General features: G+C 32.3%; 50 protein-coding genes and 3 tRNA genes (2 of these 53 cut by a window edge). 29 read left to right on the top strand and 24 right to left on the bottom strand.

Features of this window, described 5'->3' with window-relative positions; genetic code table 11:
- The 6 genes from GQR95_RS03370 to GQR95_RS03395 form a co-directional block, all read left to right on the top strand.
- A protein-coding gene (locus GQR95_RS03370) for a carboxypeptidase-like regulatory domain-containing protein (protein WP_159021808.1) crosses the window boundary here: on the top strand, positions 1-2591 show its 3' portion. The gene continues 76 nt to the left of window position 1, outside the view; only the last 2591 of its 2667 coding nucleotides appear in the window; the start codon falls outside the window, past its left edge; its stop codon occupies positions 2589-2591.
- Between the two features lie 112 nt (positions 2592-2703).
- Complete coding sequence (locus GQR95_RS03375; RefSeq protein ID WP_159021810.1) at positions 2704-3450, top strand: electron transfer flavoprotein subunit beta/FixA family protein; 747 nt, start codon at positions 2704-2706, stop codon at positions 3448-3450.
- Positions 3451-3505: 55 nt separating this feature from the next.
- Positions 3506-4468 (top strand): electron transfer flavoprotein subunit alpha/FixB family protein, encoded by a 963-nt coding sequence (locus GQR95_RS03380; RefSeq protein ID WP_159021811.1) that lies wholly within the window; start codon positions 3506-3508, stop codon positions 4466-4468.
- A 167-nt stretch (positions 4469-4635) separates the two neighbouring features.
- A complete protein-coding gene (locus GQR95_RS03385) occupies positions 4636-5250 on the top strand; it encodes a bifunctional nuclease family protein (protein ID WP_159021813.1) in 615 nt (204 codons plus the stop codon).
- Between the two features lie 15 nt (positions 5251-5265).
- A complete protein-coding gene (locus GQR95_RS03390) occupies positions 5266-6981 on the top strand; it encodes a nucleoside transporter C-terminal domain-containing protein (protein ID WP_159021815.1) in 1716 nt (571 codons plus the stop codon).
- A 100-nt stretch (positions 6982-7081) separates the two neighbouring features.
- The gene (locus tag GQR95_RS03395; RefSeq protein ID WP_159021816.1) at positions 7082-7906 is read left to right on the top strand and encodes a thymidylate synthase; all 825 of its coding nucleotides are present in this window, start codon (positions 7082-7084) and stop codon (positions 7904-7906) included.
- A 40-nt stretch (positions 7907-7946) separates the two neighbouring features.
- Here the strand turns inward: GQR95_RS03395 and GQR95_RS03400 are convergent, their stop codons facing one another.
- Positions 7947-8243 carry an isoamylase early set domain-containing protein gene (locus tag GQR95_RS03400; RefSeq protein ID WP_159021818.1) on the bottom strand — a complete coding sequence of 99 codons (297 nt, stop codon included), beginning with the start codon at positions 8241-8243 and terminating at the stop codon, positions 7947-7949.
- A 249-nt stretch (positions 8244-8492) separates the two neighbouring features.
- Here GQR95_RS03400 and GQR95_RS03405 point away from each other — a divergent pair, with 249 nt between their 5' ends.
- The 5 genes from GQR95_RS03405 (at position 8493) to lspA (ending at position 13089) form a co-directional block, all read left to right on the top strand.
- Positions 8493-9404: a dihydrofolate reductase gene (locus GQR95_RS03405; protein ID WP_159021820.1), complete on the top strand. Its 912-nt coding sequence runs from the start codon at positions 8493-8495 to the stop codon at positions 9402-9404.
- A gap of 89 nt (positions 9405-9493) precedes the next feature.
- Positions 9494-11053, top strand: a complete 1560-nt coding sequence (locus GQR95_RS03410; RefSeq protein WP_159021822.1) for an NAD(P)/FAD-dependent oxidoreductase — start codon at positions 9494-9496, stop codon at positions 11051-11053.
- A gap of 19 nt (positions 11054-11072) precedes the next feature.
- On the top strand, positions 11073-11630 hold the full coding sequence (locus tag GQR95_RS03415) for a sugar O-acetyltransferase (protein WP_159021824.1): 558 nt from the start codon (positions 11073-11075) through the stop codon (positions 11628-11630).
- 61 nt (positions 11631-11691) lie between these two features.
- Entirely contained in the window at positions 11692-12588 is an 897-nt protein-coding gene (fabD, locus tag GQR95_RS03420; protein WP_159021826.1) for an ACP S-malonyltransferase, read from the top strand.
- A gap of 120 nt (positions 12589-12708) precedes the next feature.
- Positions 12709-13089 carry a signal peptidase II gene (lspA, locus tag GQR95_RS03425; protein WP_233265991.1) on the top strand — a complete coding sequence of 127 codons (381 nt, stop codon included), beginning with the start codon at positions 12709-12711 and terminating at the stop codon, positions 13087-13089.
- 155 nt (positions 13090-13244) lie between these two features.
- Here lspA and galE read toward each other — a convergent pair whose 3' ends face one another.
- On the bottom strand, positions 13245-14267 hold the full coding sequence (gene galE / locus GQR95_RS03430) for a UDP-glucose 4-epimerase GalE (RefSeq protein WP_159021828.1): 1023 nt from the start codon (positions 14265-14267) through the stop codon (positions 13245-13247).
- Positions 14260-15393 carry a DegT/DnrJ/EryC1/StrS aminotransferase family protein gene (locus GQR95_RS03435; protein WP_159021829.1) on the bottom strand — a complete coding sequence of 378 codons (1134 nt, stop codon included), beginning with the start codon at positions 15391-15393 and terminating at the stop codon, positions 14260-14262. The genes galE and GQR95_RS03435 overlap by 8 nt, the downstream gene beginning before the upstream one ends.
- Before the next feature lie 156 nt (positions 15394-15549).
- Between GQR95_RS03435 and GQR95_RS03440 the strand changes: the two genes are divergently transcribed.
- Together GQR95_RS03440 and GQR95_RS03445 are read left to right on the top strand one after the other, a co-directional pair.
- On the top strand, positions 15550-16791 hold the full coding sequence (locus GQR95_RS03440; RefSeq protein WP_159021831.1) for a 3-deoxy-D-manno-octulosonic acid transferase: 1242 nt from the start codon (positions 15550-15552) through the stop codon (positions 16789-16791).
- Positions 16792-16905: 114 nt separating this feature from the next.
- Entirely contained in the window at positions 16906-17331 is a 426-nt protein-coding gene (locus tag GQR95_RS03445) for a hypothetical protein (RefSeq protein ID WP_199269638.1), read from the top strand.
- 78 nt (positions 17332-17409) lie between these two features.
- On the opposite strand, the gene mgrA is transcribed toward GQR95_RS03445, so the two are convergent.
- Together mgrA and GQR95_RS03455 are read right to left on the bottom strand one after the other, a co-directional pair.
- Entirely contained in the window at positions 17410-18399 is a 990-nt protein-coding gene (mgrA, locus tag GQR95_RS03450) for an L-glyceraldehyde 3-phosphate reductase (RefSeq protein WP_305038394.1), read from the bottom strand.
- An 86-nt stretch (positions 18400-18485) separates the two neighbouring features.
- Positions 18486-20735, bottom strand: coding sequence for a transglycosylase domain-containing protein (locus tag GQR95_RS03455; protein WP_159021833.1), 2250 nt, complete (start codon positions 20733-20735; stop codon positions 18486-18488).
- Between the two features lie 327 nt (positions 20736-21062).
- Between GQR95_RS03455 and GQR95_RS03460 the strand changes: the two genes are divergently transcribed.
- The gene (locus GQR95_RS03460) at positions 21063-23384 is read left to right on the top strand and encodes a patatin-like phospholipase family protein (RefSeq protein WP_159021835.1); all 2322 of its coding nucleotides are present in this window, start codon (positions 21063-21065) and stop codon (positions 23382-23384) included.
- Between the two features lie 36 nt (positions 23385-23420).
- On the opposite strand, the gene GQR95_RS03465 is transcribed toward GQR95_RS03460, so the two are convergent.
- The 5 genes from GQR95_RS03465 to mutS all read right to left on the bottom strand — a co-directional run bounded on the left by GQR95_RS03465 (position 23421) and on the right by mutS (position 29260).
- The gene (locus GQR95_RS03465) at positions 23421-25820 is read right to left on the bottom strand and encodes a hypothetical protein (RefSeq protein WP_159021837.1); all 2400 of its coding nucleotides are present in this window, start codon (positions 25818-25820) and stop codon (positions 23421-23423) included.
- Positions 25821-26138: 318 nt separating this feature from the next.
- Positions 26139-26224, bottom strand: a tRNA-Leu gene (locus GQR95_RS03470).
- Positions 26225-26313: 89 nt separating this feature from the next.
- A tRNA-Leu gene (locus GQR95_RS03475) sits at positions 26314-26399 on the bottom strand.
- A 35-nt stretch (positions 26400-26434) separates the two neighbouring features.
- Positions 26435-26506, bottom strand: a tRNA-Gly gene (locus GQR95_RS03480).
- Positions 26507-26638: 132 nt separating this feature from the next.
- Positions 26639-29260, bottom strand: a complete 2622-nt coding sequence (gene mutS / locus GQR95_RS03485) for a DNA mismatch repair protein MutS (RefSeq protein WP_159021839.1) — start codon at positions 29258-29260, stop codon at positions 26639-26641.
- Between the two features lie 134 nt (positions 29261-29394).
- Here mutS and GQR95_RS03490 point away from each other — a divergent pair, with 134 nt between their 5' ends.
- Positions 29395-29931, top strand: a complete 537-nt coding sequence (locus GQR95_RS03490) for an RNA methyltransferase (RefSeq protein WP_159021841.1) — start codon at positions 29395-29397, stop codon at positions 29929-29931.
- Here the strand turns inward: GQR95_RS03490 and folK are convergent.
- The gene (gene folK / locus GQR95_RS03495) at positions 29928-31049 is read right to left on the bottom strand and encodes a 2-amino-4-hydroxy-6-hydroxymethyldihydropteridine diphosphokinase (RefSeq protein ID WP_159021842.1); all 1122 of its coding nucleotides are present in this window, start codon (positions 31047-31049) and stop codon (positions 29928-29930) included. The two genes, GQR95_RS03490 and folK, sit on opposite strands and share 4 nt — an antisense overlap.
- 158 nt (positions 31050-31207) lie before the next feature.
- On the opposite strand from folK, the gene GQR95_RS03500 reads away from it, so the two are divergent.
- From GQR95_RS03500 to rpsU, 3 genes are all read left to right on the top strand, one after another.
- Positions 31208-31912, top strand: a complete 705-nt coding sequence (locus tag GQR95_RS03500) for a queuosine precursor transporter (protein ID WP_159021844.1) — start codon at positions 31208-31210, stop codon at positions 31910-31912.
- A 140-nt stretch (positions 31913-32052) separates the two neighbouring features.
- Positions 32053-32916, top strand: coding sequence for an RNA polymerase sigma factor RpoD/SigA (locus tag GQR95_RS03505; protein WP_057777960.1), 864 nt, complete (start codon positions 32053-32055; stop codon positions 32914-32916).
- Positions 32917-32958: 42 nt separating this feature from the next.
- Positions 32959-33153 carry a 30S ribosomal protein S21 gene (gene rpsU, locus GQR95_RS03510; protein WP_159021845.1) on the top strand — a complete coding sequence of 65 codons (195 nt, stop codon included), beginning with the start codon at positions 32959-32961 and terminating at the stop codon, positions 33151-33153.
- Positions 33154-33216: 63 nt separating this feature from the next.
- Here the strand turns inward: rpsU and GQR95_RS03515 are convergent, their stop codons facing one another.
- Positions 33217-34011 (bottom strand): DUF2797 domain-containing protein, encoded by a 795-nt coding sequence (locus GQR95_RS03515; RefSeq protein WP_159021846.1) that lies wholly within the window; start codon positions 34009-34011, stop codon positions 33217-33219.
- Positions 34012-34051: 40 nt separating this feature from the next.
- Between GQR95_RS03515 and GQR95_RS03520 the strand changes: the two genes are divergently transcribed.
- The gene (locus tag GQR95_RS03520; RefSeq protein WP_159021847.1) at positions 34052-35587 is read left to right on the top strand and encodes a GH3 auxin-responsive promoter family protein; all 1536 of its coding nucleotides are present in this window, start codon (positions 34052-34054) and stop codon (positions 35585-35587) included.
- Between the two features lie 204 nt (positions 35588-35791).
- Here GQR95_RS03520 and clpX read toward each other — a convergent pair whose 3' ends face one another.
- From clpX to GQR95_RS03550, 6 genes are all read right to left on the bottom strand, one after another.
- The gene (gene clpX, locus GQR95_RS03525; protein WP_159021848.1) at positions 35792-37024 is read right to left on the bottom strand and encodes an ATP-dependent Clp protease ATP-binding subunit ClpX; all 1233 of its coding nucleotides are present in this window, start codon (positions 37022-37024) and stop codon (positions 35792-35794) included.
- Between the two features lie 62 nt (positions 37025-37086).
- Positions 37087-37761 (bottom strand): ATP-dependent Clp endopeptidase proteolytic subunit ClpP, encoded by a 675-nt coding sequence (gene clpP, locus GQR95_RS03530; RefSeq protein ID WP_159021849.1) that lies wholly within the window; start codon positions 37759-37761, stop codon positions 37087-37089.
- Positions 37762-37856: 95 nt separating this feature from the next.
- Complete coding sequence (gene tig / locus GQR95_RS03535; RefSeq protein WP_159021850.1) at positions 37857-39185, bottom strand: trigger factor; 1329 nt, start codon at positions 39183-39185, stop codon at positions 37857-37859.
- A gap of 162 nt (positions 39186-39347) precedes the next feature.
- Positions 39348-39695: a phage holin family protein gene (locus GQR95_RS03540; RefSeq protein WP_159021851.1), complete on the bottom strand. Its 348-nt coding sequence runs from the start codon at positions 39693-39695 to the stop codon at positions 39348-39350.
- A 33-nt stretch (positions 39696-39728) separates the two neighbouring features.
- Positions 39729-40493 carry an alpha/beta fold hydrolase gene (locus tag GQR95_RS03545; protein ID WP_159021852.1) on the bottom strand — a complete coding sequence of 255 codons (765 nt, stop codon included), beginning with the start codon at positions 40491-40493 and terminating at the stop codon, positions 39729-39731.
- Positions 40494-40514: 21 nt separating this feature from the next.
- A complete protein-coding gene (locus GQR95_RS03550) occupies positions 40515-41228 on the bottom strand; it encodes a pyridoxine 5'-phosphate synthase (protein WP_159021853.1) in 714 nt (237 codons plus the stop codon).
- 91 nt (positions 41229-41319) lie between these two features.
- Here GQR95_RS03550 and GQR95_RS03555 point away from each other — a divergent pair, with 91 nt between their 5' ends.
- The 8 genes from GQR95_RS03555 (at position 41320) to murI (ending at position 49678) form a co-directional block, all read left to right on the top strand.
- Positions 41320-41979, top strand: coding sequence for a CBS domain-containing protein (locus tag GQR95_RS03555; RefSeq protein ID WP_159021854.1), 660 nt, complete (start codon positions 41320-41322; stop codon positions 41977-41979).
- A gap of 2 nt (positions 41980-41981) precedes the next feature.
- Complete coding sequence (locus GQR95_RS03560; RefSeq protein WP_159021855.1) at positions 41982-42866, top strand: NAD kinase; 885 nt, start codon at positions 41982-41984, stop codon at positions 42864-42866.
- A gap of 100 nt (positions 42867-42966) precedes the next feature.
- Complete coding sequence (locus GQR95_RS03565; RefSeq protein ID WP_159021856.1) at positions 42967-43596, top strand: DUF6089 family protein; 630 nt, start codon at positions 42967-42969, stop codon at positions 43594-43596.
- A gap of 59 nt (positions 43597-43655) precedes the next feature.
- Complete coding sequence (locus tag GQR95_RS03570) at positions 43656-44339, top strand: isoprenyl transferase (RefSeq protein ID WP_233266035.1); 684 nt, start codon at positions 43656-43658, stop codon at positions 44337-44339.
- A complete protein-coding gene (locus GQR95_RS03575) occupies positions 44272-46941 on the top strand; it encodes an outer membrane protein assembly factor (protein ID WP_159021857.1) in 2670 nt (889 codons plus the stop codon). Before GQR95_RS03570 ends, GQR95_RS03575 begins: the two co-directional genes overlap by 68 nt.
- A gap of 169 nt (positions 46942-47110) precedes the next feature.
- Positions 47111-48286 (top strand): OmpH family outer membrane protein, encoded by a 1176-nt coding sequence (locus GQR95_RS03580; RefSeq protein ID WP_159021859.1) that lies wholly within the window; start codon positions 47111-47113, stop codon positions 48284-48286.
- A gap of 36 nt (positions 48287-48322) precedes the next feature.
- A complete protein-coding gene (locus GQR95_RS03585) occupies positions 48323-48832 on the top strand; it encodes an OmpH family outer membrane protein (protein WP_159021861.1) in 510 nt (169 codons plus the stop codon).
- Positions 48833-48898: 66 nt separating this feature from the next.
- Positions 48899-49678 carry a glutamate racemase gene (gene murI, locus GQR95_RS03590; protein ID WP_159021862.1) on the top strand — a complete coding sequence of 260 codons (780 nt, stop codon included), beginning with the start codon at positions 48899-48901 and terminating at the stop codon, positions 49676-49678.
- 2 nt (positions 49679-49680) lie between these two features.
- Here the strand turns inward: murI and GQR95_RS03595 are convergent, their stop codons facing one another.
- Both GQR95_RS03595 and GQR95_RS03600 read right to left on the bottom strand, forming a co-directional pair.
- The gene (locus tag GQR95_RS03595; protein ID WP_159024221.1) at positions 49681-50199 is read right to left on the bottom strand and encodes a gamma carbonic anhydrase family protein; all 519 of its coding nucleotides are present in this window, start codon (positions 50197-50199) and stop codon (positions 49681-49683) included.
- Positions 50200-50216: 17 nt separating this feature from the next.
- The gene (locus GQR95_RS03600) at positions 50217-51224 is read right to left on the bottom strand and encodes a type IX secretion system membrane protein PorP/SprF (protein WP_159021863.1); all 1008 of its coding nucleotides are present in this window, start codon (positions 51222-51224) and stop codon (positions 50217-50219) included.
- Between the two features lie 296 nt (positions 51225-51520).
- Between GQR95_RS03600 and GQR95_RS03605 the strand changes: the two genes are divergently transcribed.
- Positions 51521-52423 carry a NifU family protein gene (locus GQR95_RS03605; RefSeq protein ID WP_159021864.1) on the top strand — a complete coding sequence of 301 codons (903 nt, stop codon included), beginning with the start codon at positions 51521-51523 and terminating at the stop codon, positions 52421-52423.
- A 163-nt stretch (positions 52424-52586) separates the two neighbouring features.
- Positions 52587-53402, top strand: coding sequence for a mechanosensitive ion channel family protein (locus tag GQR95_RS03610; protein WP_159021865.1), 816 nt, complete (start codon positions 52587-52589; stop codon positions 53400-53402).
- Here the strand turns inward: GQR95_RS03610 and tsaB are convergent, their stop codons facing one another.
- The 4 genes in view from tsaB to GQR95_RS03630 are tightly spaced (at most 52 nt apart) and all read right to left on the bottom strand, a layout consistent with a single transcriptional unit that may run on beyond the window.
- On the bottom strand, positions 53403-54077 hold the full coding sequence (gene tsaB, locus GQR95_RS03615) for a tRNA (adenosine(37)-N6)-threonylcarbamoyltransferase complex dimerization subunit type 1 TsaB (RefSeq protein ID WP_159021866.1): 675 nt from the start codon (positions 54075-54077) through the stop codon (positions 53403-53405).
- A gap of 20 nt (positions 54078-54097) precedes the next feature.
- Positions 54098-55375 carry an efflux RND transporter periplasmic adaptor subunit gene (locus GQR95_RS03620; RefSeq protein ID WP_159021867.1) on the bottom strand — a complete coding sequence of 426 codons (1278 nt, stop codon included), beginning with the start codon at positions 55373-55375 and terminating at the stop codon, positions 54098-54100.
- 3 nt (positions 55376-55378) lie between these two features.
- Positions 55379-56731 (bottom strand): TolC family protein, encoded by a 1353-nt coding sequence (locus tag GQR95_RS03625; RefSeq protein WP_159021868.1) that lies wholly within the window; start codon positions 56729-56731, stop codon positions 55379-55381.
- Positions 56732-56783: 52 nt separating this feature from the next.
- Positions 56784-57671, bottom strand: partial view of an efflux RND transporter periplasmic adaptor subunit gene (locus GQR95_RS03630; RefSeq protein ID WP_159021869.1) — the 3' portion only. Its footprint extends 270 nt past the window's final position; only the last 888 of its 1158 coding nucleotides appear in the window; the start codon falls outside the window, past its right edge — the gene reads right to left on this strand; its stop codon occupies positions 56784-56786.

Raw genomic sequence — 57671 nt, forward strand, 5'->3', positions numbered from 1 at the left:
TCTTTTGTCAAACTAAAATTATTGGTCGTATTAAAGACAGTAAGCAGGACGTTATTTCTGGTGCAAATATTATTTTAAAAAAAGCAGATACCGGTCTTATTTCAACGTATACAACATCTAATACTACTGGAGAGTTCGAACTTTTATCTAAGCCTGGTTCTTATATTTTAAAAATAAGTTATTTGGGTTACAAAACAATTAACCAAAATATAAATATTACAACCACAGAGTTACAACTAGACACTATTATTCTAGTTGAAAACAATACCGAATTAGAAGAAATTATTCTGAAAGCCGAAAACAATGGCATTGTACAAAAAGGAGATGTTACCCAATATAAAATTGATAAGTTTTTAAACGGCACAGAAGAAAGCTTAAAAGATATTATAACAAAATTACCAGGACTTGGCATTAACGAAAGCGGTAAAATTACAGCCAATGGTAAAGAAATTGACAGATTGTTAATAGATGGCGAAAATCTATATAAAAGTCAGCATCAATTAGCCACAGAAAACATAAGTTCTGAGATGGTTAAGAATGCCGAATTAATTAGAAATTACAAAGATTTTGAATCGATTACTCCCAATAGTAAAACAGGATTAACAGCGTTAAATATTAATATAAAAGATGAGTTTAAAAACAAATTTACAGGACATGTAGAAACACATGTTGGTATTGAAGATAAATATAAAATTAAAGGCGCTCTTTTTAACTTTGGCAAAAAGGTAAAATTCTCATTACTGCCTAACTCCAATAATTTAGGAGAAACCACAATGACAATTCAAGATTATTACACGCTTACAGACACAGATGCAATAAGTAACTCTAAAGGAAATAGCAAAGTAGTCTTTTCTAAATTAGAAGATTTGCCACGGTTTCTAAATTCTAGTACCAACGTCGCTTCTAAAACAAATAATTTTATTGCATTAAGCAGCATTATAAATCCTTCAGAAAAAACCAAAATAGATGTTTACGGTATTATAAATCATGTAAAACAAGAAGAAACATACAATAGAAAATTAGTGTTTAACGACACACAAGTAGAACAAGACATCTTAGAAAACTACAACATTCTTGAGAAGAACTTTTTTGGTACGTTACAACTTAAATCTATTTACAAACCTTCTAACACAAGTGTGTTTACTTTTTTAAACGTATTAAACATAGATAACACAGACCAAGAAAAGCGCATAGAAAATACCACAAATTCAGAACTAAATAACGTTAACGAATTTACAAAACCTAAAAAAACAAGTTTTCAATCTAATCTTAGTTTCAATAAAACAATAAGCTCCAATCTTTTTAGCACAGGTTTATCTTTTAAATATTTAGAGACCAATTCAAAAAAAGATATAAATGCTACAGATACATTTCTTGATCTTAATTTTGATACTGATTTTTACACCGCGAAACAAAAATTAAATACCTCGTTAAACGAAACAAATTTTAACCTGAGCTACACTTTAAACTACGCAAAAGCTTCAATAGAATTATATAACCAATCGACACTTACAAACAGTAAATTATACTCTAACACAAACAACCTTGATGCTTTTTACAACAAGTTATCATTAAACCAACTCGCAACAAAAAATGGTATCGATTTTGATTTTAAAATTTCAAAAACATTAAAATACACCATAGGAATTAATTATAATTATTTAGCGAATACGTATAATTCAAATGTTAGTCACGAAAATTTTCTAGGTTTAAATTCCGCTATAAAAGCTCAATTTAGCGCTAACAATATTGCAGATTTAACGTATACATATTCTAATAAAACACCAACTATACATTTTTTAAACGATGCATTTATTATTAAAGATTATAGAACTTTAATAATAAACGAAGATGTTTTACCAAACGCGTTACTTCCTTTTCATCAAATAAGTGCAAGCCATTTTATATTTAAACCAAAAGCTAAGCTCTCTTATATTTTTAATGCGTCTTACACTATAAAAAACAAGTCTATCGGGAATAATATAATAAATACAGAAAACGTCTCTGTATCTAAAAACAAGATTATTAACAAAGATAATATGTTTAGCACATTTGTGTTTTTAGAAAAATCTTTAAACACGTTGCCTCTTGCGTTTTCTGGCAGTTTGTCTTACAGTAATACGAACACAGATTACTTCCAAGAGAGTACATCTTTCCAATATAAAAACGAGAACATCTCCAGCATTGTTAAATTAAAAAGTAATTTTAAAAATGCCTTAATTAATTTCGATCTGGGCTATAAATTTTCAAAAACCACGTATAACGACCAAGACAATACGAGTTCGCTTCAAATTTCACAACCTTCAATAAATCTTAACGGAAAAATTTCGGCACATTTGTTTTGGTATTTAGAGTCTAACATTACCTCTTATAATAATAACGACTTAAAACGGAATATTTATAATTTAAGTCCAAGATTAAGATATAAAAAAGCGGAATCTAAGTGGGAGTTATATATAACGGGGAATAATATTCTTAACCTAGACAACAACACTATTTTAGAGAATAATAGTTCGCCTAGTTATTACGAAGAACGCACAAGCTCAATCCTTTCCGGTTACATTCTTATTGGAAGTAAATTCAGGATTTAGCAATTTTTAACTCTTTTTTTGATTATTTACTATGCATGCATAGTAAAATTTAAATAAAATTCAATAACTTCGTATCCAGATAAAACTATACTTATTATAACAAACAAATATTATGAAAATTTTAGTGTGTATTAGTCACGTTCCAGATACGACTTCAAAAATAAATTTTTCAGAAGGCGATACCAAATTTGACACCAATGGTGTGCAATTTATAATAAACCCTAACGACGAATATGGCTTAACACGTGCCATGTGGTTTAAGGAAAAACAAGGTGCTACAGTAGATGTTGTAAATGTTGGTGGCCCTGAAACCGAACCAACATTACGTAAAGCGCTTGCACTTGGTGCAGATGGAGCTATACGTGTTAACACCCCTGCTTTAGACGGTTTTGCTGTGGCTGAACAATTAGCTAAAGTAGTAAAAGACGGCGCTTACGATTTAGTAATTGCTGGCCGTGAGTCTATAGATTATAACGGCGGTATGGTACCAGGCATGCTTGCAGGATTAACCAATGCAAACTTTATAAATACATGTATTAGCTTAGATATTGATGGCACAAATGTAAAAGCTGTTCGTGAAATTGACGGCGGAAAAGAAACCGTTAATACAACTTTACCTTTAGTTATAGGCGCACAAAAAGGCTTAGTTGAAGAAAGCGATTTACGTATTCCAAATATGCGAGGTATTATGATGGCTCGTAAAAAACCATTAACAATACTAGAACCTATAGAGGCTTCTACCGAAACGGTTTCAGTGAAATTTGAAAAACCAACACCTAAAGGAGCTGTAACACTTGTATCTCCAGACAATTTAGACGAGTTAGTTAATTTACTTCATACAGAAGCTAAAGTCATTTAATCACATTTCAATATCAAGAATTAGTTTGTATTGAAATTAAAAACTTAAAAACATTATGTCAGTTTTAGTATATACAGAATCAGAACAAGGAAAATTTAAAAAAGTAGCTTTCGAAGTGGCATCTTATGCCAGAGCCGTAGCCGACCAATTAGGAACATCGGTTACTGCAATTTCTATTAACGCAGAAGACCCTTCTATGTTGGGAACTTACGGTGTTACTAAAGTCTTAAATGTAAAAGACACAAAATTAGATGCTTTTAACGCAAAATCTTATGCACATGTTATTAATCAAGCAGCAGCAGAAGAAGGTTCTAAAGTAGTAATTGTTAGCTCTAGTGCAGATAGTAAATATTTGGCACCATTATTAGCCATAGAATTAAAAGCAGGTTATGCTTCTAACGTTGTTGCGTTACCTACAAACTTATCGCCTTTTACCGTAAAACGTACGGCGTTTACAAACAAGGCCTTTAACGAAACTAGCATTAGTACTTCCACTAAATTAGTTGGATTATCTAATAATTCTTTTGGAATAAAAGAACACACAACAGAAATAGAAGTGACACACTATTCGCCTTCTATTCCAGATAATGGCGTACATGTAGAGTCTGTAGACAAAGTAACAGATAAAGTAACTATTGCAGATGCAGACATTGTTGTCTCTGGAGGTCGCGGATTAAAAGGACCTGAAAACTGGGGCATGATTGAAGAATTAGCAGACGTTTTAGGTGCTGCAACAGCATGTTCTAAACCTGTTTCAGACTTAGGTTGGAGACCACACGGAGAACACGTAGGGCAAACCGGAAAACCTGTAGCTGCAAATTTATATATTGCAATTGGTATTTCTGGAGCAATTCAGCATTTAGCAGGTATTAATGCCTCTAAAGTTAAATTGGTAATCAATACAGATCCTGAAGCACCATTTTTTAAAGCTGCAGATTATGGGGTAGTTGGAGATGCTTTTGAAGTTATCCCTGCACTAATTGAAAAACTAAAAGCTTTTAAAGCTCAAAATGCTTAATTATTTTAAAATTGTATAAATAAAAAGACTGTTTAAAAGACGCTTACCCTCCAAATTTGCATTAAATTTTAAAGGAGTTCATCTCTTTCTATATGTTGTTTTCAACAAAAAATGCAGAATAGGTTTGGTAAAGTCCTAATTTAAACAGTCTTTTGTGTTTTTAAATTATGAGTTTAGTTAGACTTAATATAAAAGGAATTTCCTACAGCCAAACGCAAAACGGCGCTTACGCTTTAATACTCAATGAGGTAGACGGTGATCGAAAACTGCCTATTGTTATTGGCGCATTCGAAGCACAATCTATTGCCATAGCTCTTGAAAAAGAGATTAGGCCTCCACGCCCTTTAACTCACGATTTATTTAAAAATTTTTCTGATAGATTTGACATCACAGTTAAGCAAGTCATTATTCATAAATTGGTAGATGGCGTGTTTTATTCTAGCTTAATTTGCGAGCGCGATAAAATTGAAGAAATTATAGACGCTAGAACAAGCGATGCTATTGCTTTAGCTTTACGTTTTCAGGCGCCTATTTTTACTTATAAAAACATATTAGACAAAGCAGGAATTTATTTAAAAATAAACCCTGAAAAAGAAAATGACGACTCACAATCCGACCTTCTTTCAGACGATTTAATTTCCGAAGAACTTGAAACCCCTTCTAAAGAAGAAGGTTATAAAGGTAAAACTACAGAAGAATTAAATCAATTACTCGCTAACGCAGTAATGGATGAAGACTACGAAAAAGCCGCCCAAATTCGAGACGAAATCTCGAAACGCTAAAGCCCAACTAAAAGTATGAAACACCTTTTATTCGCCCTTGCTCTTATTTCTTTCGGATTTTTTAACAGCGCACACGCGCAAACCATAGAAAAACTATGGCAGTTAGAAGAACTTCAGTCCAAGCCTGAAGACTCCACAGAAATAGCAAAGACGACTTTTGAAACACTTACATTTGATAACGGAGAATTCAAAACAACTTCTAAAGGTGAAAACACACTAGATGCTTCTGGTGATTATATGCTACAAAACAATCTGTTAGTTTTTTATTACAACACACCAACAGACGCTATTCAACACTATAAAATTTCAGAATTAACAGATACAACTCTAGTCTTTTCTGAAAAACAAAACGTTTATAAATTTAAAGCTTCGCCAACTGTTTTGCAAACGGCTATCGCTACTGCAAAACAAGACACCATAATTCCTAGTCAAGGATTTACATCTAAAAGCTTTTTTCGCGGACTTCTAGGAATGGTAGTTTTACTACTTATTTGCTATTTACTTAGTAGCAATAGAAAAGCAATTAACTGGAAAACAATTGGAGTAGGTTTAAGTGCACAAGCTATACTAGCTATTGGTGTAATAAAAATTGAATTTGTACAATACGGATTTGAATTTGTTGGAAAAATATTTGTGAAAATTTTAGAATTCACACAAGCCGGTAGTGTCTTTCTATTAGGAAGCATGATGGATGTAAGTAGCTTTGGTTTTATATTTATATTTCAAATTTTACCTACTATTATATTCTTCTCTGCATTAACATCTGTTTTGTTTTACTTAGGTGTAATTCAAATCGTAGTAAAAGGAATGGCATGGGTATTAACAAAATTACTTGGTATTTCTGGTGCAGAAAGCTTAAGTGTTGCTGGTAATATTTTCTTAGGACAAACAGAAGCTCCTTTAATGATTAAGGCGTATTTAGAACGCATGACAAAATCTGAAATCTTACTAGTTATGGTTGGAGGAATGGCTACCGTTGCCGGTGGCGTTTTAGCAGCTTATATTGGGTTTTTAGGAGGTGAAGATCAGGCTTTAAAAATATTTTATGCCAAACATTTATTAACAGCATCTGTAATGGCTGCTCCTGGAGCAATTGTTATTTCTAAAATGCTATACCCACAACAAGAAAAAATTAATTCAGAATTAAAAGTTTCTCAAGAAAATATAGGATCTAATATATTAGACGCCATTGCTAACGGAACCACTGAAGGACTAAAACTAGCTGCAAATGTTGGAGCTATGCTATTAGTATTTGTCGCATTTATAGCCATGATTAATTACGGCTTTGGAAAAATGGGAATGATTGGTGGTTTTAATACTTGGATTGCAGCAAACACGCCTTATAAAATGTTCTCTTTAGAATTTATTTTAGGGTATTTATTTTCACCTTTAATGTGGATTATTGGTGTTGCTAAAGAAGATATGGCGCTTATGGGACAACTCTTAGGTATTAAACTTGCCGCTAGTGAATTTATAGGTTATATGCAATTAGCAGAATTAAAAAACGTAGCAAACCCGATACATTTTCATTTTGAAAAATCTATAATTATGGCCACTTATATGTTATGTGGTTTTGCAAATTTTGCATCTATAGGAATACAAATTGGTGGTATAGGTTCTTTAGCTCCTGGAAAAAGAAAAACACTTTCAGAATTTGGAATTCGTGCGCTTATTGGTGGTACTGTAGCTTCACTATTATCTGCTACAATTGCAGGAATGATTATTGGATAATATTTGTTTTTACCCCCTACATTTTCCTAAATTTGCACTCCATTATTTTTACAGACTATATTCACCATTTAACATATTCCTGCCTACGCAGAAAATGATTATGAAACAATATTTAGACCTTGTTAAACACGTTTTAGAAACAGGAAACGAAAAAGGAGATCGTACAGGAACGGGAACAAAAAGTGTATTTGGTTACCAAATGCGATTTGATTTAAGTGAGGGTTTCCCGATGGTTACTACTAAAAAACTACATTTAAAATCTATAATTCATGAATTACTGTGGTTTTTAAAAGGAGATACTAACATTAAATATCTAACAGATAATGGTGTAAAAATATGGAATGCATGGGCTGATGAAAATGGGGATTTAGGTCCTGTTTACGGTCACCAATGGAGAAATTGGAATAGTGATGAAGTAGACCAAATTAAAGAAATTGTAGAAACATTAAAAACAAATCCTAATAGCAGACGCATGCTTGTTTCTGCTTGGAATCCTTCAGTTTTACCAGATAATTCTAAATCGTTTAGTGAAAACGTCGCAGATGGAAAAGCAGCACTTCCACCGTGTCATGCCTTTTTTCAATTTTATGTCGCTAACGGAAAATTATCTTGTCAGTTATACCAACGTAGTGCAGATATATTTTTAGGCGTGCCTTTTAACATTGCTTCTTATGCCCTATTCACCATGATGATGGCTCAAGTTTGTGGTTACGAAGCAGGCGAGTTTATACACACATTTGGAGACGCACACATTTATAGCAATCATTTTGAGCAAGTCAAGCTACAATTAAGCAGAGACCCAAAACCATTACCAAAAATGATAATAGATCCTGAAGTAAAAAACATCTTCGATTTTAAATTCGAAGATTTCAGTTTAGTCAATTACGATCCGCATCCACATATAAAAGGTACTGTATCAGTATAAATTTAAAGGCATTTCATAATTAGGAATGCCTTTTTTTATATTATAATTTTAGCACACTATTTTCTGCATCTGCAAATTCATTCCAAACGTGATCGTCTGCTTCAGGTTCATTCTTAAACACACCATCTACAAAGTATCTAAACTCATAAGACGAATCGACATCCAGATTAACAACACCTTTAAATGTTCCGTTTTTCAACTTTCTAAGAGGCGCAGCTTTAACATCCCAATCATTGAAACATCCAACTACAGATACTTTTTCTGCATCATCTGCAGTGACAGTAAAAGTGACTTTACAAACTGGCTTCGTTTTTAAATACTGTTTTGAAATTGCCATAAATATTATTTTTATTGATTAATATAAAAGTAAGAAACTATTAATCACTATCAAACGAATAATACTCTAGCATACAAATAATTATGTTTTTCTTAAAAAAGAATTAGATTAGACTTAATCTTCTAAATTATAGCCCCTGTTTATCAACTTATTATTAAACTTTTTACTTCATTTTAATATCATTTTTACAAAAGTTTCAAAAATTGAAGTAGAAATAGTATTTTTACTTCACTAAATACTTTCAACCCCATGTTTGGTAATAAGAAAAAAGTACCTCAAATAGACAAAGAACAGTTAGAGCTTATTAAGAATGCTCAAAAACGTATTAAGCAAAAAAAGAGCTTATATACGCACTTTATATTATTTTTAATTGGATCTGTTGCATTAATTGTAGGTAATCTAGGACTTCACATTGGTGAAACTTATAAAATATTAGGTAAAGATTGGTTTATATACATTGTAGGCTTTTGGTTCTTATTTTTAATTTACCACGCCTTTAATGTATTTGTAATTAATAGATTTATGGGAGCGACTTGGAAACAAGAACAGCTAGATAAATTGGTTGCAAAGCAAAAAGAAGGTATTGAAAAATTAAAAACAAAACTGCCTCCTGTTGCAGAGAAAACTAGTGTTTTTCCTGTAATAGACGAAAAAAAAAAATTGAATAAGAAGCAGAATCTAACCCTTATTGTTGCTGCTTCAGAAAATAATGCTATTGGTAAAGACAATCAATTAATTTGGCATTTGCGAGACGATTTGCAACGTTTTAAATCGCTAACTTCTGGACATTGTATAATTATGGGACGTAAAACTTTTGAAAGCTTCCCTAAACCCTTACCTAATCGTACACATATTGTAATTACAACTCAGCAAGACTATAAAGTCCCTCATGGTGTAATTGTTGTGCACAATATAGAAGATGCTTTAGATGCAGCCTTAAAAGACGAACATCCGTATGTTATTGGTGGTGGCCAAATTTATAAGCAAGCCCTTCCTTTTGCCGAAAAGATTGAATTAACACGTGTTCATGATACTTTTGTTGCAGATACTCATTTTCCAGAATTAGACCTTAGCGATTGGAAAGAAGTTCAGAATATATATCATCCTAAAGATGAAGAAAACGATCATGCGTTCTCTTTTTTAACCTACGAACGTATATAATAATCTGGCACATTTAATATTCGCAACTAAAAAAAGGATATTGTAAGCTTTACAAGTTGGTTATATGCAAAATTCTGTAAATTTGCAGCATGATAAAAGAAATCCAACTTCGCGTTTCCCTTGTAGAGGAATCTAAATTTCAAGACACTCTCTTGTGGAAATCTGCTAAAACGTTAGATATCCCAAAGGAAAAAATTTCAGGTATTAAAGTACTTCGAAAATCTATTGATGCTCGAAAACCTGCTATAATTTTCAATTATAAAGTAGCTGTTTATATAAATGAACCGCTTCCAGAAACCTCATCTTATAACTTCGATTATAAAGACGTATCTAAAGCTAAACCTGTACATATTATTGGATTTGGACCTGCAGGAATGTACGCCGCTTTACGTTGTATTGAACTAGGTTTTAAGCCTATTGTTTTAGAACGTGGTAAAAATGTAAAGGATAGACGTCGTGATTTAAAAGCGATAAATCAAGATCATTTTGTAAATGAAGATTCTAACTATTGCTTTGGTGAAGGTGGTGCAGGAACATATTCTGACGGAAAGCTATATACACGTAGTTTAAAACGTGGAGATGTTCGTCGTATTTTCGAAAACCTAGTTTATCACGGTGCTACCGATCAGATTTTGGTCGATGCACATCCGCATATCGGAACAAATAAACTGCCTAAAGTTGTAACTAGTATTCGTGAAACCATTTTAAAATATGGTGGCGAAGTGCATTTTGAAACACGTGTTACAGATTTTACAATTACAAATAATAAAATTCAAGCCATTCAATTATTAAACGGAGAAGAATTAACTGCAAATCGTGTTATTTTAGCTACCGGACATTCGGCTAGAGATATTTTTTATTTATTAGATAAAAAGAAAATTGCTATAGAAGCTAAATCTTTTGCAATGGGCGTTCGTGTAGAGCACCCACAACATATTATAGATTCTATTCAATATCATTGTAGTGGAGAAAGAAATGAATTATTACCTGCTGCATCTTATGGTTTAGTTCAGCAAGTAAATGGTCGTGGCGTATATTCGTTTTGTATGTGTCCTGGTGGCTTTATCGTTCCTGCAGCAACAGCAAACGGAGAAGTTGTTGTTAACGGTATGTCGCCGTCTAAACGTAATAACGAATTTGCAAACTCTGGAATTGTAGTTGAAATTAATGCCGATAAAGATTTATACAAATACGAACAATTTGGAGCTCTTAAAGCACTTGAATACCAAAAAGACTTAGAAAAATTAGCCTTTACTTCTGGCGGACGCAGCCAAGCTGCCCCAGCACAACGATTAACAGATTTTGTTGAAGGTAGATTATCTTCAGATTTAAATTCAACCTCCTATCAGCCAGGTATAAAAAGTGTGCCTTTACATTCGTTATTACCCAAATTAATAGGAAAAAGTTTAAGAAAAGGTTTTGAATCCTTCGGACAAAAAATGAAAGGTTATTATACTGCAGAAGCTAATATTATTGGCGTAGAATCCAGAACCTCATCGCCTGTAAGTATTCCAAGAAACGAAAAATTAGAACACCCACAAATAGAAGGCTTATTTCCTTGTGGAGAAGGTGGCGGATATGCTGGAGGTATTGTGTCTGCAGCCATGGATGGAGAACGCTGTGCAGAAGCTGCAATTATAGGTTTATAATTAGTAATACATTTATTAAATGACTGAAAGAGAGAAAATGCTAGCAGGCGAGTTATACAGACCATCCGATCCTCAATTAGCACAAGAACGTTTACGAGCAAAATTACTTTTTCAAAAAGCGAATAATCTAAATGAAAATTTTAGAAAAGAACGAAATGCAATTTACAACGAACTCTTAGACGCAGGAGAAAATTTAACCATAGAACCTCCCTTTCAATGCGATTTCGGATCCAACATTAAAGCAGGAAAAAATCTATTTATAAATTATAATTGTTGCATACTAGATGTCGCTTTAGTAACCATAGGAGACAATGTTATGCTTGCTGCCAATGTCCAAATATACGCAGCAACACACCCACTAAATGCAAATTTAAGAAACAGTGGCCAGGAATTAGGAAAACCTATTACTATTGGTAATAATGTTTGGATTGGAGGAAACAGTACCATTTGCCCTGGAATCACTCTAGGTAACAATGTTGTTGTTGGCGCAGGCTCTGTGGTCACAAAAAGTTTCCCAGACAATGTTGTTATTGCAGGTAATCCTGCAAAAATTATAAAGACCATTGATAACAGTTAAGATCTCGAAAAAATAAAAGTCTAAATATTATTCTTATTTTTACATTTTTAAAATAAAAACTATGAACGCATATATATTTCCTGGTCAAGGTGCCCAATTTTCAGGAATGGGACTTGACCTTTACGAAAACTCTAAAGAAGCCCAAGAATTATTCGAAAAGGCTAATTCTATTTTAGGTTTTCATATTACAGATGTTATGTTTGAAGGGACTGCAGAAGACCTTAAACAAACAAAAGTGACACAACCTGCTATATTTTTACATTCAGTAATTTTAGCAAAAGTTTTAGGCGATAGCTTTAAGCCAGATTTAGTTGCAGGACACTCTTTAGGTGAATTTTCTGCCTTAGTTGCTGCTGGCGCTTTAACTTTTAAAGACGGCTTAAAATTAGTATCTCAACGTGCCCAAGCCATGCAAAAAGCATGTGAGTTAGCACCAAGTACTATGGCTGCTGTTTTAGGATTAGAAGACAAAATTGTTGAAGATGTATGTGCTTCTATAGACGGTATTGTTGTTGCTGCAAATTATAACTGCCCAGGACAATTAGTTATTTCTGGAGAAACTACAGCTGTAGAAAAAGCTTGTGAAGCCTTAAAAGAAGCTGGAGCAAGACGTGCTTTATTATTACCTGTTGGTGGTGCTTTTCATTCTCCTATGATGGAACCTGCTCGCGAAGAATTAGCTGCAGCAATAGAAAACACAACATTTAGTAAACCAAATTGCCCAATTTATCAAAATGTTACAGCTACAGCCGTAACCGATGAAAACGAAATAAAAGCAAATTTAATTTCTCAATTAACTGCTCCTGTACGTTGGACACAATCTGTACAGCAAATGATTGCTGACGGTGCTACACATTTTACGGAAGTTGGTCCCGGAAAAGTATTACAAGGATTGGTTAAAAAAATTGACAAAACAGTTGAGACAGCATCTGCAACTTTTGAAACGTCTGCAAATTAATGAAGCTTTCTAAAACTCAATTCATTTTTGGATTAATTGCCTTAAACATTGCTCTGGATCAAATTTCAAAATTTTTGGTTAGAGCCTATGTTACACCTTATGAAACTACAGCGTTAATTGGTGATAAAATTTATATTAACCAATGTAGAAAATTCTGGAGCCTTTTTAAGTTTAGGAAGTGATTTAAATCCAACATTAAAAAGTATTTTTTTACTTATTTTACCTATAGCTGTATTAGGATATATAACGTATTACATTTTAACACACAAAGGACTAGATAAGTATTCAATTTTTGGATTTTCTTGTATTATAGGAGGAGGAATTGCTAACGTTTACGACCGCATTATGTACGGTTCTGTTACCGATTTTTTTCATATAGATTTAGGAGGCATTTTTAAAACAGGCGTATTTAATGTAGCAGACATGTCTGTTATGTTAGGTATGGGACTTCTACTCTATTCCAATTTTATTACCACAAAAAAAGCAAAACAAAACGCATAAAAAAAAAGCCTCAAGAATTATTCTTGAGGCCTTTATATTTTATCAACACTATTCAATTTTACTTAAATATATCTCATCCAAACAGACCTAAAGCAAAAAAGCCTTCTTTACAGCAATTTGCAAAGAAGACTTTTATTAAATTAACACTAATTAATTTACTTATTTCTGACTTTTTGTTCCCATTTCCAAGCCGATCTCATTGCATCGTCTAAAGTTAATTGAGATTTCCACCCTAACTCCGAGTTTGCTTTTTCTGTATTTGCATAAGCAGATACAACATCACCTTCTCGACGTGGTGCAATTTTATAATTTAATTTTTCTCCAGAAACATGTTCAAAAGACTTAATAGCTTCTAAAACAGAACTTCCTGTTCCTGTTCCTAAATTAAAGACTTCAAAATTAGATTTAATTTTGGCCTCTAATAAACGTTTTAAAGCAATAACATGAGCTTTAGCTAAATCTACTACATGAATGTAATCACGAACGCAAGTTCCATCTATTGTTGGATAATCATCTCCAAAAACAGATAATTGTTCACGTAATCCTATTGCTGTTTGTGTAATAAATGGCACTAAATTTAAAGGAACTCCAATAGGCAATTCTCCAATAAGTGCAGACTCATGCGCTCCAATTGGATTAAAATAACGCAGAGCAATAGCATTTAAATTAGGAATAACTTTACAGCTATCTTTTATAATTTCTTCACCAATTTGCTTTGTATTTCCGTAAGGAGACTCTGCAGGTTTTACTGGTGCATTTTCTGTAATTGGCAATTCATCTGCTTGACCATAGACCGTACAAGATGAACTAAATATAAAATTAGCATCTTTTAATTTATCTAGTTCTTGCAAAACATAAACCAAGGTATTAATGTTGTTTTCATAATACAAAAGCGGATTCTCTACACTTTCTCCTACAGCCTTACTTGCTGCAAAATGAATAACACCATTTATATCGCTATGCGTTTTAAAAAAGTCCTGAACGGCTTGTTTGTTTCTTAAATCGAGTTCTACAAAAGCAGGTTCTTTTCCTGTAATTCCAGTAATTCCTTTTAAAACATCACGAGATGAATTTGAAAGATTATCTATAATTACAACCTCGTAGCCTTCTTTTTGAAGTTCTACAACCGTGTGAGAGCCAATAAATCCAAGTCCTCCAGTAACTAATATTTTACGCATTTATAAATTCTTTTACTTTGGTTGTTATATATTCAATTTGATCGTCATCTAATTCTGTATGCATAGGTAACGAAATAACTTCTTTTACCAATTGGTTTGTGACTTTAAAATCTGCTTCATTATAACGCTCATCTAAATACGCTTTTTGGTTGTGTAATGGAATTGGATAATACACACCACAAGGAATATCATTTTCATTCAAGAATTTTGCTAATCCATCACGATCTACACCAGTAACTCTTAAAGTATATTGATGGAAAACATGATTATCTTCTGCTCCACTTCTAAATGGTATAACTATATGTTTTTCATCTTTAAAAGCAGCATCGTATTTCTTTGCAGCTTCAATTCTTGCTTTATTATAAGCATTTAAATTTGGTAATTTCGCACCTAAAACAGCTGCTTGAATGGCATCTAAACGAGAATTCACTCCAACAACATCATGATGGTAACGCTCGTACATACCATGATTTACAATACCACGAATGGTATGAGCTAATTCATCATTATTCGTAAAAATAGCACCACCATCACCATAACATCCTAAATTTTTAGAAGGGAAGAAAGACGTTGCAGCAACATCTCCAATAGTTCCAGCTTTAACTTTAGTACCATTGCTATATGTATAATTGGCTCCAATAGCTTGTGCACTATCTTCAATTACAAACAAATTGTTAGATTTTGCAATCTCCATTATCGCTTCCATATTTGCACATTGTCCAAATAAATGTACAGGTACAATCGCTTTTGTTTTTGGCGTAATTGCTTTTTTAATAGCTTCTACATCTATATTAAAAGTATCTGGTTCTACATCTACCAAAACTGGTGTTAATTGCAATAAAGCAATAACCTCAACCGTTGCAGCAAACGTAAAATCGGTAGTAATAACCTCGTCTCCTGGTTTTAAACCTAGACCCATCATAGCAATTTGTAATGCATCTGTCCCGTTTGCACAAGGAATAACATGTTTTACATTTAAATATTGTTCTAAGTTTTTCTGAAATTCGTGAACCTTTGGTCCGTTAACAAATGCTGTAGTTTCTAAAACCTCTTGAATAGATTCATTTACAACATCCTTTATTCTAGCATATTGACTCTTCAAGTCAACCATTTGAATTTTTCTCATAAAAAAGAAATTAAGGTCCTTTACAGCAATGTAAATGAACCATGATAATTAATAAATTCGTTTAGGACATTAAGCTAACGAAATTACAAAAATCAGAGATGTTTACCAATCAAATTATGCCAAAGAAATCCTATTTTTGCATCAAAGCATTTTAATTTGAGAATTATATACAATATCGGCATATTCCTAGCGAATTATTTACTTCAGGCTATTGGTTTGTTCAATTTAAAAATCAAATCGGGAGTAAATGGCCGGCAAGAAACCTTTAGCAAATTAAAGCAACATATTGCTAGTAAAGACAAAACCCTTTGGTTTCATTGCGCCTCTTTGGGTGAATATGAACAAGGACTTCCTGTATTTTCTGAAATAAAAAAACAGTATCCAAACCATAAAGTAGTACTTTCTTTTTTCTCTCCTTCTGGATATGAAATTAGAAAAAACTCCCCCATTGCAGATTGTGTTGTGTATTTACCTCTAGATTCTAAAAAAAATGCGATTACATTTTTAGATTTAATTCGTCCAGAGCTCACTGTATTTGTAAAGTATGACATTTGGCCTAATATTTTAAATGAATTAAAACGCAGACAAGGAAGAGCCATTTTAATTTCTGCCATATTTAGAAAAGATCAAGTATATTTTAAAAATTATGGCACATTTATGAAGCAAGCTTTATTTGCTTTCGAACATATTTTTACTCAAAATGAAGCCTCTAAGACATTGCTAGAAACTGTAAATTATAAAAATGTAAGTGTATCTGGAGACACCCGTTTTGATAGAGTTTCAAATCAATTAAAAATAAATAATACGTTAGATTTTATTGCTGAATTTAAACAAGATAAATTATGTTTTGTAGCAGGAAGTACCTGGCCTGAAGACGAAAAACTGTTAGTAGAATACATTAACACTGAAGCACCTAAGGATGTGAAATTTATTATCGCACCTCACAACATAAAACCTAACCAAATTAAACAACTTCAAAATAATATTAAAACAGACACTATATTATTTTCAGAAAAAGAAACAAAAGATGTCACGAAAGCCAACGTTTTTATAATTGATACTATTGGTATTTTAACCAAAATTTACAATTATGCAGACATTGCTTATGTAGGAGGCGCAGTTGGAACAACGGGATTACATAACACGCTTGAGCCGGCTGTATTTGGATCTCCCATAATAATTGGAGATCATTACGATAAATTTTTAGAAGCAAAAGCAATGATAGACAACAAAGGCATGTTCTCTATAAGTAACCAAACACAACTAAATCAAACCATTAACAAGTTAATTAACGACACAAATTACAGAATAGCAACAGGATCGAAGAATACTTCATATATTATTAAAAATACTGGCGCTGTCAATATAATTAAAAGCTGTTTAAGCAAAAAAGATTAAAAATTCGTATTTTTAGCTAAAATTTATAAAAAATTAACATTTTTAACATGCTGATTTCTGATAAGTTATTAACTTGGTCCCTGAAAATTAACAATAACTATAACAATCAAAATTATGAAAAAAATTATTTTAAGTGCAGCTCTTGTTTTTGCTTTAGGTACAACTGTAACATCTTGTAGAGACGTAAAAGAAAAAGCTGAAGGAGCTGGAGATGCAATTGAAGGTGCTGCTGATGCAACTGGAGACGCTATAGAAGGAGCTGCTGACGCAACTAAAGACGCTGTAAATGATGCTGCAGACACAACTAAAGATGCTGTAAACGATGCTGTAGATGCAACGGGAGAAGCTGTAGATGGTGCTACTGACGCAACTAAAGGAGCAATGAACGAGGCTAAAGATGCTGTTGAAGGTGCTGCTACTGATGCTAAAGATGCTGCAAGTGAAGCTATTGATGGTGCTGCTGATACTGCAAAAGAAGCTGCAACAGACGCAAAAGATGCTGCTACTGATGCTGCAACTAGCGCTATGAAAACTAAATAATTAGTACATACTAGTATAATAAATAAAATCCCTTGTATAAATATATATACAAGGGATTTTTTATGCTTAAAATAATAATTATCCTTTTAAAACCAATTCGATAACTTCTAATTCTGAAGCTGAAAATTCTAAATTATTTAAAGCACCTAAATTATCTATAAGTTGTTTTTCACTACTTACACCTACCAGAACAGATGTAATTCTATCGTCTTTTAACAACCAAGCCACAGCCATTTGAGCTAAACTTTGGTTACGTTTTTTGGCAATAGTATTTAACTTAATTACTTTTTGAATAACCTCTTGAGTAACGGTTTCTTTCTGAAGAAATCCTGTTGCTTTTGCAGCTCTAGAATGCTCTGGAATTCCTTTAATATATTTATCAGTTAAAAGTCCTTGTGCTAAAGGAGAAAAAGCAATTGCTCCAACACCTTCTGTTTCCAAAACATCCAACAAGCCATCTTCTGCCCAACGATCGAACATACTATATCTTGGCTGATGAATTAAACACGGCGTTCCCAATGCTTTTAAAATTTTAACTGCTTTTAAAGTATCTTCAGCATTATAATTAGACAATCCCACATACAAGGCTTTTCCTTGTTTTACAATTAAATCTAAAGCAGACATCGTTTCTTCTAAAGGTGTATCTGGATCTGGCCGATGGTGATAAAAAATATCTACATATTCTAACCCCATGCGTTTTAAACTCTGATTTAAACTAGAAACCAGATATTTCTTTGATCCCCAATCTCCATAAGGTCCAGACCACATGCCATATCCTGCTTTTGTAGAAATAATAAGCTCGTCGCGATACGGTAAAAAACTAGATTTTAAAATTTTTCCAAAATTAGATTCAGCACTTCCTGGAGGCGGACCATAATTATTAGCTAAATCGAAATGAGTAATACCATTATCGAAAGCGGTATGCAACATTTGTTTCCCGTTATCAAGGACATCTACATCTCCAAAATTATGCCATAACCCCAATGAAATAGGAGGCAATACCAATCCGCTTTTCCCACATCTTCTATAGGACATGCTATTATATCTATCTTCGTTTGCTTGATACATTATTTTTATAATTAAGTGAACTGTTACCTCAAAAATATGAAATAATTATTTTCTATTTAAATTATGAAAGCATTAAACCACTGCTCTTATTCTCCAAATACTTTTTCTTTTTTCTTTTTTCCTAATAGACGTTTAAAAAATCCATCGCGCTTATCAGGATCACAGTCCAAAGCCTCTAAAACAGCATCTGAAGGCGTATTAAACTTTGCCTTAGTAATACTATTAAAATCAGTGTTTTTATTTAATTGAGACACAAAATTTGCAACAATTGGCAAGGCCGAATTTGCGCCTTGACCGATTCCTGTATTACTAAAACCAATGCGCTGATCGTCGTTCCCGACCCAAGACCCCATTACTAAATGTGGTGTAATACTCATAAACCAACCATCGCGATTATCTTGAGTTGTCCCTGTTTTTCCCGCCATATCGTTTGTTATTCCATACGTAGAACGCATACGTTTTGCTGTACCTTCATCTATGGTCGCTTTCATAAACGCTATCATGGTTTCTCTAGTCGCTTCAGAGAATGCTTTATCTAGAGATTTAGAAGGCTTATATTCATATAAAACTGTTCCATCTTTATCTTCTATTTTTTCAATAAAATAAGGTTTTGAAGGCACACTTTCATTAACATAACTGGTATATGCAGATGTTAATTCCATAAGCGATAATTCTGCTGTACCTAAAGCTAAAGATGGCACTTCTGGCAACTCTGATGTAATCCCCATTTTACGTGCTTGAGCAATTACAGGATCTATTCCAACTTCTTCTAACACTTTTACAGCAATAGTATTTATAGATCTACTTAATGCTTTTTCTAATGAATAATTCATGTATGGATCTTTCTCGTCATTAGACGCATTAGACGGCGTCCAACCTTCTTTATCTGTATATGTTACTTCCTTTACAGAAAAATACTTGCAGGGTTTCATACCAGATTCTAATGCTGCCGTATACACAATGGGCTTAAAAGTAGATCCTACTTGACGTTTTCCCATAGAAACATGGTCGTATTTAAAATGCTCAAAATTTACACCGCCTACATAAGCTCTTACTGCTCCTGTTTTAGGTTCTAAAGCCACAAAACCAGCATTTAAAAATTTTAAATAATGCTTTAAACTATCTATAGTTGATAGTGAAACTATAGTATCTCCTTTATAGGTAAATAATGGCATCTTTGTTTTTTGTCTTAAAGAATCCATAATTTGAGCTTCCGTAAAGTTCTTATTTTTTAAACGTGTATATTCAGGTAATTTACGAATAACTTCTTTAATTAAAGTTTCATCTTTAATCCAAGGCGCACTAGAACCATAAGCTTTTTCAAACTGATTCTGTAAATGCTCCATGTGTTTATTCATCCCTTTTTCGGCATAGTCTTGCATGGTATAATCTAACGTCGTTGTTATTTTTAAACCATCTTTATATAAATCATAAATACTCCCTTTGGCCTCATTAACACTATCTAAAATACGTGTTACTTGTTTTCTAACCTGTTCACGAAAATAAGGAGCAACACCTTCGTTGTATGTGAATTTATGATAATCTATTTCTACAGGAACATTACTTTCTTTTAATCGCGTAGCTTCATTTATATAACCATATTTTTCCATTTGCTGTAACACCACATCGCGACGTAATTGGCTGCGCTCAGGAAATAATCTAGGATTATAACTATGATTAGCCTTTAATGTTCCTACTAAAGTTGATGCCTCGGACAGTGTTAGTTCTCTTGTCTTTTTATTAAAGAAACGTTGCGATGCACTTTCAATACCAAACGTATTTTCGCTAAAAGGAACTGTATTTAAATACAAGGCAATAATATCTTTCTTATCGTAAATCGCTTCAATACGAGATGCAATAATCATTTCTGAAATTTTATTTACAGGCATAGATAGTAATCCGTGATTTTCTCTACCGTATAAATTTTTAGCTAATTGCTGTGTTATTGTACTTCCGCCACCAGCAGAGTTGTCTTGAAGCAACAAACTTTTAAAAAACACTCTAAAAAAACTTGGATAATCTATACCATTATGCTCGTAAAAGCGCGCATCTTCTGTCGCAATTAAGCCATCTACAAGATAGTCGGGTATGTCTTTAAAATTAATAATACTCCTATCGAACACAAAGTATTTACCAAGCAGTTTATTATTATGATCGAGAATAAGACTGGCTTCTGCTTGTTTTAAATCGGACAAATCTGTTTTAGAAGGTAAACTCCCCCATAATCCCACATAAATACTTCCTATAAAAAGCAATACTAAAACGACTCCTAAAACAAATAGTTTTAAGATAATACGTAACCACTTCCTCTTTTTATTTTGTATATTATTTTTCAAACTTAGGTTTTAAAATGTGTTTATTAGACAAATTGTTTTTACTAATTAAAATCTGTTTTATAAGTGCTGTAAAATTATGTAAGAACAATGAAATTACAAACAAAATTTAACTGATTACAAAACGTATAATTGGCTAAGATATTCTAAAACAGCATTTATTTATATGTTTTAATTAAATTGATTTAAGACACACAAGCAATAAATAACAATTTAACACAATTAATTTAGCTTTCTATTTTAGATTTTAACAGTCTAACTTAATTTACGCTACATTTGTATTGAAGATTTATTTTATCTTCAATTAACCTACTATTTTCTTCCTCAAAAATGAATAATTTCAACAAACTTTTTATTCTTTTAAGCTGTATTTTATTACCTGTTTTATCTCAAGCTCAAGATAAAGAAAAACCAAAAGTAGCACTCGTGTTAAGCGGAGGAGGCGCGTTAGGAATTGCTCATATCCCAACACTACAAAAATTAGATTCCCTAGGCATTGTTCCGGATTTAATAGTTGGTACAAGTATGGGAAGCATCGTGGGTGCTTTATATTCTATAGGTTATACTGGAGATGAAATTGCAGAACTTTCTAAAACAACAGATTGGAACAAATTGTTTAGAGGAAAAGTATCTATTAATAGTGTGAGTAATGAAGAAAAAAGTGAATTTGGTCGTTATACTGTAGGTTTTGAGGTTATAGATAAGAAACCAAAACCTGTGCTTGCTATTTTAAACGATCAGAACTTAAGAGAATTCTTTAGAGTTTTAACCTATCCTGTTTATAATATTACAGATTTTGACAAGTTTCCGATTCCTTTTAGAGCCATGGCGACAGACATTGTAAATGGGAAACAAGTTGTTTTATCTAAAGGCTCCTTAACAACCGCTATGCGAGCTAGTATGTCTATTCCTGGTGTTTTTAAACCTGTTGAATACGAAAACACCTTACTTGTTGACGGTGGTGTTTTAAATAATTTCCCTGTAGATGTTGCTAAAAAAATGGGAGCAGATTTTATTATAGGAAGCGAAGTTAGTGGTGGCTTACAAACTAAAGAAGAGTTGAGTAGTTTGGAAAACTTACTCTTTCAGACAGGAATGCTTTCTAGCAATTTAACGACTGCAAAAAACAAAAATGATTGTGATATTTTAATAGACAATGTACCTAATCTAAACTATACTCCGGGAGATTTCGATAAGAATGAAATTATTTATGAAGAAGGAAAAAAGGCAGTACAAGACAACGAAGCTAAGTTTATAGCTCTTGCAAAAATGCTAGAACCTTATAAACAAAGATCTCATAAAAAACCAATAACAAGTAATCTTGTTACACTAGACACCATAGTTTACAAAGGTATTAGCAAAAGCAACTTAAGACTAGTAACGACTAGATCTGGACTCAAGGAAAAAGAAGAATATACTATAGATGAAGCAAAAACACATATTAATAGAATTCTAGGAACAAATTTATTTTCATCAATATATACCAATCCTATATTAAATAAAGGAAAAACAGGTCTTGAAATTACTGCAAAAGAAAAAGCACACAATCAAGTTAAGGTTGCTGTTCATTTTGACGATTACAGAGGTGTTGGATTATTAGCAAACTACACAGGAAGAAACATAATAGGGGCATCTTCTAGATTTCTTGTCACTCTAGATATCGCAGAACAACCAAAATTCAAGATTCAATATCAGAAAATATTTGGGAAAAATAAAGATTTTTGGTTCAGATCTGAAGTTTTTGGAGAAAAGCTTGACCAAGACATTCTTATAAGTGGCGAATCTGCAGATGAAATGAATTACAAATATCTGCAATTCGATAACGAAATTAACCACAACATACACACTCTTAAAAGCTACGCAGGAATAGGAATAAATTACCAAAATACGACTCTAAAACCAGATGCTGACCCAGACATAATTAACAACATATTTAATTTAGTTAATTATAAGTTTAGAACAACCGAGGTTTATGGACAGTATGTTTATAACACGCTAAACAAAGTCTTTTTTCCTACAAAAGGTATTAATATAGAAGCTCGATTAGGACGAGCTATTACTAATAAAATTGAAGCTAGTTTTTACGATAACTCTTTAAGAAATAATGAATCTGGACGCTTTAGCGGATTTACAAAATTTAGATTACACTTTAAAAACGTAAACACAATTAACAATAAGCTTAGCCTAGTTGTAGGAGCAAATATTGGTTTCACACTTTTAGATGATGAAGAATATGGCGACACATCTTTTCAAGGTTTAGGTTATGGCGCCAACTATTTATTAGGAGGAAATATAAAACAAACACGCGGAGACAACTATATATTCTACGGCCTCTTAGAAGACGAACTACCAGTAAGCCAATTTATGGGTGTAAACATTGCTTTACAATATCAATTTATAAAAAAACTATATGTTACACCCCATTTTAATATGGCTTCTGTTGGGTTTGGAAATTTCACCGACTTTGCTGAAGATGCCTTATCTCCAAAAGGAGAATGGAAAGACAACTTAGACACCAGTAACCTTGTCTCTATAGGTACCAAACTTGATTGCAATACAATTATAGGACCAGTAAGTTTAGACTTTACCTGGGTTAACAGCACAGATAAATTCCGTTTATTCTTTGGCATAGGTATTCCTTTAGGACGTTAAAATAGTGTAGTATATTATTGGCTTCAAAATAATATACTATAAGCTCGCTTTAACAGGTACGTCTACAACTTCAGAAAACACTTCGCCTTTTTCATTCATACCATTAATAAATAATTTAATTTTATCATGATCACCTTTATAGACTTGCAAACTATTTGAAGTGTTTGGTGAAACATCAAAATTAGGAATCCAATCTAAAGTGTTATAAAACTGTTTAGATGACTTAGTATTAAATGTAAACAGAGGTCTTTCAAAATCAAGTGCAGGTCTTGTAAAACCAAAATCTACGTTACTTACAAAATATTTATGTCCAGCTTCACCCCGATCATATTCGTAAGCTTCTTTTAAGTCTACATATATTGCCCCCATTGCTCCTTGATAACCATAAACATAAGCTGTTGGGCTAACTCTAATAGAAGCCACATCGGATAATTGAATATTTTCAAGCATTCCGGCGTATGTTAACGCCCCATTTAAAACAATCAAAGCATTTCCGCCTTTCCTTCTAAACCCTATATCATACTTCTGTCCCATAGACCCTTGCCCCTTAGAAACAAAAAGTGTAGGTTGAATTCTTAAATATTGTATTACATTATACATAGACTCCTGAACTTCACTAAACTCTAATGCTCTTATTGAAGCTGTTTCTTGCCAAACCCTTGGTTTTCTCTTATCATCAACTGCTTTATTTCCCTCTAAATTAACAGTTTCTAAAACTTCAGAGCCTCTATATATCAATTCAGAACTATCATTTACAGGTTCTGCTTGTTTTAAAGTTGTTTTTAAATCCGGTTTAGAATACGCAAGAACATCGTTTGGTTTGTAATTACTTTTAGAATCATAAACATAAAAAGTAGCATCTAACAACCCTCCTTTTTTATTAATTAAAGACAACTTATAATCTGAACTGTCTTTTAAAACCAGATTTTTAAACTGAAATGATTTATCAGAATTTATTTTTGTCACTTCCAAAATACCATTCACAGTAGAAGAGAGCATCACTTTATAATCTTCCTTAATATTAGCGTTTACAACACCCTTTACCTCCAATCCGTTTTCTATATTAAAAATAGGCTTATCGTTATTTAATTGATAGGTCGTTGTAGCGCCCTTATTAACTTGTAAAAACACATCTAAATCTGTTTTAGATAGACTTAAACCAGAAGGCACACTTTTATCGACATAAGGATCTAACAAAAAGCCTTCTACTATATTTGATGCATCAGCGTTTAATTTTGTATCTTGTGGCAATACCGAAATACTTAAATTTGAGGCTATAGCACTGCCTTTAATATTAAAATCTAACCCTAAAGAATCACCAACAACTTCCTTCTGTTTTACATCAATTTTAATTTCATTTTTAGTTTCTACATAAAAATGGCGTTCTGCTACAGGTTTGTTATTCGCATTAAATAAAGTTATTGTATTTACACCATTAAAAAGATGTGCTTTAGCAACCGGAATACTATATTTAATATGCTTTTTATCAATCTTTATAGGTAAAATATAAAGTAATTTCTGATTACGATGTACCGTTGCAAACAGATTTTGATCGCTATACTTTTTAGATAAATCGTTACTTAATGTGATTTTAAAATGAGCTTTATCCGAATCCTGTTCGCTGGTCTCTTTACTAATAACAATACCAGAATCTACGGCTCCATTAAGCTTAAATGAATAATCCTTGGCATCGCGTTTAAACTTTAAAATATAATTGTGATCAGGCAAACTAAACACATTAAACGCTCCTACTCCAAAAGCATTGGTTTTTACACTTGCAATTGTTTTTCCTGAAGCTTTATCTTGTATTTCTACATCTTGATTTGCAACATATAAATCGTTATTAGTTACAGTAAAGTAAATTACGTTTGCTGCATTGTTTAGCAAGGTTCCACTCTCTGGATAAAAATTAACATCTACAGTTTGTAAAGGTGCATCTGTATTAATACTAATGCCTTCAGTATTTGGCTCTGAATCTGCTAGTGCTACTTCTCCACTAGTCTCAAAAGTATTTACAACATTAATTTTTGAAACGTATGCATTATTAAAATTCCTATTCCATTGTGTATCTAACTGAATGTAATATGTTCCTGTTTTAATATCCTTAGATAATTTTATTTCCCCGAAAGACTTTCCATCTATACAATCGAATAACTGACTAGATATTAGTTTTTTCTGAGAATCGTAAAAATTAACATGTAAGTTAGATGTGGTAAGTATTGGTTTATCGTCGCTATCGCTAACCACATAAGCTTTCCACCAAATTTTTTCTCCAGAGAAATACAAGGTCTTATTGGTGTGTACAAATATTTTCTCTTGCGGATAGTCGTGAAAATAATCTGAATTTATAAGTGTCGAATCAATAACATTACGCGCTTCTTGCGAAAACATTGTGCTTGAAATTAACAATAGGAATACTGTAAAAATTTTGTTCATAATAGCGGAGTTTAATTAGACAATGGTGGTTACACGCAAAAGAGAATTACAAAATCTCAATTTTGTTTCGTATTTAACAGCTTTCAAATACTATATCAAATTAACAATTAAAAAACAAAAACAGACTAAAAAACAACAAATTACAGAAATACAACCTGTTATTTTAACAAAAAAAGCACTGGATAATAAAGACAACTTAAGCTTCTCTTAACCATTCGAAAAACAAATAATGAAATCTAGAAGAAAAATAAAAGTATTAAAAACTAAGACATGTTATAAAACAAAAAAAAAGCCTCTATCTTACGATAAAGGCTTTAGTACAGAAAGCGGGACTTGAACCCGCACGGGCATTACTACCCATTGGATTTTAAGTCCAACGTGTCTACCAATTCCACCATTTCTGCATGGTATATAATTTATTATAACAATCTCTATAAATACAGAGACTGAAAATAATAATAAAAAAGCCTCTATCTTACGATAAAGGCTTTAGTACTGAAAGCGGGACTTGAACCCGCACGGGCATTACTACCCATTGGATTTTAAGTCCAACGTGTCTACCAATTCCACCATTTCAGCATTTGGTATATTTTCAGAAAATCAAAACAGTATAGAGCGAAAGACGGGATTTGAACCCGCGACCCCCACCTTGGCAAGGTGATGCTCTACCCCTGAGCTACTTTCGCGTAGTGTTTTAATGAACGTATGCAACATTGCTATTGCGGATGCAAATTTAGTACTTTTCTTGGCATCTCAAAGCTTTTTCAAAAAATAATTCAAAATAATTTTTAAGCTACTGAAAATCAATATCAAATATTTTAACTTTTCACTGTTTTACCTGGCTTAATAAGCATACGCTTTATTTCATTCAGTTTCATTAAGGCTTCAACAGGTGTTAACGTATCGATATCTGTATTTATAATCTCCTCTTTTATATTCTCTAATAACGGATCGTCTAAATTAAAGAAGCTTAATTGTAAATCGTCCGACAGTGTTTTTACTTTATCCGTAAGCTCATCGCTAGAATGCGATTTTTCTAATTTCTTTAAAATAGCATTTGCGCGATGTAGCACTTGCTGTGGCATTCCCGCCATTTTAGCCACGTGTATCCCGAAACTATGCTGACTACCACCTTCTACCAATTTTCTTAGAAACAGCACATTATCTTTTAATTCCTTTACAGAGACATTATAATTCTTAATTCTTGGGAAAGTTTCAGACATTTCATTTAACTCATGGTAATGCGTTGCAAATAACGTTTTAGCCTTTGCAGGATGTTCGTGTAAATATTCACTTATAGCCCAAGCAATAGAAATTCCATCGTAGGTACTGGTTCCTCTTCCTATTTCATCTAACAACACCAAACTACGCTCCGACATATTATTAAGGATGGAAGCCGTTTCATTCATCTCCACCATAAACGTAGATTCTCCCATCGAAATATTATCGCTTGCACCTACTCTAGTAAAGATCTTATCGACAACACCAATTCTAGCGGATTTTGCAGGCACGAAACTTCCTATTTGTGCCAAGAGCACAATAAGTGCCGTCTGACGTAAAATAGCAGATTTACCAGACATGTTTGGCCCCGTAATCATGATGATTTGCTGAGACGAACGGTCTAAAAACACATCATTAGCTATATAAGGTTCGCCGATTGGTAATTGCTTCTCGATAACAGGATGGCGACCTTCAACAATTTCTAAATCGAATGTATCGTCTAGAACAGGATACACATACTTATTATCGGTTGCCAATTGTGCAAATCCACACAAACAATCCAACTGCCCTATTAAAAAGGCATTTTGCTGAACGGGTTTAATATACTGACTCATCCAAGCCACTAAATCTCCAAACAACTTTTGCTCTATAGCTAAAATACGTTCTTCGGCACCAAGAATTTTGGCTTCGTATTCTTTTAATTCTTCCGTAATATAACGTTCAGCACTTACTAAGGTTTGCTTTCTAATCCACTCTTCAGGGACTTTATCTTTATGTGTATTTCGAACTTCAATATAATAGCCAAACACATTATTAGAAGCAATTTTTAAAGATGTAATCCCGGTACGCTCGCTTTCGCGCTCCAACATGGCATCTAAATAATTCTTTCCTGAAGTTGATAAACCTCGAAGCTCATCTAACTCAGCAGAAAATCCTTCAGCAATCGTGTGTCCTTTTAAAACATTTACCGGTGCTTCTTCGTTTAATGTTTGCTTGATTTTCTCTCGCAACACATCGCAACTTTGCAATTTATCACCTATAATTTTTAAAGCATCGTTAGGAGATTGAGACGCCAATGCTTTTATAGGCACAATAGCTTCTAATGAATTTTTAAGCTGAATAACCTCACGCGGACTCACTTTTCCGGTCGCGACTTTGGAAATTAAACGTTCTAAATCGCCTATATGTTTTATATGCTGACGCGTCTTTTGGTGCGTTTCCTTTTCTTTGGTTAAGAAATCGACCACTTCATGACGTTGTTTTATCTTTTTAGCATCTTTTAAAGGCAATGCCAACCAACGCTTTAATAAACGTCCGCCCATTGGCGAAATAGTTTTATCTATAATATTCAGCAGTGTTACCGCATTATTATTGGTAGAATTATATAATTCTAAATTCCGCATAGTAAAACGGTCCATCCACACGTAATCATCTTCTGCAATACGCGAAATAGATGTAATATGCTCTAATTTATTATGCTGTGTTTCGCCCAAATAATGCAATACAGAACCCGATGCAATAATCCCTTCTTCTAAATTTTCAACCCCAAAACCTTTTAATGTTTTCGTATTAAAATGCTTCAACAAAGTTTCATTGGTATAATCTGTTTGATAGACCCAATCTTCTAAATGAAATACGTGATGGTCGTCTCCAAAAGCTTCACTAAACGTTTTCCGTTTTTGTTTAGAGACTAAAATTTCACTCGGATTAAAATTTTGAAGTAACTTATCTATATATTCTTGATTTCCTTGAGACGTTAAAAATTCACCTGTAGAAATATCTAAAAATGAAATTCCGATATTGGTTTTCCCAAAATGAACGGCACATAAAAAGTTATTCGATTTCGATTTTAAAACCTCATCATTTAGCGAAACTCCAGGTGTAATTAATTCGGTAACACCTCTTTTTACAATGGTTTTAGTCTGTTTTGGGTCTTCTAACTGGTCGCAAATCGCAACACGCTCGCCAGCTTTTACTAATTTTGGTAAGTATGTATTAATAGAATGATGCGGAAACCCAGCCAATTCAATCTCACTTTCGCTTCCTGCACCACGTTTTGTCAAGGTAATATCTAGAATTCCTGCTGTCTTAACAGCATCAGACCCAAAGGTTTCATAAAAATCGCCTACACGAAATAATAACAGAGCATCTGGATACTTTGCTTTAATCGCATTATACTGTTTCATTAACGGCGTTTCTTTTTTCGTTTTTTTTGCCAAGGGTAAGACGTTTTAAATGTTATTTTTGCATTCTAAATAAAGGTTGCAATGTAACCATAATTTGATTTTTTTGAAAATATGTTCGACCCTATTCAGAAAATCAATATAATTGAAGAATACAGAAATTAAATAGTATGCGTAAGTTAAAAAATAGCGAGTTAGACCGATTGAGTGTTGAAGATTTTAAAGACACCAAAAAGACACCTCTTATTATAGTGTTAGATAATATTAGAAGTTTAAATAATATTGGTTCGGTATTTAGAACGAGTGATGCCTTTTTAATTGAAAAAATTTACCTCTGTGGTATCACAGCAACGCCACCACATAAAGACATACATAAAACCGCTTTAGGAAGCACCGAAACTGTAGCTTGGGAACATGCAGAACACACTTTAGATGTTGTTGAAAAATTACAAGCTGAAAACGTAAAAGTGTTAAGTATTGAACAAGCTGAACACGCCACGATGTTAGATACATTTTCTCCAGAGGCAGACACCACTTATGCTTTAGTGTTTGGAAATGAAGTAAAAGGCGTTGCTCAAGACGTGGTTTCTAAAAGTGATATGGTGATTGAAATCCCCCAATTTGGAACCAAACATTCTTTGAACATTTCGGTTAGTGCAGGAGTCGTAATTTGGGATGTATTTAGTAAAATGAAGGCTTTAAACTAGGAATTAATTTCTTTTAAAATCCATAGATAATCAGCGCGATTAGCTACAAAATCCATATCAGAAATATCGATAATTTTGACTTTTAATTCGGTTTGGTTTTTTAAAAACTCAAGATATCCTAAATTAATTTTATTAAGATAATCGTCTTCGATTTGCTGTTCGTAATCGCGACCTCGTTTTTTTATATTTTGTTGTAAACGTTCGGTGTTCTGATACAAATACACATATAAATCGGGCTTAGCGATCTCTTTATACATAATATAGAAGAGCTTTCTATACAGTTTAAACTCGTCTTCTTGAAGCGTAATTCTTGAGAAAATTAAAGATTTAAACACATCGTAATCACTCACGATAAAATCTTTAAACAAATCGAGCTGAGATAAATCGTCTGAAATTTGCTGATAACGATCGGCTAGAAAAGACATCTCTAACGGAAATGCATAACGCAGTCCATCTTCATAGAATTTTGGTAAAAACGGATTATCGGCAAAACGCTCTAAGACTAACTTGGCATTAAAATCTTCAGACATTTTTGTTGCCAAACTTGTTTTTCCTGCACCAATATTACCTTCAATAGCAATAAAATTTCGGTGAGAAAAATTAAAATCAGTAATCGGATTTTTCAAAGCTTCATTAATCGGCGTTAATTCACTTGAATCTGAACAATTTTCTAATAAGGTCTTTACAGATTGCTTTAAAACGGGATGCTCAACTTTTAACGCAATATCTGCTAAAGGTTGCAACACAAATCTACGACTCTGCATTTCAGGATGCGGAACATGAAGTAATTGCGTTGCTATAATTTCGTCTTCAACAAAAATAATATCTAAATCAATAACACGGGCTTCGTAACCAGCTCCTTCAGTACGCGTACGTCCTAATTCTGTTTCAATATCAAGTAAATGTTGCATCACTTCATCTGGGTGAAGTTCTGTTTTCAAAATAAGACAAGCATTTAAAAAATCATCGCTCTCGAAACCAAAAGCAGGAGACATATACACTTTAGAAAGGCTTTCTATAGAACCTACAACTTCAAAAATACAATTTACTGCATTTTGTAAATGTTGCAACCGGTCTCCTTTATTGCTTCCTATAGATATGTAAACGTGTTTTGCCATGAACTAAAATATGGGCAAATTAAAGAAAAGTAATTTACTTAAACTTGAATTTAGCCATTAAAGACCGATAAAATATTAACAACAAAAAACAAGACTTTTAGATGTGAAAATGTGTTTTTAAAATTAAATATGTAGGTTTGTTTTTGAAATTAAAATTTATGAATCAAAAGAATCTCTTTTTAGCACACCGTATCTATCTATTACTAGGTGCTTTATTTATGACATCTTTGGTGGTCTCTAATCTTATTTTTCAAAAATTCTTTTACTGGTACCCTTTTAATATTACCATTTTTGGAGCCAATCTATTCGAAGTTTCGGTTGGAATCCTTCCTTATCCCATTACATTCTTAATTACAGATTTAATTAGTGAGATTTATGGTAAAAAAGCAGCCAACCAAATTGTAGTTACCGGAATTTTCGCCTCGCTATTTTCAATGGCTATTATTTATACTGCAAATGCTGTTCCGGCAACATCTTGGTCGCCGGTAAACGATATTAAGTTTACTAGCGTTTTTGGAAGCACCGCAATTGCAGTTTTGGCAAGTATGATGGCATATTTATTTGCTCAATTTATAGATATTCAGATTTATCACTACTGGAAAATCGTTACCAAAGGGAAACATTTGTGGTTACGCAACAATTTTTCCACTTTTTTATCACAATTTATCGACACATTGACTGTTTTATTGCTACTTTGTTTTTTTGGTAAAATAGAATGGACTAAATTTGCAGGGTTATTAATCAGCGGATTTTTATTTAAAGTCTTAATGGCCTTATTTGATACTCCGTTTTTATATTTAGGCGTTTATCTATTTAGAAGACGTTTCAATCTAAAAGTAAATGAAGAAATACAGCTTATTTAGTACCTAACACGCGTACTTGTTATTTGTATTTAAATGAATCTAGCTTAATTATTCATTTTTAATGAATTAAATGAAATTAAATTAGGATTTGTTAATAATTAGTTTATATTGATAGATACGCACAAAACAAAAAAAGATAGATGAGGCAATTAAAAATTACAAAACAAGTAACGAACAGGGAATCGAAATCGTTAGACAAGTACTTACAAGATATTAGTAAGATGCCACTAATTACAGCTGAAGAAGAAGTTGAATTAGCACAACGCATACGAGAAGGTGACCAAGTGGCTTTAGATAAATTAACAACCTCTAATTTACGATTTGTAGTTTCAGTTGCTAAACAATACCAAAACCAAGGGTTAACTTTACCTGATTTAATTAATGAAGGTAATGCTGGTTTAGTAAAAGCTGCAAAACGTTTTGATGAAACTCGTGGGTTTAAGTTTATTTCTTATGCCGTATGGTGGATTCGTCAAGCTATTTTACAAGCTTTAGCAGAACAATCTAGAATTGTAAGATTACCTTTAAATAAGATTGGTTCGATTAACAAAATTAATAAAGCATATTCTTTCTTAGAACAATCTCACGAACGTCCGCCAAGTGCAGACGAGATTGCAAACGAATTGGATATGACTGTAAGTGAAGTAAAACAGTCTCTTAAAAACTCTGGTCGTCATCTTTCAATGGATGCACCATTAAAAGAAGGAGAAACTTCAAGCTTATACGATGTTGTAAAATCTGGTGAATCACCAAATCCTGACAACAATTTAATGTATGAGTCTTTAAATCTTGAAATAAACAGAGCACTAGACACACTATCTCCAAGAGAAAGTGATGTATTACGTTTGTTTTTTGGATTAAGCAATGAAGCACCAATGAGTTTAGACGAAATTGGAGAAACTTTCGATTTAACACGTGAACGTGTTAGACAGATAAAAGAAAAAGGGATTAGACGTTTACGTCATAGCTCTAAAAACAAAATTTTAAAAACTTATTTAGGATAATCCTAAAAACCAGAATAATTAATTACTAAAACCAGAATTTAGATGCTTAAAATTATAGTAAAAGAAGGCGAGCAAATCGATCGCGCTCTTAAACGTTACAAAAGAAAACACAGAAATGTGAAAGTTATGCAAACTTTAAGAGAGAATCAATTTTTCACTAAGCCTTCAGTAAAAAGAAGAAGAGAAAATCAAAAAGCAGCTTATATCCAAAACTTGAGAGATCAAGAAGATATTTAATGTTGACTTTATATACAATAAAAAAACACGCTCTAGATTCGTTTCTAAAGCGTGTTTTTTGTTTTAGTCTATTGCAATAGAGACATACATCCCTTCATTACTACGTATATTAAAAACAGTATCATCTTCAAAAATTAAATACTGTCCTTTTATTCCTTTTAATACACCTGTATAATGTTGCATTTTTTCAATATTTAAAGATTTTGGTTTAACAGGATATTGAAGTACAGGAAATTCTATTTCGGTCTCCTTATTATCCGCTATAAAATAAGGTTTTGCTTCTTCAGGAATATACCCTTTTAACTTATCTCGCCACGCTACTAAATTCTCATCTGCAATTTCATTTTTAAGCATCGTTCGCCAATTGGTTTTATCAGACACAAATGCTTTTAAAGCAACTTCTGTAATTCCTGCCAAATACCTATTAGGCACCTCAACAATTTCTATAGCTTCATGGGCACCTTGATCTATCCAACGTGTTGGCACTTGTCCTTTTCTAGTCACTCCTACTTTTACAGTACCTGTATTTGCTAAATACACTATATGTTGTTGTAATTGTACCTTCTTTTCGAATGCTAAATCACGATCTTCAATATCTAAATGCGCGGTACTTAATTCTGGCTTCATAATCCAATCTGCAGCCTGCGGCACTTCAAAAAAGCAACTTTTACAAAAACCTTGTCTGTATATCTTTTTATCTAATCCACAGTTTAGACATTGATATTTTATGAAATTAATATTTAAAGTTTTATTTAGCAATTGATTCATATTTAAAAAGTCTGAATCGAAAACTAGATAATATTGAATAGGTTTTGCATATTCGGTTTCCATTTTTGTTAGAACACCCTCGTAAGTCATAAAAAAAGTATTATTTTTAGTTCTTAAAGATAATGTAAATATGCCAATTACTATAGTAAACTCAATAGCCTCTTGGTTCCTGAAAAAACGATTTCATCAAATCGATTTATTTCTAAAATACCCCAACGAAGTACAACAAGAGTTACTTTTAAATCTAATTCAGACCGCTAAAGACACTAAAATTGGTAAACAGCATGAATTTAGTACTATAAAAAACTATCGCACTTTTGCAGAGCGTGTTCCTGTGTCTACTTATGAAGATTATCAGGATTTAATTCAGCGTTCTCGTACAGGAGAAGATAATATATTTTGGCCATCACATATAAAATGGTTTGCAAAATCTAGCGGAACCACAAATGCAAAAAGTAAATTTATTCCTGTGAGTACAGAGTCTTTAGAAGATTGCCATTATGCAGCAGGAAAAGACATGCTTTGTATGTACTTAAATAATAATGAAAACTCACAACTCTTTACTGGTAAAGGATTAAGACTAGGAGGAAGCAAAAAACTTTACAAAGAAAACGGCACCGTTTATGGGGATTTATCAGCTATTTTAATTGAAAACATGCCTTTTTGGGCTGAATTTAGTAGCACGCCGAGTAATAAAATTTCATTAATGAGCGATTGGGAGACCAAGATGCAAGCTATTGTAGACGAAACAATAATGGAAAACGTAACGAGTCTTGCGGGAGTTCCTTCTTGGATGCTAGTATTACTTAATAATGTTTTAGAAACGACAGGAAAAGGGAACTTATATGATGTTTGGCCAAATCTTGAGGTGTATTTTCATGGTGGAGTAAGTTTTACGCCATACGCAGATCAATACAAGAAAATATTACCTAATAACAACTTTAAGTATTACGAAACATATAATGCTTCTGAAGGATTCTTTGCCATACAAGACCATAACGATACCAAAGAACTTTTACTAATGCTAGATTACGGTATTTTTTACGAGTTTATCCCTATGGAAACGTACAACACTATTAATCAGATAATAATTCCATTAAGCGAGGTTGAACTAAAAAAGAACTATGCTATAGTTATTACCACTAATGCAGGACTTTGGCGTTATAAAATTGGAGATACCGTTAGGTTTACATCTATTTCTCCTTATAGAATAAAAGTATCTGGACGTACAAAACACCATATAAATGTATTTGGAGAAGAACTAATTATAGAAAACGTTGAAGATGCTTTAAGAAAGGTTTGCAAACGAACCAAGTCTGAAATTGTAGATTATACCGGAGCACCCATTTTTATGAAAGATAAAGAAAAAGGAGCCCACGAATGGATTATAGAATTTAAAAAGAAACCAGAAGATTTAAATTACTTTATTGAATTGTTTGACAATGCTTTAAAGGCTTTAAATTCTGATTATGAAGCAAAACGTTACAATAACCTTACACTAAACAGACCAACCATACATATAGGAAAACAAAATTTATTTTACGATTGGCTAAAAATGCACAATAAATTAGGAGGGCAACATAAAATTCCTAGATTATCAAATTCAAGGGAATATATTGACGAATTACTCATTATAAATGCAAAACAATCGTTTGAACAGCTATAAATAGTCACTTCATCGGCAAATTACGTACATATGTCTAAAACTTAGACATATACTTTTTTAATACTCTTATTCAGTATACATTTGCCATGCTATTAATCGAAACCTGTTTAATTACAGTATGTTGCAAGTCATTTTACTGCAACCAAAATAAAAAAAAACCACTTCGTAGAGTGGTTTTTTTATTTATAATAAAATCTTAATTATTTAAGATACTGCCTTCAACTTTTTAATCGTTGTTTTATTCAATTTATTCTCGGCATATACTTTAGTAACCTTCAATTCTTTTTCGTCTGTACCAGGAAGCTCAAACATAGCATCTGTTAAAACTTCTTCGCATAACGAACGCAATCCACGTGCACCTAATTTATATTCTACAGCTTTTTCAACTATAAAATCTAACGCACCATCTGTAATATGAAATGTAATATCGTCCATCTCGAACAATTTCTCATATTGCTTAATAATTGCATTTTTAGGCTCTGTAAGAATCGCTCTTAAGGTTTTAGCATCTAACGGATCCATGTAAGTTAATACTGGTAAACGCCCGATAATCTCAGGAATTAATCCAAAATCTTTTAAATCTTTTGGAATAATATATTGCAACAAATGATTACGATCTATCACGTCATCAGATTTTGAAGCACTATACCCAACGGCTTGCATATTTAAACGTTTAGAGATATTACGTTCAATACCATCAAACGCACCACCTGCGATAAACAAGATGTTTTCAGTATTTACTTCAATAAACTTTTGGTCTGGATGCTTACGTCCTCCTTTTGGCGGAACGTTTACAGTAGTTCCTTCTAAAAGTTTTAATAACGCTTGTTGTACACCTTCTCCAGAAACATCTCTTGTAATTGAAGGGTTATCACTTTTGCGTGCGATTTTATCAATCTCATCTATAAAAACAATTCCTTTTTCAGCTTTCTCAAGACTATAATCTGCAGCTTGTAACAAACGCGTTAAGATACTTTCTACATCTTCACCAACATAACCAGCTTCTGTTAATACCGTAGCATCTACAATAGCTAAAGGCACATTTAACATTTTTGCAATGGTTTTAGCCATTAATGTTTTTCCTGTACCTGTTTGTCCTACCATCATGATATTACTTTTCTGAATCTCGATATCATCCTTAGATGGAGATTGCAACAAACGCTTATAATGATTATAGACAGCAACAGACATTACTTTTTTAGTCATATCCTGACCAATAATGTACTCGTCTAAAAATTCTTTAATTTGAAGTGGTTTACGCAACATTAACTCGGCAGATAATTCACTATTATCTGATTGCTTAGATTCCTCTAAAACAATACCGTGTGCTTGTTCGATACAACGATCGCAAATATGCGCATCTAAACCTGCTATTAATAAACTAGTCTCAGGTTTCTTTCTTCCACAAAACGAACATTCTAATTCTTCCTTTGCCATAAATCTTTTTAAATTTCACTTTTAAACAGTAGCAAATTGCTATTGTTTTTTTTTGATTTGTATTAGCTTCTCACTAATATTTCATCAATCATACCGTAATCTTTAGCTTTATCAGCTTTCATCCAGTAATCACGATCACTATCAGCATATACTTTGTCGTAATCTTGACCTGAATGCTTACTAATAATCTTATATAATTCTTCTTTCAATATTAAAATTTCGCGAGCAGTAATTTCAATATCACTAGCTTGCCCTTGAGCACCACCTAAAGGTTGGTGAATCATAACACGAGAGTGCGTTAAACCACTACGTTTTCCTTTAGCACCTGCACATAATAATACAGCGCCCATAGATGCAGCCATTCCTGTACAAATTGTAGCAACATCTGGCTTAATAAATTGCATAGTATCGTAAATACCTAGACCTGCATATACACTTCCTCCTGGAGAGTTAATGTAAATTTGAATGTCTTTATTAGCATCTGTACTTTCTAAAAACAACAATTGTGCCTGAATAATGTTAGCCACTTGGTCGTTAATTCCTGTACCCATAAAGATGATACGATCCATCATTAAACGCGAAAACACATCCATTGCCACAGCATTCATCTGGCGTTCTTCGATAATGTTTGGGGTTAAATTTGTAGGGTACATACTGTCCATGATTTGGTTGTAGTACGTACTGCTTATCCCTTGATCTTTTATAGCGAATTTTTCGAATTCTTTTCCGTAATTCATAAATGTTATTTTTGATTAAATAATGAATAAAATAGGCGTTGAATAAAACATATTCAACGCCTAAATATAATGATTATTCTTTTAAAACAGTTGACTTATTTGTCTCCGTAAACTTCTTTAACAAAGTTTTCGTAAGTCACTTCTTTTACTTTTAAATTTGCTTTCTCTTTATACACATCTAATAGTCTTTGACTAATGATTTGTTCAGAGATACGACGTGCTTCATCTTGGTTTCCTAATACACGAGCAGCGATTCCGTCTAATTCTTCATCTGAAGGATTCATTTGACCAAATTGAGCCATTTGAGCTTTAATCATGGTTTTAGCATGACCTTTAATATCATCCATAGTAATTTGGATGTCATTAGCTGTAATTAATTTACCTTCGATTAATTGGTAACGCATGCTTTTTTCAGACTTTTCAAACTCTTCTTTAGCTGCTGCATCATCAAGAGGTGTTTCACCAGCTGCTTGAATCCATTTTTGTAAAAATTCTGATGGTAAATCAAATTTAGTATTGTCTACTAAATATTCAGTAACGTCGTTTAAAAGTTTTTGATCTGCTTGTTGCACGAATTGCTTTTCAGCATCTTCTTTAATCTTATCTCTTAATTCTGTTACAGATTTTACTGTTCCTTCTCCGAATAATTTATCGAATAATTCTTGATCTAAATCTGCAGCTTCACGTTTGTTTACTTCAGAGATAGTAAAAGTTAATTCAATATCTAAACCATGAACTTCTTCGTGAGATATTTTTAATGCATGCATTAAATCGTGATCATCTTCGTAAAGTCCTTTAGATTTAAGTGTAATTACATCACCAACTTTAGCACCAACAAATTTCTTTGCGTTTGCTTTTCCTTTAAGTTTGTCTAAAGTTAAAGTTACTGTGTTTTCTATTTCTTTTTCTTCGTTTTTAAAAGCTCCAGTAATTTCACTGTCTTCTTCTACAACGTCTTGAGGAATTAATTTTCCGTATTGTTTTTGAATGTTCTCAATTTGTTCGTCGATCATTTTATCGTCTGCAACAATGTTATATTGAGTGATTGAATCTTTACCTTTTAATTCAACATCGAACTCAGGAGTTAAACCTAATTCAAATTCAAAAGAAAATGCTTCAGCATCCCAATCGATACCGTCTTGAGCTTTAGGAAGTGGCTGACCTAAAACATCTAATTTTTCTTCAGTTAAATATTTATTTAAAGCGTCTTGTAATAATTTATTTACTTCATCAACTAAAACGGCCTTACCATACTGTTTTTTTACCATCCCCATTGGTACATGTCCTTTTCTAAATCCAGGAATGTTTGCTGTTTTTCTGTAATCTGTTAAGATTTTCTCTACTTTATCGCTATAATCTTCTTTTGCGATATCAACTTTTACTACAGCATTTAATGCATCGATGTTCTCTCTTGTAATATTCATTTTAAATGATATAAAACCCAGCTTGGGCATTTAACATAAGTTTCTGTCCTAATTTCTTAGCGTAAAAGCACAGATTCTCCTTGATTTTTCTAATTAAAAACGGGCTGCAAAAATAAAACATTTTTACAACCCTACAAAGTTTTTAACGTCTTGTATTTCAGACTATTTTTTATCTTCTCCTACAATACCATATATTATTGATTGCAGTATGGTTAACAAAATACTAAACAACATCCCTGACCAAATAGAATTTACATGAAAACCTCCTATTAAATAACTGGCTAATAAGATAATCATTCCATTGACTACCAATAAGAATAATCCGAATGTTACAATAGTAATTGGAAAGGTTAAAATAGTTAAAATTGGTTTTACTAAAATGTTTAGTACTGCTAAAACTAGTGCTACAGAAATGGCTGTAAATATATCGTCTACATATATTCCTGACAAAAACCAACCTAGAAACATAACGATTAAGGCTGTTAAAATAAATTTAATAATTTGATTCATAAATCTATATGTTTTAATTTTTCTATAACTAAGTTACGAAATAAATAGCATCACCTCGCTGTAAAAATCTTCTGGATTTTCTGCATGCAACCAGTGTCCTGCATCTTTTATAGTAACAATTTTAGCTGTTGGAAAATGTCTTTTTATAACACCTTCGTCTTGCATTGAGATATATTCAGATTTATCGCCTCTAAGAAATAACGTATCGCCATCAAACTCTGCATGTACAGGCAAGGCCTCTCCTACTTCGGCTACGTTTTCTGTTAGTGATTTTAAATTTATACGTAATCCTAATTGTCCTTTTTCTACCCAGTATAAATTCTTTAATAAAAACTGACGTGTTCCTAAATCTGTTACGTATTGGGATAACGCTTTATCTGCAGCACCTCTTGTTTTAATTTCAGAAAAATCTAAAGTTCCTAATCCGTTTAAAATGGCATCGTGATGCACAGGATAAAAACGAGGAGAAATATCTGCGACAATTAATTTAGAAACATATTCTGGGTATTTAGTTGCAAATAACATGGCCGTTTTTCCACCCATAGAATGCCCTAAAAGCACAATACGCTTTAAGTTATTAGCATCGCAATAGTTTTTTAAATCTTCAACTAAAAGCTCGTAACTAAAATCGTCTGTATGAAAACTTCTTCCGTGGTTACGTTGGTCTACAAGATGCACTTGATAGTTTTGTTCACTAAAACGAACACCTAGTGTTTTCCAGTTATCACTCATACCTAAAAAGCCATGAAGAATAACAAACGGCGCACCTTCGCCTAATACGTTAGCATGTAATTGCATTACTTATTGTTTTTAAAAATCCTACTTCAGTTTATTCAAATACATATTTACCACATTTTCAATCCCTAAATACAAGCTTTCTGAAATTAAAGCATGACCAATTGAAACTTCCATTAATCCAGGAATATTATCTTTAAAAAACTTAATATTATCTAAAGATAAATCGTGTCCTGCATTTATACCTAAACCTAAACTATTTGCCAACACGGCACACTCTGTATAAGGTATAATGCTGTCTGAATTTCCTAAACCAAATTGATAAGCAAATGCTTCTGTATACAACTCTATACGATCTGTACCTATAACTTTTGCACCTTCAATTTGTTTTAAATCTGGATCTACAAAAATAGATGTACGTATATTGTTTCGTTTACATTCTTCGACAATATCGACTAAAAAATCTTTATGCTTAATAGTATCCCAACCCGCATTAGACGTTATGGCATCGTCTCCGTCCGGAACCAATGTAACTTGGGTAGGCTTTATTTTTAAAACCATATCCATAAATTTCTTTATAGGATTACCTTCTATATTATACTCTGTATAAACTTCAGACTTTAAATCGAATGCGTCTTGGTAACGTATATGTCTTTCGTCTGGTCTAGGATGTATGGTTACACCTTCTGCACCAAAACGTTGAACATCTTTAGCAAATTGAACAACATTAGGAAAATCGCCACCGCGAGAATTTCTTAGTGTTGCTATTTTATTAATATTTACACTTAACTTTGTCATAAATCCATTTTTGATATCACAAAAATACAAAGTAGAAGAGGCTTATTGTACTATTTTTTAATTAATTTGCGCATTAGTAAATGAGGATAAAATGAATATTTCCCAATATATTATAAACGACATAAAACCGTTAAGCACAAGCGACAAGATTAGCGACATGCAGCTACTGTTTAATCAGCTTACTTACACACACATACCCGTACTAAACAAAGAAAACACTTACATAGGTTGCCTTTCTGAAACCGACGTATATTGCTTTGAAGGTGAGAAAAAAATTGCAGACCATAGCTATGCGGCCGAAGGCTTTTTTGTAAGAGATGATGCTAATTGGTTAGATGCTCTAGAAGTTTTTGCACAAAACTCGACAAATATTATGCCTGTTTTAGATGCGAATAATAGATATTTAGGCTATTATGAGCTTAATGATATTATTACTTTATTTCACCAAACACCTTTTTTTGCTGAAGACGGAGGCACTTTAGTGGTAGAAAAAGGAATAGACGATTTTTCTTTTAGTGAAATATCTCAGATAGTAGAATCTAACAACGGAAAATTATTAGGCGCATTTATTTCTAAAATGGAAAACGAATTGGCCCAATTAACTTTAAAAATAGGAAACTCTAGTTTAAACGATATTATACAAACTTTTAGACGTTACGATTACAGTATTATATCTGGACATGAAGATGATAGTTATATTGAAAGTCTAAAAGAACGATCTGATTATTTAAACAAATACCTAAACATGTAATTATGAAAATCGCCATTTTTGGACAATTTTATCATAAAAACTCCGATGTCCCTGTAGAAACACTACTAAGACATCTTTTAAAAAAGAATGCTGAAATTTTTATTGAACGTAATTTTTTTGACTTAATTCACAATGAAATTAAAGACGATGAAAAATATAATGTATTCAATACATTCGATGTTTTAGATAAGACTTACGATTTATTAATTAGTATTGGAGGAGACGGTACCATATTAAGAGCCGTAACTTATGTAAAAGATTTAAATATTCCTATTGTAGGTATAAATGCAGGTAGATTAGGTTTTCTTGCAACTATTCCTAAAGAATATATAGAAAAAGCGATAGACGATATTTTAAATGGAAACTATAAAATTTCTGAACGTAGCTTACTTGCCATAACAACATCTACAGAAAACAAAGACATTTCTAAAATGAATTTCGCTTTAAACGAAATTGCAGTTAGCAGAAAAGATACCACGTCTATGATTACAGTAGAAACTTATTTAAACGACGAATATTTAACATCGTATTGGAGCGACGGGTTAATAATTGCTACTCCAACAGGATCTACAGGGTATTCCTTAAGTTGTGGTGGTCCGGTTATAACGCCAGATACAAATAGTTTAGCACTAACACCAATTGCACCTCACAACTTAAACGCAAGACCTTTAGTTATAACAGACTCTACAGAAATAAAACTAAAAGTTAGCGGACGAGAAAACACATATTTAGTTTCTTTAGACTCTAGAATTGCAACTATAAATAACGAAACAATCTTAACGATAAAAAAAGCAGATTTTAAAATTAAAATGATAGAACTTTTAGATGAAAGCTTTTTAAACACCCTAAGAAAAAAATTATTATGGGGAGAAGACAAGCGCAATTAAACAATAATTTTGCAAGATTTAAGTTTTTAACTAATACAAATTAATTCAATTTGTTAAGAGCTAATCTTATTTGCTATATTTGCAAACTTTAAAAAACCCTATGAAGTATACACTTGTACTTATTATAAGTCTTTTTTCTCTACAATCTAGTTATTCCCAAATACATGAATTTGGGCTGTTTTTAGGTGGAAGTAATTTAATAGGCGATGTAGGAGAACCTAATTTTATAAATCCAAATCAGTTCGCTATTGGAGGAATCTATAAATGGAACAAAAGTTCTAGGCATTCATGGCGCGTTTCTGGAATATTAACGGAACTTCAAACATCTAAAAATCAAGATACAAAAACAGTTGGAGAGATCTCTGCAGGATTAGAATTCAATTTTTTCGAATTTGACTTACACGATTCTGGACCGCAAAGCACACCGTATTTTTACTCAGGATTAAGCGCTTTACGATACAATAACACTTATACTACTGGAGTTGAAAAAATATCAGAAACAAAAACAGCTTTAGGAATTCCCTTAACATTAGGGTACAAATTTAGACTTAGTTACTCGTTTAACATAGGTACAGAAGTAGGAGCACGATATACATTTTCAGACAATTTAGATGGTAGTGATAATCCTGACATGAGTTTTGGAAATTTAAACAATAACGACTGGTATGTATTTACAGGATTAACACTAACTTACACTTTTGGAAGAAATCCTTGTTATTGCACTAATTAAAATAGATTTTGAAAGAAAACATAAATACAGATAGATTACCCAAACACATTGCTATTATTATGGATGGTAATGGGCGTTGGGCTAAACAAAAAGGATTTATTCGAGCCATTGGCCACGAAAACGGGACGAAGTCTGTAAGAGAAACTGTAGAAACCTGTGCAGAATTAGGCATAGAAAACCTAACGTTATATGCTTTTTCTACAGAAAACTGGAATCGCCCGAAACTAGAAGTAGACACACTTATGAAGCTATTAGTGAGCTCTTTAAAAAAAGAGATTAAAACGCTTCAAGACAATAATATTAAACTAAATGCAATAGGAAACTTAAACTCTTTACCTAAAAAAGTATTTAAAGAACTACATGAAGTTATTGCTAAAACAGAAAATAATACAAGGATGACTCTAACACTTGCTTTAAGTTATGGGTCTAGAGAAGAATTAATTTCTGCTGTAAAAGAAATAAGTAATAAAGTTAAAAATAATATAATTTCTTTAGAAAATATTGATGAATCAGTTATAAATAAGCATCTTTACACGCAAAATTTACCTGATGTAGACTTACTTATCCGTACTAGTGGAGAGCAACGTATAAGTAATTTTTTACTTTGGCAAATCGCCTATGCCGAATTATATTTCACAGATATACTTTGGCCAGACTTTACAAAGCAACATTTATATGATGCTATTACTGATTATCAAAAAAGAGAACGCCGTTTTGGAAAAACAAGTGAACAACTTAGCTAATTCATTATCATTGAAAACATACTTACCATTCATTTTTATTTTATTTTTTGCATTAAACACATCAACTGTTAATGCTCAGGCCGGTGCCAATGGAAAAAAATATACCATTGCAGAAATTACTGTGTCTGGAAACTCTAGTTTTAGTGAACAAACTATTGTAACCTATTCTGGCCTTAGAAAAGGGTCTCAAATTTCAATTCCTGGAGAAGAAATTAGTGAATCTATAAAAAAACTATGGAAATCTGGATTATTTAGCGATATAGAAATTTACATTAAGGATGTACATGACGATGTAGCTAGCCTAGAAATACACTTATTTGATCTACCTGAATTAAAGAATTTAAGAATAGATGGAATTAAAAAAGGGAAAAAAGAAGATATTATAAAAGACAATAACCTTAATGAAGGCGTAAAGGTTACTGAAAACTTAATAACAACTACAAAAAATTATTTAGAGTCTAAATATCAAAAAGACGGTTATTACAACTCTAAAGTAATTATAAGAGTTTACCCAATAGACGATTCAATAGCGAAGCCACGTGTAAACATGCTAGTTTCTATTGATAAAGGAGAAAAGGTAAAAGTAAAAGACATCAATTTTGAAGGTAATACTGTTTTAGCAGATAAGAAACTTCTTGCTAGTATGAAAAATACTAAAGAGAAAATGCTTGCACGTGTTTGGAAACGTTCAAAATTTATTGAGGCAGATTACAAAACAGATTTAGTTAGCATCATAGACACTTATAAAGAAAATGGATACAGAGATGCACGTATTATTTCTGACAGTGTTTTTGTAAACAATGACAAAACAATTTCTATTAATATAAATCTTGAAGAAGGAACAAAATACACCTTTGGAGAAATTAATTTTATAGGGAATACAGTATATACAGACGAGTATTTAAATGCTATTTTAAGAGTTCGTAAAGGAAATACATACAATGGTATTTTATTAGAAAAAGGAATTGCAGACGATAGCAGACCTGACGGAAACGATATTACCAACTTATACCAAAACAACGGGTATTTATTCTCTACCATTAACGCAGTAGAAACAAATGCTGATGGAAATGTAATAGACATGGAAATTAGAGTATCCGAAGGAAAACCAGTTCACTTTAATGAAGTAACAGTTGTTGGTAACGAAAAAACAAATGACCACGTTATTTATCGTGAAATTCGTACAAGACCGGGAGAATTATACAGTAAAGAAAATGTTGTAAGAACGGTTCGTGAATTAAGTCAGTTAGGATTTTTCGATGCAGAACAAATCACTCCAAATTTTAACAATCCAAATCCAAACGAAGGAACTATCGATATGGAATATGATGTTGTTGAAACTGGATCTAGCCAAATCGAACTACAAGGTGGTTACGGTGGTGGTGGTTTCATTGGTACATTAGGACTTTCATTTAATAACTTCTCTTTAAAAAATATTTTTAATAAAGAAGCTTATAAACCATTACCAATGGGAGACGGACAAAAATTATCGTTACGTTTACAAGCCAGTCAATTTTATAGAACATATAGCTTCTCCTTCTCAGAACCTTGGATGGGTGGAGTAAAACCAGTACAATTTTCTACTTCTCTTTCTTACTCTAATCAATTTTTATACGATTCTAGTACAGGTGAAGCTGACAAAGACAGACGATTTGATATTATTGGTGTTACAGTAGGTTTAGCAAAACGTTTATCTGTACCAGACGACTTTTTTACATTATCACAATCTGTTAGTTTACAACATTACAACCTTAAAAACTATAGTACTGGGTTATTTACATTCTCAGACGGTTACTCAAACAGTTTATCTTACACCATAGGATTAACAAGAAACAACACATGGAACGACCCTGTATTCCCTCTAGGAGGTTCTAACTTTAGTGTAAGTGCAAAACTATCTTTACCATACTCTTTAATTAACGGTGTAGATTATGAAGAGTTAGCTGAAGAACGTGAAGACGCAGAAGATATTTATAACGATTCAGACCAATCTTCAGTTGCAAGAAGCGATGCTTACGACTTAATGGGAGAAATTGATCAAGAACGTTTTAACTGGTTAGAATTTTACAAGATTAAATTTAATGGTGAATGGTATTCAAACATTATCGGGAAATTGGTATTAAAACAAAGCGTTGAATTTGGATATTTAGGTGCATATAACCAAGATAGAGGTGTTATACCTTTCGAACGTTTCTACTTAGGAGGAGATGGTTTAGGAAGTTATAGTTTAGATGGTAGAGAAGCTGTAGCATTACGTGGATATGCAAATCAATCTATACAACCATTAGACACAAATGGTAACACAACAGAAGATGGAGCGTCTATTTATAATAAATTCTCTTTAGAGTTACGTTACCCAATTACATTAAAAGCATCTGCAAAAATATATGCTCTTACGTTTTTAGAAGGAGGTGCAGCATTTAATGCATTTAAAGATTATAACCCATTCCAATTAAAAAGATCTGCCGGTGTAGGTTTACGTGTATTTATGCCAGCATTTGGTTTATTAGGTATTGATTTTGGTTATGGATTCGATCCAACTCCAGGAGAAACTTCTCCAAACGGTTGGGAAACTCACTTTATCATTGGACAACAATTTTAATTTGGCATGATATTTTCTATAGATAGATTAAGGATTTACTTCTTGTTTAAAAGCTATAAGATTAAAATTTGTTAATTTTGAAAACTTTAAATCAGGAGGTGACAGAATAATTTAATTCATCTGTCGTTTGTAAAGTTTAGCAGTTAATAATTTTATTAAGATGAAACAGATGAAAATAAACGTTCTTTTTTTAATGACTGTAGTTGGTTTACTAGGTGGTCTTACAGCACAAGCACAACGTGGCGTAAGAATTGGTTATATTGATACAGAATATATCTTAGAACACATTCCTGAATATCAAGATGCCTCTTCTCAATTAAACGATAAAGTATTACGTTGGAAGGCAGATATCGATTTAAAATTAAACGATATTGCTCAAAAACGAAAAGACTTAAGCAATGAAAAAGCACTGTTAACAACAGAGCTTTATGAAGAACGTAAAGAAGACATTGATTATGAAGAAAAAGAAATTCTAGATCAGCAACAAAAACGTTTTGGCCCTAAAGGAGATTTAATGGTTCAAAGAACTCAATTAATTCAACCAATACAAGATCAAATATTTTCGGCTGTACAAGATATCGCTGCATCAAAACAATATGATTTTATATTCGATAAATCTGAAGATTTAGTTATGCTATATTCGGCAGAACGTTATGATATTAGCGAACTTGTTTTAAGAAGTATAAATAGAACATCTAAAAGACAACAAGCACAAACTAAAGCACAACGTAAAGCTGCCTCAGAAGAAGACATAGTTCCAGATTACAATCCAGAACTAGAAGCTAGAGAAAAAGCTCAAGCAGATAGATTAGAAGAACGTACACAACAAGAAGAGCAACGCAGAAAAGAAATTTTAGAAGCTAGAGCCGCAAGTAAACAAGAAGCTATAGAAAGAAGAAAGAAACTTCTTGAAGATCGGGAAACAGCTAGACAAGAAAAATTAGATGCACGAAATAAAGTTTCTGAAAATTCAGAAAATAATGATACATTAGCGACCTCTGAGGAAACTAGCGAAGAAAAAACCACAGAAGACAGTAATGCATCGGCACCTACTGAATATGATATAGAAGCAATCTCTGAATCTGAAACCGAGGAAGAGACAGAAACGAAATCAGAACCAAAAACTAAAGAAGAGATTCTTGAAGCACGTAAACAACAAAAAATTATAGATCGCGAAGCAAGAGAATTAGAATTAGAGGCGAGAAAAAAACGTATTCTTGAAGAACGTGAAAAGGCTAAATTAGAACGAGAAGCTAAAGAAAACGGAGAAACACAAAAAATCGAAGAAACTGAAGAGAACAGTGACGTTCTAGAAAACAGTGATAATAATAACAAAGAAGAGTAATTAACACAAATTATAACACAAATTAATACTTTAAAAATGAAACAATTTAAAACACTTTTAATAGCAACAGCTTTATTTATTGGCGCATCATCTTTTGTACAAGCACAAAGTAAAGTTGCTCATATTAATACTCAAGAATTAGTTTCTTCTATGCCAGAAATGAAAACTGCTCAAGCGCAAATGGAGAAATTAGGAAAAACGTATGAGACTGATATTAAAAACATGGCTTCAGAACTTGACACTAAAGTAAAGCAATATGACGCTGAGTCTGCTACAAAAACTCAAGAAGAAAATGCTAAGCGTGTTCAAGAAGTACAAACAATGGAACAAAACATTCGTCAGTACCAACAACAAGCTCAAAAAGACATGCAACAAAAAGAAGTAGATTTATTAAAACCTATTACTGAAAAAGCAAAAGCTGCAATCTTAAAAGTAGCAAGAGCAGAAGGTTTTGATTATGTACTAGATGCTTCTCAAGGTGGTGGAGTAATCATGGCAGATGGTAAAAACTTATTAGCAGACGTAAAAAAAGAATTAGGTTTCTAATTTAATAACGTTAACAATATTCTAAAAGCTGCTTTTTTTAAAGTGGCTTTTTTTATTTTTGATATTATGAGTACACAACCAATTGGTATATTTGATTCTGGTGTTGGAGGCACCTCAATTTATAAAGAAATTGAAGCTTTATTGCCACATGAAAACACCATTTATTTGGCAGATAGTGCCAATGCTCCTTATGGTAATAAATCGCCAGAAGACATTCTTAAATTAAGTATTAAAAACACAGAGTATCTTTTAAACTATAATTGCAAGCTTATTGTAGTTGCGTGCAATACAGCAACCACAAATGCTATTAAAGTGCTTAGAGAAACGTATAATATACCATTTATAGGTATAGAGCCTGCTATTAAACCAGCATCCTTAAACAGTAAAACAAAAGCAATTGGAATTTTAGCCACAAAAGGCACACTAACTAGCAAGCTTTTTCACGATACCACAAATTTATATAAAAACGATGTTCAAGTTATTGAGCAAGAAGGAGAAGGTATTGTACCTTTAATTGAAGCAGGAAAGACCTTAAGTGAAGACATGAAAACTTTACTTAAAATCTATCTAGAACCTATGATAAAGGCCAACATAGACTATTTAGTTTTAGGATGCACCCACTACCCTTACCTCCTACCGTTACTATTAGAGTTACTACCTAAAGAAGTAAAAATTATAGACTCTGGAGAAGCAGTTGCAAGACAAACTAAAACGATCTTAGAAAAACAAAATTTACTGAATACAGAAACACTTTCAGCTAAACATCAGTTTTATTCTAATGGAGATCCAAAAGTTATGAAGACACTTTTAAATGAAGCGTATTCAGTAAATTTCCTAAATTTTTAATATTATTCTTCTTTAAACCAGCTAGAATACTTCACATAATTATCTGCAATTCTATTGATTTCGCCAGAAATTAATTCTTGACTAATATCCTTAACTTTTTTAGCAGGAACTCCGGCGTAAATACTTCCAGATTTAACAATCGTATTTTTAGTTACAACAGCACCTGCTGCAATAATAGAATTACTTTCAATAATACAATCATCCATAACAATACTTCCCATACCAATTAAGACATTATCGTGTATGGTACAGCCATGCACTAAAGCATTATGCCCAATAGATACATTGTTACCAATAGTTGTAGGTGATTTTTGATATGTTGCATGAATAATAGCACCGTCTTGTACATTTACTTTGTTGCCCATTTTAATAAAATGTACATCGCCACGAAGCACTGCATTATACCAAATACTACAATCTTTACCCATACTTACTTCTCCAACAATAGTTGCATTTTCGGCAACAAAACAATCTTCTGGGATCTGTGGAGCGTGTCCATTAACAGCTTTTATAATCATAATCTAAGTTTTAAACAAAGTTAATTATTGGCAGGCAATCGACCATCATATTTTGGTCTTCTTATATTAAAATTATAACCTAAAGAAAACTGATGAAAACCACCATTGTTAAACACAACAGAGTTAGCCTGATAATTATAAGCATAAGAGAATACAAATTGATGGATAGACACACCAAAAATTGGTGTAATGTATTGTAGCTTTTGCTTACTTTCTCCTGAACCATCTAAATATTGTGTACCATCTAGACTTACTCTATAAGACAAACCAAAATACATATTAGACTTTTCAAAATCTTTATACATTTTAAAATTAAAATCTAAAATAGTCTCTTTGGTTCCTTCTTTATACTGAATCATTACAGAAGGTTCTATATCGGTATCAATACGTTTTGTATGAAACACACTTCCAACAGAAAATAAGTAACGTCTTAAATTATTTGTAACTTCAATATCATTATTAATCCCATCGTTTTTTAAGATGTTTTTAATTGTTGCATGTATATAGGTACTAATAAACTGATAAGACATACCTAAATCCATATTAAAATTAGTAGAACTTTGTTTAATACCAGATATAATCGGGTCGAAACCGGCACTTAAAAACTCAGACTCATCTAAATTATATTGAATAAAACCAGCACTTAAACCAAAAGATAACATATTTAAATCGATTGGATTTCTTGAAAACATCAAGTGGTGTGCATAAGTTAAATATGCTCCTTTCTGGGAATGGTAACCATTTTTATCTGAATACAAAATTCCTCCAATTGCAGATGGAGAATACTCATTTACTCGGCCATTAATACTTGCGGTCATTAAACTAGGCGCATCATCCTGCCCCAACCATTGTTGTCTTGCTGTTAACCGTATTTTTGAAGAAACTGTAGATACACCAGCCATAGAAGGGTGTATCAGATAATTATTATCAGTTAAATAATCTGTATAAATTGGTAAGCCTTCCTGGGCATTACATAAGGGAGTAATCAATAAAAAAAAGATAACTAACCTATAAATCCTAAAATTCATGTAAAAAATTCGTTTGCTATTAGTATTAAATTGGAGGGGGTTATTTTTGGGGATAAAGATAAATATTGTTTCAAATATATAAATTAAGCGGTTAATCTGCACTAATACCCGATGTAAAACGTTAAAAATAAATTAAACAGAAAATAAAATGCTATAATTAGAATGTATTTTAACATGAGAACACTTAAAATGATATATCATTAAAATAGAACCATCTATTTAACATGCATAATTTAAGACTTATAAACCTATAACTGAAATTTAGTTTTATTATTTTTGTGGAAATTATTTTTTAAATGAAGACATTTAGTGTTTCTGTACAAGAAACTACCAATCCAGCAATTATAAAATTTGAATTAAATCAATTCATAACCAAATATCAAAGTTTCGAGTTTAACAATATAGATGAGGCTAAAAACTCTCCATTAGCACAACAATTATTCTATTTACCCTTTGTAAAAAAAGTGTATATATCTGCTAATTTTATAGCTGTAGAGCGCTTTAATATCGTAGAATGGAAAGATGTGCAAAACGAAGTTGCGCAACAAATTGCAGACTATTTAAATAAAGATGGTGTTGTTGTATTAGATGATAGTGCTCCAAAGAAAACCGCTGTTACTGTATATGCAGAAAGCACACCCAATCCTGGAGTGCAAAAATTTGTTGCGAATAAAAAACTAGTTGCTGCATTATTTGAATTTACCTCTATAGATGAAGCTAAACTATCTCCTTTAGCTTCAGAATTATTTCACTTCCCATTTGTAAAAAGCGTATTTATAGACGAAAATTATGTGTCTATTACAAAATACGACGTTGCAGAATGGCAAGATATTACTTTAGAATTACGTGAATTTATTCGTGAATTTATAGAACAAGGTAAAGATGTTGTATTACCAGAAGCACCAGAAGTTATGGAAAAAACAACACCACAAGTAGATAAATCTTTCGATAATTTAGACGATATCTCTAAAGAAATTATAAATATTTTAGAAGAATACATAAAACCTGCTGTAGCTAGCGACGGAGGAAACATTCAATTTCAGTCGTATGACAGTGATACAAAAACAGTAAAAGTAATATTACAAGGTGCCTGTAGTGGTTGCCCGTCATCTACATTTACTTTAAAGAATGGTATAGAAAATATGCTAAAAGAAATGTTAAAAGACAAAGTAGAAATTGTTGAGGCTGTTAACGGATAAACTCATTCACAGAGACTTACAATCTAATTTAAATAAGAAAAAACGCACAGTATTAACTAATACTGTGCGTTTTTTCTTATTTAATAATTCTTTATCATCAAAAAAACATTATTATAAATACGTTTTTTTAGATTTGTATCATAAAAATTAATTATTATAAAATATGGATTTAGAAAACATTGACACAGGAAAGTGGCTTGAATTAGGATTAGATTACGGAGTAAAAATAATTGGAGCAATATTAATTTGGATTATTGGTTCTTGGATCATTAAGAAATTACTTAAAGCTTCTGGTAAACTAATGGATAAAGCGGGTTATGAAAAAAGTTTACAAAGTTTTTTAACAAACCTTATTGGTTGGGTGCTAAAAATACTATTAATCATTACACTTTTAGGAACATTAGGTGTACCAACAACATCATTTGCTGCAATTATTGCTGCTGCAGGTTTAGCTATTGGTTTAGCTTTACAAGGTTCTTTAGGGAATTTTGCTGGAGGAGTATTAATTATGATTTTTAAACCGTTTAAGGTTGGTGAATTAATTGAAGCTCAAGGAGAAATAGGTGTAGTAAAAGAAATTGAAATTTTCACAACTAAATTAACTGGCTTATCTAATAAAGAAATCATTATTCCTAATGGTACGTTATCTAACGGAAACATTGTAAACTATAGTACAGAAGGTACTCGTAGAGTAGATTTAGTATTCGGAGTAAGCTATGATTCTGACATTAAGCAAACAAAAGATGTTTTAATGAACGTATTAACATCTCATCCTAAAGTAATACAAACTCCAGCTCCTACTGTAAACGTTATGGAATTAGCAGATAGTTCTGTAAACTTTGCTGTAAGACCTTGGTGTAAAGTTGAAGATTATTGGACAGTATTTTTTGATGTTACTGAAAACACTAAAATAGCACTTGATGCAGCTGGAATCGAAATTCCTTTTCCACATCAAGTTGAAATTCATAAACAAGCTTAATTATTTAGATTTAGGCTTTAAAGCCACAAAATCTTTTAAATAATAAGGTTCAAAATAGGCGACATCTTCGATGTCGCTTTTTTTGTACTTCATATCTGCTAAAAACCCCATCTCTCTAGCAGATGGTAATTTATCGTCAATAAATACAGCATTAGGGTGTGTAATAATTGTCTTTGTTTTTTCTACTCCATTACCTACAAAATACACCTTACCTTCCTCTAAATACTTTTCAAAAGAATGTGCCTCTAAAATTTCGGCTTGCACCTCTCTTATTTCCTTATAATCTGCAGAATAAATTGCAGAATACACTTCCATTCGTCTTGCATCTAACATCGATACAATTACGCCACCTGTAGCTTTAACTTGATGTGCCAAAGCTTCTAAAGTAGATACCGAAATTAATGGCTTCTCTAAAGCATAGCAAAGCCCTTTAACGGCAGATACTCCAATTCTTAAACCCGTATAAGATCCTGGCCCTTTACTAATGGCTATAGCATCTAATTGAGAGGTTTCAATATTATTTTCTTCTAATAATGCTTTAATATAAACGTGAAGTCTTTCTGCATGAGAATAGCCTTTATCGTTATCTTCTTTTAAAGCAAAAGTCTCACCATCTTTAGATAGTGAGACCGAACAGTTTGTTGTCGCTGTTTCTACATTTAATAGTAATGCCACGGTATATGTTTACTTATTAATTATTCTTCTGTTTTTTCTTCTTCTTCTTCAGATTTAGAACCAACTTTATCTCCACTCTTAAGTGTTTTGGTTACCATATTGTAAGGCCCTGTAATAACTTGGTCGCCTTCTTCTAATCCTGAAAGAATTTCAATATTAGAATTATCTTGAATTCCGGTCTTAACAACACGAAGTTTAGCTAATTCTCCATCTTTTACAAAAACACATTCAAATTTTTCTGTTAAATTTGTTTCCTTTGGTGTTGTACTCTTAGACGTTGTTGTATCGTTTTTAATTACAATTGCACTAATTGGCACTCCAATAATACCTTTACGTTGTTTTGTAATAATATCTACAGTAGCCGTCATTCCTGGACGGAAAGGTGAATACGATTTTGGTTTACCTTCTATTAAATCTTTATAAGACTCTTCTAAAATTCTAACTTTTACTTTAAAGTTAGTGACTTGGTCTGAAGTTAAAGCTTCATCTGCAGAGTTTGCAATCTCGGTTACAATCCCTTTAAATTCTTTCTTTAAATACGCATCTACCTCTACAATTGTAGAATCTCCAATGTTTACTTTAACAATATCATTTTCATTAACATCGACTTCAACTTCCATGTTATTTAAATTTGCAACACGCATAATCTCGGTTCCAGCCATTTGCTGTGTTCCAACAACACGTTCTCCTAATTCTGCGTCTAATTTAGAAATAGTTCCGCTCATAGGTGCAAAAATAGTCGTTCTATTTAAATTATCGTTAGCTTCATTTACAGTTGCTCCTGCACTTTGCATATTATAATATGCAGACGATTTAGAGGCTTCGGCAACTTCGTAAGTAGAAATAGCTTTATCCCAATCTGCTTTTGAGATAATCCCTTTGTCAAATAAGGTTTTATTTCTTTGGTAACTCGCTTTTGCTTCTTTTAAAGAGGCCTCAGCTTGATCTAAACCAGATTTAGCATTCTGAAGTGTTGCTTGAGAACGATTTAAACTAGACTGATAAATATCTGGATTTATTTTTACCAATAAATCACCTTTCTTAATCTCTTGCCCTTCACGTACTGGTAAAGCAATAATTTCTCCAGACACTTCACTAGATAGTTTAACCTCTATTTCTGGCTGAATTTTTCCTGTTGCAGAAACGGTTTCAATAATATCTATAGTTGAAATTTCCTGTGTTTCAACTTCTTTAAAATTATTTTGCTTACCAAACCAACCTGCTTTTTTGCCTACGACAAGCAATGCCAGAAGTGCTATAATAATGGAAATAATAAGAATTAACTTTTTCTTCTTCATGGTTTAGTTGTCATTAATTTGGTCGATAGGAATTCCAAAATAGAATTCTAAAACTTTTACTTTAAAAATATATTGATACTTTGTTCTAACCACTTCCGACTGTGCATTCTCGTAAGTAATAGAAGACTGATTAAAATCGAAGGCGTTAGATAACCCTACTGTGTAGCGTTCTTGTGCATATTCAAAAGCTAATTTTCTAGCTTCGGCAGTTTGCATTGCTGCTTCGTAAGATTTTTTAGCATTTTTAGCATCGTTATATGCTTGATATACTTTAGACTCTAAATCTAAATTTGCTTGTTCTAATAAATATTTTGAACGCTCTACATTTACTTGGCTACGTTTTACGTTATTTCGAGTTGTAAACCCATTAAAGATAGGCACACTAAGTTGTAAACCTAAAGAAGTCCCATCAAACGTTGATAACTGATCCATAAATGCCATTTCTTTACCGGTAGTAAAATCTAAATTTGTACTAGACCAATATGTACTGTAACCCATATATGCACTTAAGGTAGGGTAATATAATGTTCTTGAAAGTTCTAAATCTTTTTTTGCCAACTCTAAATTTGTTTCGGCAACCTTAACATCGTAAACTTCTTCTTTAGCTTTTGCTATGATTGTTGAAGCATCTTCTTCGAGAATAGAATCTGGAAACAGTCCATAATCTTCTTCTGCAATATCAAAATTCTTATAATCTTCAATCTGTAATAATTGAGCTAAACCTATTTTTGTGATAAATAAATCATTTTCTGCAGCTATAATTTGTTGAATCTGTGTTGCATCTGTAGCTTTAATTTCTAACAAATCTCCTTGCGGCAATACACCTGCATCTACCAATTCTTTAGTACGCTCTAAATTTTCTTTGGTAATTTGATTCTGTGACTCTAAAACTTTTATTTGTTCTTTATTATATAAAATATCAACAAAAGCATTCGCTACATATATAGAAATATCGTCTCTCATTTTATCTAATTGATATTGAGATGCGATAATATTAATTTTAGCACGTTGTAACGATTTCCAGTTTTGTAATCCTGAAAACAAGTTAACTCCAGTGTTAATTCCTCCACTCGCAGATCTAAACGTTTGATTTTCGAATTGGTTTGTTGTTGGATTAATGTTTGCACCTGTATTTATGCTAAATGATGAATTTGCGCTTAACGTAGGCATAAAATCCATTATAGCCTGCGATTTATCTAAATCCGTCAACTTAGAATCTAATTCAGATTGTTTGATGGATATATTGTTTTCTAATGCATAATCTACGCAGGCTTCAAGCGTCCATAGTTTATCATCTTGTGCGTAAATGGTTATTCCGCTAAAAAGGAAAAGGCCTAAAAGTGTTATTTTTTTCATAATTACATTATCAGTCTAAAAATAGTTAAAAGTGTTACACTCAATGGTTAATTTATTGAGCATATTTTGGAGTTCCTTCTATTTGGTTCCAAACTTTAATTTTATCGTCTTTCGAAATTCCGCTTTTTACTTGTACAAAAATACCATCGCTAATCCCTAACTCCACATCTTTTCTTACAAATTCTTGATCGCTATCTTCAATTTCTACAAATGGTAATTGTGTTTTCTCGTCGTATTGTACTAAAGCCTCTTTTATAGCCAATACATTTTCTGCTTTATCTAAAATAATAGATGCATTAGCACTTAAACCTGCACGTATAAAGATCTCTTCTACTTTATTTAGTGTGCCTTTAATTTCAAATTGAATAGCTCCATTTTCTTCAACACCTTGTGGTGCTATATAATCTAAAACGGCATCAAAAGTCTTGTCCTCTATAGCTCCAATTGTTATTTCTAAAGGTAAACCTTCTTTTATTTTTCCAACTTCACTTTCATCAACTTTTCCTTCAAAAATCATTTTATTTACATCGGCTAAAGTTGCTATAGATGTTCCTTCATTAAAATTATTAGCTTCTATAACTTGGTTTCCAGCTTTAACAGGCACATCTAACACCATTCCAGACACTGTAGATCTTATTAAAGTTTGTGCAATATTACCTAAACCAGAAGTTGTTCCTGTTTTAATAATATCGAAATTTTGTCTTGCAGATGTTACATTAATTTCTGCTTGAGCAACAGCCTGTTTTGTTTGCAAATACGTGTTTTTAATACCTTCAAAATCATTTTCTGAAATGATTCCTTTTTCAAACAACGCCTTTTGTCTTTGGTAATTAGCTTCTTGCGTTTCTAAATTTATTTTTGCCGTTTGTAACGCAGTTTGATTAGTTGCAATACCATTTTTTGCACTCGATAAAGAAGATACATTTGGGATAACTCTAAT

The organism is Formosa sp. L2A11, assembly GCF_009796865.1.
Taxonomy (GTDB): Bacteria; Bacteroidota; Bacteroidia; order Flavobacteriales; family Flavobacteriaceae; genus Formosa.

Excerpts from the sequence above, each read along its gene's own strand:
- mgrA (WP_305038394.1), bottom strand. The coding sequence starts at position 18,399 with ATGTATCAAGCAAACGAAGATAGATATAATAGCATGTCCTATAGAAGA.
- GQR95_RS03580 (WP_159021859.1), top strand. The coding sequence starts at position 47,111 with ATGAAAATAAACGTTCTTTTTTTAATGACTGTAGTTGGTTTACTAGGT.
- GQR95_RS03560 (WP_159021855.1), top strand. The coding sequence starts at position 41,982 with ATGAAAATCGCCATTTTTGGACAATTTTATCATAAAAACTCCGATGTC.
- GQR95_RS03625 (WP_159021868.1), bottom strand. The coding sequence starts at position 56,731 with ATGAAAAAAATAACACTTTTAGGCCTTTTCCTTTTTAGCGGAATAACC.
- GQR95_RS03435 (WP_159021829.1), bottom strand. The coding sequence starts at position 15,393 with ATGAGAAAAATTCAAATGGTTGACTTGAAGAGTCAATATGCTAGAATA.
- GQR95_RS03465 (WP_159021837.1), bottom strand. The coding sequence starts at position 25,820 with ATGAACAAAATTTTTACAGTATTCCTATTGTTAATTTCAAGCACAATG.
- GQR95_RS03555 (WP_159021854.1), top strand. The coding sequence starts at position 41,320 with ATGAATATTTCCCAATATATTATAAACGACATAAAACCGTTAAGCACA.
- GQR95_RS03410 (WP_159021822.1), top strand. The coding sequence starts at position 9,494 with ATGATAAAAGAAATCCAACTTCGCGTTTCCCTTGTAGAGGAATCTAAA.
- GQR95_RS03505 (WP_057777960.1), top strand. The coding sequence starts at position 32,053 with ATGAGGCAATTAAAAATTACAAAACAAGTAACGAACAGGGAATCGAAA.
- GQR95_RS03605 (WP_159021864.1), top strand. The coding sequence starts at position 51,521 with ATGAAGACATTTAGTGTTTCTGTACAAGAAACTACCAATCCAGCAATT.
- GQR95_RS03375 (WP_159021810.1), top strand. The coding sequence starts at position 2,704 with ATGAAAATTTTAGTGTGTATTAGTCACGTTCCAGATACGACTTCAAAA.
- GQR95_RS03570 (WP_233266035.1), top strand. The coding sequence starts at position 43,656 with ATGGATGGTAATGGGCGTTGGGCTAAACAAAAAGGATTTATTCGAGCC.
- GQR95_RS03405 (WP_159021820.1), top strand. The coding sequence starts at position 8,493 with ATGTTTGGTAATAAGAAAAAAGTACCTCAAATAGACAAAGAACAGTTA.
- GQR95_RS03575 (WP_159021857.1), top strand. The coding sequence starts at position 44,272 with ATGATGCTATTACTGATTATCAAAAAAGAGAACGCCGTTTTGGAAAAA.
- GQR95_RS03445 (WP_199269638.1), top strand. The coding sequence starts at position 16,906 with ATGAAAAAAATTATTTTAAGTGCAGCTCTTGTTTTTGCTTTAGGTACA.
- GQR95_RS03415 (WP_159021824.1), top strand. The coding sequence starts at position 11,073 with ATGACTGAAAGAGAGAAAATGCTAGCAGGCGAGTTATACAGACCATCC.
- tig (WP_159021850.1), bottom strand. The coding sequence starts at position 39,185 with ATGAATATTACAAGAGAGAACATCGATGCATTAAATGCTGTAGTAAAA.
- GQR95_RS03500 (WP_159021844.1), top strand. The coding sequence starts at position 31,208 with ATGAATCAAAAGAATCTCTTTTTAGCACACCGTATCTATCTATTACTA.
- GQR95_RS03610 (WP_159021865.1), top strand. The coding sequence starts at position 52,587 with ATGGATTTAGAAAACATTGACACAGGAAAGTGGCTTGAATTAGGATTA.
- GQR95_RS03620 (WP_159021867.1), bottom strand. The coding sequence starts at position 55,375 with ATGAAGAAGAAAAAGTTAATTCTTATTATTTCCATTATTATAGCACTT.
- galE (WP_159021828.1), bottom strand. The coding sequence starts at position 14,267 with ATGCGTAAAATATTAGTTACTGGAGGACTTGGATTTATTGGCTCTCAC.
- clpP (WP_159021849.1), bottom strand. The coding sequence starts at position 37,761 with ATGAATTACGGAAAAGAATTCGAAAAATTCGCTATAAAAGATCAAGGG.
- GQR95_RS03565 (WP_159021856.1), top strand. The coding sequence starts at position 42,967 with ATGAAGTATACACTTGTACTTATTATAAGTCTTTTTTCTCTACAATCT.
- rpsU (WP_159021845.1), top strand. The coding sequence starts at position 32,959 with ATGCTTAAAATTATAGTAAAAGAAGGCGAGCAAATCGATCGCGCTCTT.
- GQR95_RS03395 (WP_159021816.1), top strand. The coding sequence starts at position 7,082 with ATGAAACAATATTTAGACCTTGTTAAACACGTTTTAGAAACAGGAAAC.
- GQR95_RS03400 (WP_159021818.1), bottom strand. The coding sequence starts at position 8,243 with ATGGCAATTTCAAAACAGTATTTAAAAACGAAGCCAGTTTGTAAAGTC.
- murI (WP_159021862.1), top strand. The coding sequence starts at position 48,899 with ATGAGTACACAACCAATTGGTATATTTGATTCTGGTGTTGGAGGCACC.
- GQR95_RS03550 (WP_159021853.1), bottom strand. The coding sequence starts at position 41,228 with ATGACAAAGTTAAGTGTAAATATTAATAAAATAGCAACACTAAGAAAT.
- GQR95_RS03545 (WP_159021852.1), bottom strand. The coding sequence starts at position 40,493 with ATGCAATTACATGCTAACGTATTAGGCGAAGGTGCGCCGTTTGTTATT.
- GQR95_RS03585 (WP_159021861.1), top strand. The coding sequence starts at position 48,323 with ATGAAACAATTTAAAACACTTTTAATAGCAACAGCTTTATTTATTGGC.
- GQR95_RS03540 (WP_159021851.1), bottom strand. The coding sequence starts at position 39,695 with ATGAATCAAATTATTAAATTTATTTTAACAGCCTTAATCGTTATGTTT.
- GQR95_RS03380 (WP_159021811.1), top strand. The coding sequence starts at position 3,506 with ATGTCAGTTTTAGTATATACAGAATCAGAACAAGGAAAATTTAAAAAA.
- GQR95_RS03600 (WP_159021863.1), bottom strand. The coding sequence starts at position 51,224 with ATGAATTTTAGGATTTATAGGTTAGTTATCTTTTTTTTATTGATTACT.
- GQR95_RS03460 (WP_159021835.1), top strand. The coding sequence starts at position 21,063 with ATGAATAATTTCAACAAACTTTTTATTCTTTTAAGCTGTATTTTATTA.
- folK (WP_159021842.1), bottom strand. The coding sequence starts at position 31,049 with ATGGCAAAACACGTTTACATATCTATAGGAAGCAATAAAGGAGACCGG.
- GQR95_RS03520 (WP_159021847.1), top strand. The coding sequence starts at position 34,052 with ATGCCAATTACTATAGTAAACTCAATAGCCTCTTGGTTCCTGAAAAAA.
- GQR95_RS03385 (WP_159021813.1), top strand. The coding sequence starts at position 4,636 with ATGAGTTTAGTTAGACTTAATATAAAAGGAATTTCCTACAGCCAAACG.
- GQR95_RS03390 (WP_159021815.1), top strand. The coding sequence starts at position 5,266 with ATGAAACACCTTTTATTCGCCCTTGCTCTTATTTCTTTCGGATTTTTT.
- clpX (WP_159021848.1), bottom strand. The coding sequence starts at position 37,024 with ATGGCAAAGGAAGAATTAGAATGTTCGTTTTGTGGAAGAAAGAAACCT.
- GQR95_RS03515 (WP_159021846.1), bottom strand. The coding sequence starts at position 34,011 with ATGACTTACGAGGGTGTTCTAACAAAAATGGAAACCGAATATGCAAAA.
- GQR95_RS03490 (WP_159021841.1), top strand. The coding sequence starts at position 29,395 with ATGCGTAAGTTAAAAAATAGCGAGTTAGACCGATTGAGTGTTGAAGAT.
- fabD (WP_159021826.1), top strand. The coding sequence starts at position 11,692 with ATGAACGCATATATATTTCCTGGTCAAGGTGCCCAATTTTCAGGAATG.